General features: G+C 63.3%; 57 protein-coding genes and 1 riboswitch (2 of these 58 cut by a window edge). Of the genes, 23 read left to right on the top strand and 34 right to left on the bottom strand.

Going from position 1 to position 56727, the window contains the following annotated elements; translation table 11 throughout:
- Positions 1 to 660, bottom strand: the start of a protein-coding gene (gene dnaG / locus QRN54_RS23880) for a DNA primase (RefSeq protein WP_003941578.1). It extends 1260 nt beyond the left edge of the window; the window shows 660 of its 1920 coding nt (coding positions 1–660); its start codon is at positions 658 to 660; its stop codon lies off the left edge, out of view.
- A gap of 72 nt (positions 661 to 732) precedes the next feature.
- Here dnaG and QRN54_RS23875 point away from each other — a divergent pair, with 72 nt between their 5' ends.
- On the top strand, positions 733 to 2283 hold the full coding sequence (locus tag QRN54_RS23875; protein ID WP_285183165.1) for a serine/threonine-protein kinase: 1551 nt from the start codon (positions 733 to 735) through the stop codon (positions 2281 to 2283).
- A gap of 13 nt (positions 2284 to 2296) precedes the next feature.
- Here the strand turns inward: QRN54_RS23875 and QRN54_RS23870 are convergent, their stop codons facing one another.
- Both QRN54_RS23870 and QRN54_RS23865 read right to left on the bottom strand, forming a co-directional pair.
- Positions 2297 to 3595, bottom strand: coding sequence for a deoxyguanosinetriphosphate triphosphohydrolase (locus tag QRN54_RS23870; RefSeq protein WP_285183163.1), 1299 nt, complete (start codon positions 3593 to 3595; stop codon positions 2297 to 2299).
- A 5-nt stretch (positions 3596 to 3600) separates the two neighbouring features.
- Positions 3601 to 4290 carry a YdcF family protein gene (locus QRN54_RS23865; protein ID WP_007731109.1) on the bottom strand — a complete coding sequence of 230 codons (690 nt, stop codon included), beginning with the start codon at positions 4288 to 4290 and terminating at the stop codon, positions 3601 to 3603.
- Between the two features lie 69 nt (positions 4291 to 4359).
- Here QRN54_RS23865 and QRN54_RS23860 point away from each other — a divergent pair, with 69 nt between their 5' ends.
- Both QRN54_RS23860 and QRN54_RS23855 read left to right on the top strand, forming a co-directional pair.
- The gene (locus tag QRN54_RS23860; RefSeq protein WP_285183162.1) at positions 4360 to 6441 is read left to right on the top strand and encodes a TPM domain-containing protein; all 2082 of its coding nucleotides are present in this window, start codon (positions 4360 to 4362) and stop codon (positions 6439 to 6441) included.
- A 99-nt stretch (positions 6442 to 6540) separates the two neighbouring features.
- Complete coding sequence (locus QRN54_RS23855; protein WP_003944487.1) at positions 6541 to 7278, top strand: polyprenol monophosphomannose synthase; 738 nt, start codon at positions 6541 to 6543, stop codon at positions 7276 to 7278.
- Here the strand turns inward: QRN54_RS23855 and QRN54_RS23850 are convergent.
- Positions 7253 to 8059 carry a helix-turn-helix domain-containing protein gene (locus QRN54_RS23850; protein WP_285183160.1) on the bottom strand — a complete coding sequence of 269 codons (807 nt, stop codon included), beginning with the start codon at positions 8057 to 8059 and terminating at the stop codon, positions 7253 to 7255. The two genes, QRN54_RS23855 and QRN54_RS23850, sit on opposite strands and share 26 nt — an antisense overlap.
- Before the next feature lie 138 nt (positions 8060 to 8197).
- Here QRN54_RS23850 and QRN54_RS23845 point away from each other — a divergent pair, with 138 nt between their 5' ends.
- A complete protein-coding gene (locus QRN54_RS23845; RefSeq protein WP_165638842.1) occupies positions 8198 to 8563 on the top strand; it encodes a nuclear transport factor 2 family protein in 366 nt (121 codons plus the stop codon).
- A gap of 48 nt (positions 8564 to 8611) precedes the next feature.
- Positions 8612 to 9103, top strand: coding sequence for a MepB family protein (locus QRN54_RS23840; protein ID WP_285183158.1), 492 nt, complete (start codon positions 8612 to 8614; stop codon positions 9101 to 9103).
- On the opposite strand, the gene QRN54_RS23835 is transcribed toward QRN54_RS23840, so the two are convergent.
- On the bottom strand, positions 9078 to 9659 hold the full coding sequence (locus QRN54_RS23835) for a dihydrofolate reductase family protein (protein WP_165638844.1): 582 nt from the start codon (positions 9657 to 9659) through the stop codon (positions 9078 to 9080). The two genes, QRN54_RS23840 and QRN54_RS23835, sit on opposite strands and share 26 nt — an antisense overlap.
- A gap of 94 nt (positions 9660 to 9753) precedes the next feature.
- A complete protein-coding gene (locus QRN54_RS23830) occupies positions 9754 to 11145 on the bottom strand; it encodes a glycine--tRNA ligase (protein ID WP_003944491.1) in 1392 nt (463 codons plus the stop codon).
- A 198-nt stretch (positions 11146 to 11343) separates the two neighbouring features.
- Between QRN54_RS23830 and QRN54_RS23825 the strand changes: the two genes are divergently transcribed.
- Both QRN54_RS23825 and QRN54_RS23820 read left to right on the top strand, forming a co-directional pair.
- Entirely contained in the window at positions 11344 to 11727 is a 384-nt protein-coding gene (locus QRN54_RS23825; RefSeq protein ID WP_003944457.1) for an ArsR/SmtB family transcription factor, read from the top strand.
- A gap of 11 nt (positions 11728 to 11738) precedes the next feature.
- The gene (locus QRN54_RS23820; RefSeq protein ID WP_285183157.1) at positions 11739 to 12170 is read left to right on the top strand and encodes a Fur family transcriptional regulator; all 432 of its coding nucleotides are present in this window, start codon (positions 11739 to 11741) and stop codon (positions 12168 to 12170) included.
- A gap of 5 nt (positions 12171 to 12175) precedes the next feature.
- On the opposite strand, the gene QRN54_RS23815 is transcribed toward QRN54_RS23820, so the two are convergent.
- From QRN54_RS23815 to recO, 3 genes are read right to left on the bottom strand one after another with little or no spacing between them, the layout of a single operon-like run.
- Positions 12176 to 12598, bottom strand: coding sequence for a YbjN domain-containing protein (locus QRN54_RS23815; RefSeq protein ID WP_019749000.1), 423 nt, complete (start codon positions 12596 to 12598; stop codon positions 12176 to 12178).
- Complete coding sequence (locus tag QRN54_RS23810; protein ID WP_003944543.1) at positions 12595 to 13413, bottom strand: isoprenyl transferase; 819 nt, start codon at positions 13411 to 13413, stop codon at positions 12595 to 12597. The genes QRN54_RS23815 and QRN54_RS23810 overlap by 4 nt, the downstream gene beginning before the upstream one ends.
- Positions 13370 to 14185, bottom strand: coding sequence for a DNA repair protein RecO (gene recO / locus QRN54_RS23805; protein ID WP_029255636.1), 816 nt, complete (start codon positions 14183 to 14185; stop codon positions 13370 to 13372). The genes QRN54_RS23810 and recO overlap by 44 nt, the downstream gene beginning before the upstream one ends.
- Before the next feature lie 96 nt (positions 14186 to 14281).
- Here recO and QRN54_RS23800 point away from each other — a divergent pair, with 96 nt between their 5' ends.
- Positions 14282 to 15031 carry a TetR/AcrR family transcriptional regulator gene (locus tag QRN54_RS23800; RefSeq protein ID WP_285183155.1) on the top strand — a complete coding sequence of 250 codons (750 nt, stop codon included), beginning with the start codon at positions 14282 to 14284 and terminating at the stop codon, positions 15029 to 15031.
- Here the strand turns inward: QRN54_RS23800 and QRN54_RS23795 are convergent.
- Positions 15028 to 16017 (bottom strand): AurF N-oxygenase family protein, encoded by a 990-nt coding sequence (locus QRN54_RS23795; protein ID WP_003944493.1) that lies wholly within the window; start codon positions 16015 to 16017, stop codon positions 15028 to 15030. The two genes, QRN54_RS23800 and QRN54_RS23795, sit on opposite strands and share 4 nt — an antisense overlap.
- A gap of 103 nt (positions 16018 to 16120) precedes the next feature.
- Positions 16121 to 16561 carry a DoxX family protein gene (locus QRN54_RS23790; RefSeq protein WP_003944516.1) on the bottom strand — a complete coding sequence of 147 codons (441 nt, stop codon included), beginning with the start codon at positions 16559 to 16561 and terminating at the stop codon, positions 16121 to 16123.
- A gap of 138 nt (positions 16562 to 16699) precedes the next feature.
- Positions 16700 to 16793, top strand: a riboswitch (TPP riboswitch).
- Here QRN54_RS23790 and QRN54_RS23785 point away from each other — a divergent pair.
- Entirely contained in the window at positions 16784 to 17575 is a 792-nt protein-coding gene (locus QRN54_RS23785; RefSeq protein WP_064074774.1) for a 3-oxoacyl-ACP reductase, read from the top strand. (Overlaps the previous riboswitch by 10 nt.)
- Positions 17575 to 18855 (top strand): LLM class flavin-dependent oxidoreductase, encoded by a 1281-nt coding sequence (locus QRN54_RS23780; protein WP_007731085.1) that lies wholly within the window; start codon positions 17575 to 17577, stop codon positions 18853 to 18855. Before QRN54_RS23785 ends, QRN54_RS23780 begins: the two co-directional genes overlap by 1 nt.
- On the opposite strand, the gene dinB is transcribed toward QRN54_RS23780, so the two are convergent.
- Entirely contained in the window at positions 18852 to 20150 is a 1299-nt protein-coding gene (gene dinB / locus QRN54_RS23775; protein ID WP_007731083.1) for a DNA polymerase IV, read from the bottom strand. The genes QRN54_RS23780 and dinB overlap by 4 nt on opposite strands.
- A 121-nt stretch (positions 20151 to 20271) precedes the next feature.
- On the opposite strand from dinB, the gene QRN54_RS23770 reads away from it, so the two are divergent.
- Both QRN54_RS23770 and QRN54_RS23765 read left to right on the top strand, forming a co-directional pair.
- Positions 20272 to 20733 carry a MarR family winged helix-turn-helix transcriptional regulator gene (locus QRN54_RS23770; protein WP_073512191.1) on the top strand — a complete coding sequence of 154 codons (462 nt, stop codon included), beginning with the start codon at positions 20272 to 20274 and terminating at the stop codon, positions 20731 to 20733.
- Positions 20730 to 21710 (top strand): zinc-binding alcohol dehydrogenase family protein, encoded by a 981-nt coding sequence (locus QRN54_RS23765; RefSeq protein ID WP_073512190.1) that lies wholly within the window; start codon positions 20730 to 20732, stop codon positions 21708 to 21710. Before QRN54_RS23770 ends, QRN54_RS23765 begins: the two co-directional genes overlap by 4 nt.
- Before the next feature lie 9 nt (positions 21711 to 21719).
- On the opposite strand, the gene QRN54_RS23760 is transcribed toward QRN54_RS23765, so the two are convergent.
- The 6 genes from QRN54_RS23760 to kdpF are packed head-to-tail and all read right to left on the bottom strand — an operon-like array spanning position 21720 to position 29487.
- Complete coding sequence (locus QRN54_RS23760) at positions 21720 to 22400, bottom strand: response regulator (protein WP_003944545.1); 681 nt, start codon at positions 22398 to 22400, stop codon at positions 21720 to 21722.
- On the bottom strand, positions 22397 to 24937 hold the full coding sequence (locus tag QRN54_RS23755; RefSeq protein ID WP_003944466.1) for a sensor histidine kinase: 2541 nt from the start codon (positions 24935 to 24937) through the stop codon (positions 22397 to 22399). The genes QRN54_RS23760 and QRN54_RS23755 overlap by 4 nt, the downstream gene beginning before the upstream one ends.
- 7 nt (positions 24938 to 24944) lie before the next feature.
- Complete coding sequence (locus QRN54_RS23750) at positions 24945 to 25595, bottom strand: potassium-transporting ATPase subunit C (protein WP_007731080.1); 651 nt, start codon at positions 25593 to 25595, stop codon at positions 24945 to 24947.
- 6 nt (positions 25596 to 25601) lie between these two features.
- A complete protein-coding gene (gene kdpB, locus QRN54_RS23745; protein ID WP_042450171.1) occupies positions 25602 to 27707 on the bottom strand; it encodes a potassium-transporting ATPase subunit KdpB in 2106 nt (701 codons plus the stop codon).
- Complete coding sequence (kdpA, locus tag QRN54_RS23740) at positions 27704 to 29389, bottom strand: potassium-transporting ATPase subunit KdpA (RefSeq protein WP_285183150.1); 1686 nt, start codon at positions 29387 to 29389, stop codon at positions 27704 to 27706. Before kdpA ends, kdpB begins: the two co-directional genes overlap by 4 nt.
- On the bottom strand, positions 29389 to 29487 hold the full coding sequence (kdpF, locus tag QRN54_RS23735) for a K(+)-transporting ATPase subunit F (RefSeq protein WP_007731078.1): 99 nt from the start codon (positions 29485 to 29487) through the stop codon (positions 29389 to 29391). Before kdpF ends, kdpA begins: the two co-directional genes overlap by 1 nt.
- A gap of 329 nt (positions 29488 to 29816) precedes the next feature.
- Between kdpF and QRN54_RS23730 the strand changes: the two genes are divergently transcribed.
- The gene (locus tag QRN54_RS23730) at positions 29817 to 31235 is read left to right on the top strand and encodes an amidase (protein ID WP_218694917.1); all 1419 of its coding nucleotides are present in this window, start codon (positions 29817 to 29819) and stop codon (positions 31233 to 31235) included.
- A 4-nt stretch (positions 31236 to 31239) separates the two neighbouring features.
- Positions 31240 to 31791 (top strand): TetR/AcrR family transcriptional regulator, encoded by a 552-nt coding sequence (locus QRN54_RS23725; protein WP_003944561.1) that lies wholly within the window; start codon positions 31240 to 31242, stop codon positions 31789 to 31791.
- Here the strand turns inward: QRN54_RS23725 and era are convergent.
- The 5 genes from era to QRN54_RS23700 all read right to left on the bottom strand — a co-directional run bounded on the left by era (position 31788) and on the right by QRN54_RS23700 (position 36543).
- Complete coding sequence (era, locus tag QRN54_RS23720; protein ID WP_003944451.1) at positions 31788 to 32705, bottom strand: GTPase Era; 918 nt, start codon at positions 32703 to 32705, stop codon at positions 31788 to 31790. The genes QRN54_RS23725 and era overlap by 4 nt on opposite strands.
- 24 nt (positions 32706 to 32729) lie before the next feature.
- Positions 32730 to 34034, bottom strand: a complete 1305-nt coding sequence (locus tag QRN54_RS23715) for a hemolysin family protein (RefSeq protein ID WP_003944509.1) — start codon at positions 34032 to 34034, stop codon at positions 32730 to 32732.
- 21 nt (positions 34035 to 34055) lie between these two features.
- Positions 34056 to 34598: an rRNA maturation RNase YbeY gene (gene ybeY, locus QRN54_RS23710; RefSeq protein ID WP_003944525.1), complete on the bottom strand. Its 543-nt coding sequence runs from the start codon at positions 34596 to 34598 to the stop codon at positions 34056 to 34058.
- Between the two features lie 48 nt (positions 34599 to 34646).
- Positions 34647 to 35735, bottom strand: coding sequence for a PhoH family protein (locus QRN54_RS23705; RefSeq protein ID WP_003944580.1), 1089 nt, complete (start codon positions 35733 to 35735; stop codon positions 34647 to 34649).
- A 112-nt stretch (positions 35736 to 35847) separates the two neighbouring features.
- Positions 35848 to 36543 (bottom strand): TetR/AcrR family transcriptional regulator, encoded by a 696-nt coding sequence (locus QRN54_RS23700; RefSeq protein ID WP_007731067.1) that lies wholly within the window; start codon positions 36541 to 36543, stop codon positions 35848 to 35850.
- Positions 36544 to 36671: 128 nt separating this feature from the next.
- Between QRN54_RS23700 and QRN54_RS23695 the strand changes: the two genes are divergently transcribed.
- Entirely contained in the window at positions 36672 to 38276 is a 1605-nt protein-coding gene (locus QRN54_RS23695) for an MFS transporter (RefSeq protein WP_054187677.1), read from the top strand.
- On the opposite strand, the gene QRN54_RS23690 is transcribed toward QRN54_RS23695, so the two are convergent.
- From QRN54_RS23690 to hrcA, 5 genes are all read right to left on the bottom strand, one after another.
- Complete coding sequence (locus QRN54_RS23690) at positions 38268 to 39044, bottom strand: alpha/beta hydrolase family protein (RefSeq protein WP_042924086.1); 777 nt, start codon at positions 39042 to 39044, stop codon at positions 38268 to 38270. The two genes, QRN54_RS23695 and QRN54_RS23690, sit on opposite strands and share 9 nt — an antisense overlap.
- 14 nt (positions 39045 to 39058) lie before the next feature.
- Positions 39059 to 40297: a L,D-transpeptidase gene (locus QRN54_RS23685; RefSeq protein WP_054187678.1), complete on the bottom strand. Its 1239-nt coding sequence runs from the start codon at positions 40295 to 40297 to the stop codon at positions 39059 to 39061.
- A 123-nt stretch (positions 40298 to 40420) separates the two neighbouring features.
- A complete protein-coding gene (locus tag QRN54_RS23680) occupies positions 40421 to 41182 on the bottom strand; it encodes a 16S rRNA (uracil(1498)-N(3))-methyltransferase (RefSeq protein WP_192712961.1) in 762 nt (253 codons plus the stop codon).
- A 2-nt stretch (positions 41183 to 41184) separates the two neighbouring features.
- On the bottom strand, positions 41185 to 42336 hold the full coding sequence (dnaJ, locus tag QRN54_RS23675) for a molecular chaperone DnaJ (RefSeq protein WP_003944460.1): 1152 nt from the start codon (positions 42334 to 42336) through the stop codon (positions 41185 to 41187).
- Positions 42337 to 42416: 80 nt separating this feature from the next.
- Positions 42417 to 43460, bottom strand: a complete 1044-nt coding sequence (gene hrcA, locus QRN54_RS23670) for a heat-inducible transcriptional repressor HrcA (protein WP_003944583.1) — start codon at positions 43458 to 43460, stop codon at positions 42417 to 42419.
- 157 nt (positions 43461 to 43617) lie between these two features.
- Between hrcA and QRN54_RS23665 the strand changes: the two genes are divergently transcribed.
- Positions 43618 to 43941 carry a type II toxin-antitoxin system VapB family antitoxin gene (locus tag QRN54_RS23665; protein WP_003944521.1) on the top strand — a complete coding sequence of 108 codons (324 nt, stop codon included), beginning with the start codon at positions 43618 to 43620 and terminating at the stop codon, positions 43939 to 43941.
- Positions 43942 to 43967: 26 nt separating this feature from the next.
- Here the strand turns inward: QRN54_RS23665 and QRN54_RS23660 are convergent, their stop codons facing one another.
- Complete coding sequence (locus tag QRN54_RS23660) at positions 43968 to 44588, bottom strand: CG0192-related protein (RefSeq protein ID WP_054187696.1); 621 nt, start codon at positions 44586 to 44588, stop codon at positions 43968 to 43970.
- A gap of 35 nt (positions 44589 to 44623) precedes the next feature.
- Positions 44624 to 45850 (bottom strand): radical SAM family heme chaperone HemW, encoded by a 1227-nt coding sequence (hemW, locus tag QRN54_RS23655; protein WP_042450186.1) that lies wholly within the window; start codon positions 45848 to 45850, stop codon positions 44624 to 44626.
- Between the two features lie 502 nt (positions 45851 to 46352).
- On the opposite strand from hemW, the gene QRN54_RS23650 reads away from it, so the two are divergent.
- The 7 genes from QRN54_RS23650 (at position 46353) to QRN54_RS23620 (ending at position 53594) form a co-directional block, all read left to right on the top strand.
- Positions 46353 to 48083: a nitrite/sulfite reductase gene (locus QRN54_RS23650; protein WP_042450188.1), complete on the top strand. Its 1731-nt coding sequence runs from the start codon at positions 46353 to 46355 to the stop codon at positions 48081 to 48083.
- Positions 48080 to 48793, top strand: a complete 714-nt coding sequence (locus QRN54_RS23645; RefSeq protein ID WP_047270796.1) for a phosphoadenylyl-sulfate reductase — start codon at positions 48080 to 48082, stop codon at positions 48791 to 48793. The genes QRN54_RS23650 and QRN54_RS23645 overlap by 4 nt, the downstream gene beginning before the upstream one ends.
- A complete protein-coding gene (gene cysD / locus QRN54_RS23640) occupies positions 48790 to 49725 on the top strand; it encodes a sulfate adenylyltransferase subunit CysD (RefSeq protein WP_007731054.1) in 936 nt (311 codons plus the stop codon). The genes QRN54_RS23645 and cysD overlap by 4 nt, the downstream gene beginning before the upstream one ends.
- Positions 49725 to 51011, top strand: a complete 1287-nt coding sequence (locus QRN54_RS23635; RefSeq protein WP_064074767.1) for a sulfate adenylyltransferase subunit 1 — start codon at positions 49725 to 49727, stop codon at positions 51009 to 51011. The genes cysD and QRN54_RS23635 overlap by 1 nt, the downstream gene beginning before the upstream one ends.
- Positions 51012 to 51015: 4 nt before the next feature.
- Positions 51016 to 51771 carry a sirohydrochlorin chelatase gene (locus tag QRN54_RS23630; protein WP_058039405.1) on the top strand — a complete coding sequence of 252 codons (756 nt, stop codon included), beginning with the start codon at positions 51016 to 51018 and terminating at the stop codon, positions 51769 to 51771.
- A 94-nt stretch (positions 51772 to 51865) separates the two neighbouring features.
- Positions 51866 to 52642 carry a DUF998 domain-containing protein gene (locus QRN54_RS23625; RefSeq protein WP_030536614.1) on the top strand — a complete coding sequence of 259 codons (777 nt, stop codon included), beginning with the start codon at positions 51866 to 51868 and terminating at the stop codon, positions 52640 to 52642.
- Positions 52643 to 52697: 55 nt separating this feature from the next.
- On the top strand, positions 52698 to 53594 hold the full coding sequence (locus QRN54_RS23620) for a universal stress protein (protein WP_003944544.1): 897 nt from the start codon (positions 52698 to 52700) through the stop codon (positions 53592 to 53594).
- Between the two features lie 125 nt (positions 53595 to 53719).
- Here the strand turns inward: QRN54_RS23620 and QRN54_RS23615 are convergent, their stop codons facing one another.
- The 4 genes in view from QRN54_RS23615 to QRN54_RS23600 are tightly spaced (at most 7 nt apart) and all read right to left on the bottom strand, a layout consistent with a single transcriptional unit that may run on beyond the window.
- Positions 53720 to 54769: a sulfate/molybdate ABC transporter ATP-binding protein gene (locus QRN54_RS23615; protein ID WP_007731046.1), complete on the bottom strand. Its 1050-nt coding sequence runs from the start codon at positions 54767 to 54769 to the stop codon at positions 53720 to 53722.
- On the bottom strand, positions 54766 to 55572 hold the full coding sequence (cysW, locus tag QRN54_RS23610; RefSeq protein ID WP_003944503.1) for a sulfate ABC transporter permease subunit CysW: 807 nt from the start codon (positions 55570 to 55572) through the stop codon (positions 54766 to 54768). The genes QRN54_RS23615 and cysW overlap by 4 nt, the downstream gene beginning before the upstream one ends.
- Positions 55569 to 56417, bottom strand: a complete 849-nt coding sequence (cysT, locus tag QRN54_RS23605; RefSeq protein ID WP_030536617.1) for a sulfate ABC transporter permease subunit CysT — start codon at positions 56415 to 56417, stop codon at positions 55569 to 55571. The genes cysW and cysT overlap by 4 nt, the downstream gene beginning before the upstream one ends.
- Positions 56418 to 56424: 7 nt before the next feature.
- Positions 56425 to 56727 carry the final stretch of a sulfate ABC transporter substrate-binding protein gene (locus tag QRN54_RS23600; RefSeq protein WP_003944569.1) on the bottom strand. It continues 729 nt past the right edge of the window, so the window shows 303 of its 1032 coding nt (coding positions 730–1032); the start codon falls outside the window, past its right edge; the stop codon is at positions 56425 to 56427.

The following is a 56727-nucleotide window of genomic DNA, read 5'->3' as shown; positions in this document are numbered from 1 at the left end:
GGCACCGAAGCCGATGACGTCACCGGCGACGCTGCGGATCGGCCACAGAAGTCGGCGATGGAACCGGTCGATCGGACCTCGCCGGCCTTCTTTGGACAGCCCGGCTGCTTCGAGTTCCTTGAACTCGAAACCTTTGGACATCAAGTGTTTTGTGAGAGTGTCCCAACCTTCTGGCGCGTATCCACACCCGAACTGCAAGGCCGCTGCACCGTCGAAGTTTCGCTCGGTGAGGTAGTCGCGAGCCGCCTGGGCATCGGGTTCGCGCAGACGAGCGGCGTAGAACTCCTGAGCCGCCGCGTTTGCTGCGATCAAGCGTGCACGGGTGCCGCGATCGCGCTGAACGGACGGTCCGCCGCCCTCGTACGAAATCGTGTAGCTGAGTCGATCCGCCAACTGCTCGACGGCCTCGACGAAGCTGATGTGATCCATCTTCTGCAGGAACGAGTACACGTCACCACCCTCACCGCAGCCGAAGCAGTGGTAGAGGCCGTGGTTGGGTCGCACGTGGAACGACGGCGACTTCTCGTCGTGAAAGGGACACAGACCTTTGATCGAATCGCCACCGGCACGCTTGAGTGAAACGTATTCACCGACGATGTCCTCGATGCGAGTGCGTTCGCGAATGGCCGCGATGTCTCTGTCAGAAATTCGGCCCGCCACGTACGTCAGTCTAGGCGGTCGCCCGGCACCTCCTGACAACGATATGTTGATGGCCGACTCTGCACCGCAGCGATGGGACCGACGATGACTGAAAACGCCTCGAGCTCGCACGAAGGGCGATCAGGAACCCGATTCGGCGTGTACGAGTTGCGTAGCCTCCTCGGCCGAGGCGGAATGGGTGAAGTGTACGAGGCGTACGACACCTCGAAGGATCGCCTGGTCGCTCTCAAGTTGCTCCATCGAGAGCTTGCGGCCGACCCGTCATTCCAAGCTCGTTTCCGCCGAGAATCTCGCACCACCGCCGCCCTGAACGAACCGCACGTGATCCCGGTGCACGACTGGGGCGAGATCGACGGAGTTCTCTTCATCGACATGCGATTGGTCGAAGGTCATACGTTGCGAGCCGAGTTGACCGAATTCGGCCGACTCACGCCTGTACGAGCCGTCGACATCGTCTCGCAAATCGCGTCGGCGTTGGACGCCGCCCATGCCCGCGGGCTCATCCATCGTGACGTCAAACCAGACAACATCATTCTCACGAACAACGGCTTCGCCTACCTCGTCGACTTCGGAATCGCATACTCACAGACGGACACGAAGATCACCACCGAGGGAAGCGCAGTCGGTTCGTATGCATACATGGCGCCGGAGCGGTTCGGAATCGAAACGCCGACGGCCGCAGCGGATGTCTATTCCCTGGCTTGTGTCCTCTACCAATCACTCACCGGAACAACACCTTTCAACACCACAAGCATCGAGCATCTGGTCAATTCGCACCTGAACGCTCCGCCGCCACGCCCCACACTGGCGGTTCCGTCGCTCCCGCAAGGCCTTGACGCCACCGTGGCTCGCGGCATGGCAAAGGATCCCGCACACCGCTATCCGACTACGGGAGCGCTCGCACTCCAAGCGCGGCAGGCCCTCTCGACGACCCACACCCCCGGTGCCGCCGGCGGATTGCAACCCACGATCGTCGGGCAGCCCACCTACACCACGGCGAATCCCGCTCACGGGAACTACACGCACATCGTGACAAAGACCAAGCGAAACCGAGCACCGATCGCGATCGGTGCGGCTGGAGTTGCACTCGTTCTGGCCGCAGGAGGCACGGCGGCCTGGGTGACGCTGGGGAATTCGGGCCCCGAATCACCAACCGCTGTAGCAGCTTCCACCGCCACGTCGGCACTGGCACCCATTCAGGATCCGGTCAGAACGCCGAAGCTCGAGCCGCTACCCACCGCCGGACAGCAGGCAACCACCACCACGCGGGCGCCGAACCCCGCCACGAAGAACGGCGATCTCGGGGTGAGCAAGCCGATCACCGTCCCCTCATGCAAAGGAACCGGAATCGTGGTGTTGGCCAATGCCACCGATCCGGCAACGTACGCCAGCGAGATCCAGAACTACCTCGACGCGTTCCCCGGCTCGAAATACCTACGCACAGACCAGTCCTGCCCGTCACTGCGTCAAGTCTCCGATTCGGGGACGGCGATCTACACGGTGTATCGCGAATCCGGGAACACCGAGTCGAAGATCTGCAAGGACGTTCGCGCAGCAGGTGGCGACGCTTACGGCAAGTGGCTCGATACCACTACCGACCCGTCGACGCGGATGACTTGCTGAGGGCGTAAGTGGCTCAGCCCCAGCTGGCCTGCGCGCCCAGGCTCGCTTTGTCCACCCGTTCGAGCCGACTCTCCGTGTACGACGCGATCTGATCCACCACCACCCGGACCCGAGCACCGTCGTCTGCGGCGCGTTGCCACGCGGGCAGCAGGATCGGATCGAGCCCGGCCGGCGCAGTTGCCAGCAGCCATTCCGCGACGCGATGAACACGATCACGCTGCCGATCCTGACGCGCTTTGTGTCCGGCGTCGGACATCACGTAGTAGAGCGCCACGGTCTTGAGCAACGCGACCTCGGATGCGACGGCCTCGGGTATGTCGAGGTCGGCTTGATAGCGCGAGAGGGGTCGGTTGCCGTTTGTGAGCCGAGTGCTGGCGATCGCGGCCGTGGCGAAGCGTCCCACCAATTCACTTGTCAGGTTCTTCAACGCGACGGAACTTCCCAGCGTCCCGTCGAAACTTCCGACTCCGCGTACGACGGGGAGTTCGGACAACCGCTGAGCGGCTTCGATCAGATCGTCGACTACCAAGCCGCGGAACTCGGAGGCCCCCAGTTCTGCCAGTGCGCGCTGCTCGGACGGATCAGCAAGCGAGCGAAGGTCGATCCGGCCTGCGATCACCCCGTCCTCCACGTCGTGCACGGAATAGGCGATGTCGTCGGCCCAGTCCATGACCTGAGCTTCCAGGCATTGCCGTCGCTCGGGCGCTCCCTCGCGAACCCAGGCGAGCACCTCTGCGTCGTCGTCGTATGCCCCGAACTTCGCGCCGGGCTCAGGGCGGGTCCAGGGATACTTGATGGCTGCGTCGAGTGACGCCCTGGTGAGATTGAGGCCTGCGCTCAGACCGTCGGGGCGCAGGATCTTGGGTTCGAGGCTGGTCAAGATCCGCAGATTCTGCGCATTGCCCTCGAAACCTCCGCAGTCCTTGGCGACTTCGTCGAGGGCCTTCTCGCCGTTGTGACCGTACGGTGGGTGCCCGATGTCGTGCGCGAGACCGGCGAGGTCCACCAGGTCCGGATCGCAACCGAGTCCGTCGGCGATCCCTCGCCCGATCTGTGCGACCTCCATCGAGTGCGTCAACCGCGTGCGAGGTGTGTCACCGTCGCGCGGGCCGACAACCTGGGTCTTGTCGGCCAAGCGCCGCAAAGCCGCGGAGTGTTGGACACGCGCCCGATCTCGCGAGAAGTCCGAACGATGCTGCGCCGCTGCGATCTGCGAACCCGCCAACCCCGCTCGCTTCGGCGCCTCGACGACACGACGTTCGAGGTCGTGTTCGGAGTAGGTGCCGCCTCCGTAGGTGGTGTGAGCTGTCATGGTCTCTATTGCCCTGCCGTGTAGGGGAAGTCTGCCGAGAAGTGCGTGAGCTGATACCAGAGCAGCGCGCCGGTTTCGCGAGCGATTCCGTGCAACTGGGATTCGCGGGTGAAGACAGCCGGGCCCTGACGAGTAGGTGCGGTCCACGCCTGGAGTCCTGTGTCGCGGGCCATCGTCCGCGTTCGCAAGGAGTGCCACGGGTCACTGACCAGGACAGCGGAATTGATTCCCTGCGAGGACATCTCGGCGCTCACCGCGTCGATACTGAGCAGTGTGTCCGAACCGGTCTCCACCGCGGTGATCGCACTCGAAGGAATTCCGCGATCGGTCAGATACATCTTTCCCGACGCCGCTTCGGTGTACTCGTCACCTTCTTGTTTGCCGCCGACAGTGATGATCTGCGGCGCCACTCCGCGCTTGTACAGCTTGTACGCCTGCTCGAGTCGGGCCTCGAAGACGGACGACGGAGTGCCGGAATACTGAGCCGCGCCCAGAACGACTATCGCGTCGGCCGGCCGCGTGTCGTCGATGCGCGCCACCTGCCACACCCGGAACGCAGTACCCCCGACCAGAACCACGGCCATCAACACCGCACCGGCGATCAGACGGCGCGTCCAGCGAGCCAATCCTGCCCCGAAGCCGCCCGCCCGCGAGGGTGATGGGTCGTGGGGGCGGTTACCGAAAGCAGGTTTCACTCCCGCAATTCTGCCAGTTCGCAGCGATCACCTCCGATGCCGACGCGCCACAACGGATAGATTTGCGTCATGGCCCTCGCACCACACTTCGCGCAGTTGTCCTCGGTAGAGCAGAGTCGGACAACCACCCGACCCGTTCGGCGTCGGGGAAGCGCCGCCGCCGTCGCTGCGATTTTCGCTTTGCTGGCGCTCGTCTTCAGTCCTGCGCTCGCCTCGGCGGACGCCCCGATGGTGTTGCCGAATCACATCACCGACACCTCCGGGGTCCTCGATTCCGGGCAACGCAGCGATATACAAGCCGCGATCGATCAACTCGGCGAGGACCACCAGATCGATCTGTGGGTCGCGTTCGTCCCCGATTTCAACAACCTGGGTGGCCAGGCGTGGGCGCAGCAGACAGCCACGAAGTCGACGCTGAGTACCAAGTCCGTCCTGCTTGCAGTTGCCACGGCGGAGCGTGCTTACTACCTCGATGTGCCCGCTGAGCTGAGCAACATCACGGATTCCGACATCGAATCGATCAATACCGACGCGGTGGAACCGGCTCTCGCCGAGGATGATTGGACCGGCGCGGCGATTGCCGCGGCCGGCGCACTCGGCGACGCGAACAACACGAGCGGCGGAATGGGAGTCGGAACACTCCTCATCGCGGGCGGCGCTGTGGTGGTCGGGACGGGCGGTGTGGTCCTGTACTCACGTAAGCGCAAGAACGACAAGAACAAGGCAAGCGTCGAAGCCGCGAAGAACATCTCCCCCGACGACATCGCCAGCCTCAACGCACTCCCGCTGCCGACGCTCGACGAACGCGCGAAGGAGATCCTCGTCGAGACGGACAACGCGATCGCCGGCAGCCAGGAGGAGCTCGATCTGGCCCGCAGCGAGTTCGGAGATTCCGCCGTCGCACCCTTCTCGGCAGCATTCGACAAGGCCAAGGCCACCCTCGCCGAAGCCTTCGCGATCAGGCAGCGACTCGACGACGCCATCCCGGAAACTCCCGATCAACGCCGACAGATGCTGATCGACATCATTTCCTCGTGCGGTCGAGCCGACCAAGAACTCGAAGCTCGCGTCGAGGAGTTCGACGGGCTTCGCGACCTTCTCATCAACGCCCCCGCACGTCTCGATGCGTTGACGCAGAGTGTTGTTTCTCTCAGCGTGCGCTTGCCCGAATCCGAGGCGATTCTGACCAAATTGAAGGATCAATTCCCCGCGCCGACGCTGGCATCTGTCGTGAACAACGTCACGATGGCCAGTGAACGCCTGACGCTCGCCGAGAAGTCGATCGAGGAAGGCCGCGATGCCACCGCGCTGCCGGCCGGTAAGCAAGGCGCTGCCGTCACTGCGATTCGCACGGCCGAAGCCGCCCTCGATCAGGCACGCAAGCTACTCGACGGCGTCGATCACGCCGCCGACGACATCCGAAACGCCATCGCGACACTTCCGTCCGCGATGGACGACGTCCAACAGGGCATCACCGCTGCGGACGCTTACCTGGCGCAAGGCGGGCAGAAGTTGGCGGACGCGAAGGCCGCAGCCCAGGCAGCGTTGGCGAATGCTCAGACGTCGAAGGACAGCGATCCGCTGACAGCCTTCAACCAGATCGTCGCAGCCGACGCCCAACTCGACGCGCTTCTTGCCGACGCTCAGGAGCAGAAGCAGCAGCTCGAACGTGCACAGCAGCGCCTCGCCCAGGACATTCTGGCCGCACAGGCTCAGGTGACCGCTGCAGGCGACTTCCTCGGAACCAGGCGCGGCGCGATCGGGGCGGAGGCGCGCACTCGCTACGCCGAGGCTCAGCGGCACCTGCAGGCGGCCCAGCAATTGCAGGCCTCGGATCCGTCGAAGGCACTGCAACACGCCCAGGCCGCGACCACCTTGGCGACGCACTCACTTCGCGCCGCGCAGAACGACGTCAACACCTGGGAAGCAAACCAACGCCCCCGCGGTGGCGGCGGCGATGCGACGGGAGCGATCCTCGGCGGCATCCTGATCAACAGCATTCTGCGAGGTGGCGGCGGGCCCCGCTCGTACGGCGGACCGAGCAGCAGCGGACGCTCCGGTCGCGGTGGCGGCGGCGGTGGTTTCGGCGGCGGGGGTTTCGGCGGCGGGGGCGGCGGCCGAACCAGTCGAGGCGGCGGCGGCCGGTTCTGACGGATCCCGTCGAGGTAGTAAAATCCCTACTTTGTTCACGACCGCACTCGTCGTACGCTTCATCCGGCAAGTCGGGATCACAGATCATACGAAGGTGTTATGGAAAGCGTCGCCCCGCAGATAACCGTCGTTGTACCTACATACAACGAGCGTGAGAACCTGCCAAAGCTCGTCGATCGCCTCGCCGCGTTGAAGATCCCGAACCTGCACGTCCTCGTGGTGGATGACAACTCCCCCGACGGCACGGGTGAGGTTGCGGACAAGTTGGGTATCGACGGCCCCATCCCGGTCGGAGTGCTTCACCGCACGGTCAAGGACGGACTCGGCCGTGCTTACGTCGCGGGCATGAGCCGGGCTCTGGCGGAGAACGCAGACATCGTCATTCAGATGGACGCAGATCTCTCGCACCCGTCCGAGGCGATCCCCGCCATGATCGAGATCCTCACCACTACCGATGCGGCAGTCGTTCTCGGCTCCCGCTATGTCGAAGGCGGCGCAGTCGCCGGCGACTGGCCGTGGCACCGCAAGGCTTTGTCCGCCTGGGCGAACTTCTACGTCAACGCCATTCTGCGACTGCACGTCAAGGATGCGACCGCCGGCTTCAAGGCGTGGCATGCAAAGACCTTGCGCGACATCGACGTCGAATCGGTGCAGAGCAACGGCTACGCGTTCCAGGTCGAGATGAACTACCGAGTTGTTCAGCGCGGCATGAAGATCGCCGAAACGCCCATCCGCTTCGAGGAGCGCACCGAAGGCGTCTCCAAGATGAGTCTCTCGGTTCAGTTGGAGTCTGCACTGGTGCCGTGGAAGCTCAAGTTCGGCAAGAAGTCCCTGTGACCTCGGCGGCCGATCGAAAGTAGTCGGCCGTCTGCGTGTCCGACGGGTAGAACGATTCGATCGCAATCTCTGCGAGCGTGACGTCGCGCGGCGTACCGAACACGGTGGTGGTGCTGAACATCGCCAGTTCGGTATCGCCGACGCGTACACGCAACGGAACCAGCAGGGAATTCGCGCGGTCGTCGTGCCAGTCTCCGCCGCTCGGATAGGCGCGCAGCTCGTCGAGCAACGACGACAGCTGCGCATCCGCACTGACCTCCACTTCCCGAGCCAGCCTTGTGAGCAGGTGGGCCCGCCACTGCACGAGGTTCACGATCCGCGGCGCCATGCCCTCGGGATGCAAGCTCAGACGCAATACGTTCACCGGTGGTTCCAGGAGGAAATCAGCGGCGCCCGCGGTCAAGATTCCCACGGCCTGGTTCCCGGCGACCATCTCCCACTGCTGATCGACCACCACGGCCGGATACGGGTCATGCGCGTCGATGATGCGATCGATGGCCTCACTCACCGCTGACATCGGCGCTTCTGCCAACGACTTCTGCGAGTACTCCGGCGCGTGGCCACTTGCCAGCAGAAGCGTGTTCTGTTGTCGTAGAGGAACATCCAGACATTCGGACAGGTGAAGAATCATGTCCCGGCTCGGCTTGGAGCGGCCGGTTTCGATGAAGCTCAGATGCCTGGTCGACACTCCTGCCGCCGCCGAGAGTCCCAACTGAGTGAGCCTTCGCCGCTCCCGCCACCGCTTGAGTTCGGAGCCCACGTCCATCGTCTCGAAGGTCATTCTTTCAAGTTAGCGACCCGAGGTAGCCGAGGCCATGACCTCAGAGGTAATCGACCCGAAGCAGTTTCGGAGGAACAGTGGTCTCAGCCGGCGAGGCCGCCGGACATTCACCACCGGAAACTGATCAAGGGAGCGACCATGAGCGACTTCGACGCAATCGCCGACGCCTACATCGACATGTGGAACGAAACCGATACCACCGCCCGTAAAGCACGGGTCGAGCAATTGTTCGCACCCGGCGGTCGCTACACCGATCCGCTCGCGGACGTCACCGGACACGATCAGATCGACGCGATGATCCACGCTGTGCAGCAACAATTTCCGGGCATGCACTTCACCCTCGTCGGACCGGTGGACGCGCACCACCGACAGGCCCGATTCGGTTGGGCTCTCGGCCCGTCGGGGGCCGAGTCACTGATCGACGGATTCGACGTACTCGAACGCGACGACGACGGCCGGGTGACGCTTGTCCTCGGGTTCCTCGACAAGGTGCCTTCGGCCTGAATCGGGACTACCACCGACAGCGTTCGTCACGAAGGCTGTCGGTGGTTCGTGGCATCATCGGTGCCGATGAACGCCGACGGATTTACCTGGTCCACACCGATTCCCGAGTCCGAGGGTGCTGAGTACGGCGCTCACACGTTGACCGTCAACGGCCTTCCCACCGTCTATCGAACCGCCAAGACGACGCCGACCAAGCTCGGTCAGTTCGTCACACTGTGGCGCCGTTCCGAGGCCGGGCCCATCCGCCCATTCGACGCCAGCGACCGCGTGATGCTGTTCGTGGTGAAGGTATACGACGAAGAGCATTCGGGGCACTTCGTCTTTCCCGTCGAAACCCTCGTCGAACACGACATCGTCTCGACGAACTTCTCCGGCGGTAAGCGCGCTGTCCGGGTCTATGCGCCCTGGGTTACGCCGACCAGCGCGCAAGCAGTCAGAACTCAGCGCTGGCAGATTCGGCATTTCGGCGAGTTCCCTGATGTACTCAGCTCGACTGTGTTCAGCTCAACTGCGTTCAGCTCAACTGATACGTCGCGATGATGACGCCTGTTGTCGTAGGGACGCTGTCGGTGAGGGTGAACTGAGCGAGCGCAGCTCCGTCGGGGAATAATCTGCGCCCGGTTCCGAGAACCAGCGGATGTATCAGCAGAGTGTAGGTGTCGACGAGACGCCGATCGGCCAAGGACGTGATCAAGTCGCCACTGCCCAGAATCACCAGATCCGGGCCCTCACTTTCCTTGAGCGTGGTGACCGCGTCGGCGGCATCGCCTTTCAACAAGGTCGAGTTCTTCCACGGCAGCGGTTCACCCAAAGTCCTTGAAACTACGTATTTCTGCGTGTTGTCGAGCACCTCGGTAAACGGATTGTCGGTCTGAAACGGCCAGTACGAGGCGAAGTTTTCGTAGGTTCTGCGTCCGAACAGCAACTCCGATTTCTTCGCCATCCCCTCGCCCATCTTCTGCGCCATGACGGAATCGTTGAAGGGTGCTGCCCACCCACCGTGCTCGAATCCGCCACGACGGTCCTCGTCCGGCCCACCAGGTGCCTGCATGACACCGTCGAGAGTCACGCTGTTGGTCACGCTGAGTTTTCTCATAACTTCGATCCTGCGCCTGAAGGACCATCGGGGAAAGAGAAAACGGGCGGTCCTTCTCGATTGAGAAGGACCGCCCGTCAGCTTCGAACGAGAATCAGGAGCCGATCAGCCGTGCGGCCAGGTAGCTTTCCACCTGATCGAGGGCGACGCGTTCCTGCGCCATGGAGTCACGCTCACGCACCGTCACAGCCTGGTCTTCGAGAGTGTCGAAGTCGACCGTGATACAGAACGGTGTGCCGATCTCGTCCTGGCGACGGTAACGACGACCGATGGCGCCGGCGTCGTCGAACTCGACGTTCCAATTCTGACGCAGCTGCGCTGCAAGATCTTTGGCCTTCGGCGTCAGGTCCGCGTTACGCGAGAGCGGCAGAACGGCAGCCTTGACGGGAGCGAGTCGACGATCCAGGCGGAGCACTGTGCGCTTGTCGACGCCGCCCTTGGAGTTGGGCGCCTCGTCCTCGGTGTAGGCGTCGACCAGGAAGGCCATCAGCGAACGCGTGAGACCGGCCGCCGGCTCGATGACGTACGGCGTGTACCGCTCGCCCGTCGTCTGGTCGTAGTAGTTCAGCTCGGTGCCCGAGTGCTTGGAGTGCGTCGAGAGATCGAAGTCGGTACGGTTCGCGATACCTTCGAGCTCGCCCCATTCGCTGCCCTGGAAGTGGAAGCGGTACTCGATGTCGGTCGTGCCCTTCGAGTAGTGCGAAAGCTTCTCCGGCGCATGCTCGTACAGACGCAGGTTGTCCTTGTTGATACCGAGGCCGGTGTACCAGTCAAGGCGGTAGTCGATCCAGTACTGATGCCACTGCTCGTCCTCGCCCGGCTTGACGAAGAATTCCATCTCCATCTGCTCGAACTCACGGGTGCGGAAGATGAAGTTGCCGGGGGTGATCTCGTTGCGGAAGCTCTTGCCGATCTGGCCGATGCCGAACGGCGGCTTCTTACGCGAGGTGGTCAGCACGTTGGCGAAGTTCACGAAGATGCCCTGTGCGGTCTCGGGGCGAAGGTAGTGCATACCCTCTTCGCTCTCGACGGGGCCGAGGTACGTCTTGAGCATCATGTTGAAGTCGCGCGGCTCGGTCCACTGGCCGACGGTGCCGCAGTCGGGGCAACCGATGACATCCATCGAGACGTCGTCCGGGTTGTCGAGCTTCTTCTTCTCAGCGTACGCCTCCTGCAGGTGATCCTGACGGTGACGCTTGTGACAGTTGAGGCACTCGACGAGCGGGTCGTTGAAGACACCGACGTGACCGGACGCGACCCACACCTCGCGGGGCAGGATCACCGACGAGTCGAGGCCGACGACGTCCTCGCGGCTGGTGACCATGTTGCGCCACCACTGGCGCTTGATGTTCTCCTTGAGCTCGACACCCAATGGGCCGTAGTCCCATGCGGACTTGGTACCGCCGTAGATCTCACCGCACGGGTAGACCAGGCCTCGCCGCTTGGCGAGATTGACAACGGCTTCGATCTTGGACTTGGGTGCCACTCGATTGCTCTCCATCTGGGTAATAGATGCATGATTTTCGTGCGCTTTTCGCACCATCAGCCTATCTGGCGGCTGCCACGCACTTCCGTCCAAGGTTGACATGCATACTTGTGCATATCAAAATGAAAGTGATTTGCAATAATGTGGTGAGATGGCTATGCCCGGACATCATGATCTACCCCTCGAAGGAGCCTCGCTGTGAGCATTGCGGATACCGGCGATCTCCACAAAAGCCATGATCATTCCGACCTCGGACACACGCACGACCCGTTCGAAGCCGCACCGCCCGCGCCCGTGCCGCCCAAGGAAACCCTGGCGGCAGCCGGCGAAATTCTGCGGGCGCTCGCTGCACCCGTTCGGATCGCGATCGTGCTTCAGTTGCACGAGTCGGAGCGTTGCGTTCACGAACTCGTCGGAGCTCTCGGTGTCACTCAGCCACTCATCAGCCAGCATCTGCGCGTACTCAAAGCAGCGGGCGTCGTCCGCGGCGAGCGCAACGGACGAGAAGTTCTCTATCGACTCGTCGACGATCACCTTGCACACATCGTCGTCGACGCTGTCGCCCACGCCGAAGAAGGATGAGATTCCACCGCATGAACACCCCGGGCAGTACGACCTCGAAACGTGGACCGGCCACAGTCGGCGTTCGTTCCACGAAACAGCGCAGCGCCATCTCCGCCCTGCTCGACGACATCGACGAATTCAAGTCGGCACAGGAATTGCACGACGAACTGCGCAAGCGAGGTGAAGGCATCGGCCTGACCACCGTCTACCGCACGCTGCAGGCACTCTCCGACGCCGGAACCATCGACGTCCTACGCACCGACACAGGTGAGTCCGTCTACCGACGCTGCTCCTCCGGGCACCACCATCACCTGGTGTGCCGCAACTGCGGATTCACCGTCGAGGTCGAGGGCCCGACGGTCGAGCAGTGGTCACAGACCATCGCCGAGGACCACGGTTTCACCGAAGTGAGTCACACCGTCGAGATCTTCGGCACCTGCCGCGACTGCGCCGCCGCCTGAGAGCGTCAGGGAATCAAACCCTGCCGGGCGGTATCGGCACCGGTGAGCGCCAGTAGCAACATCGTGGTCAGTGCCTCGTCGTCCAGTCCGGCGGCAGGGAACGTGTAACGCAGGATGACGTCCGCCAGACTGCCGTGGCCGAACACCGCGATGGAGCCGAATTGGATGGTGCGATTCCGCTCGGCCACCTTGCGATGCAGTGCCGCGCTCACCGGTCGGTCCCATGCGAGAACACACGTCATGGACAGCACGTCCAGACCCTCGGACAGATTCATCGCCTGGATGGAACACAGCGCGCCGGAGTACTGGAAACCCAGTGATCCGTCGGCAGCCACATCGACCGTCACGAAATGCGCCAGCGAGGCGGCCGCGCGTTCTTGTAGGCGGGCTGCTTCGTCGGTGGTGTCGGTCATGTTCTCCCCTGTCATTTGACGCCACCGAATCTACGGTCACGTGAGGCGTACTCGACGCAGGCGGCCCAAAGGTCGCGGCGGTCGAAATCGGGAAACAGCTTCTCCTGGTACACCATTTCGGCGTAGGCAGATTGCCAGATCAAGAAATTGGACGTCCGCTGTTCCCCCGACGGACGCAGGAAGAGATCGACGTCGGGCATGTCGGGTTCGTCGAGGTACTTGGCAACCGTCGCCTCGGTGATCTTGTCCGGATTGATCTCACCGGCCGCGACACGCTTCGCGATTTCCTTTACCGCATCGGCAATTTCGGCCCGGCCGCCGTAGTTCACACACATGGTCAAGTTCATGACGGTGTTGTTCTTGGTCAGTTCTTCGGCGATCTCGAGTTCCTTGATCACGCTGGCCCACAGGCGTGGCTTACGACCGGCCCAGCGAACACGCACACCCATTTCGTTCATCTCGTCGCGTCGACGGCGGATGACATCACGGTTGAAGCCCATCAGGAATCGAACCTCGTCGGGACTGCGCTTCCAGTTCTCGGTGGAGAAGGCGTAAGCGGAGAGCCACTCGACACCCATCTCGATGCACCCGCAGACGGTGTCCATCAGGACAGCTTCGCCGCGTTCGTGCCCGGCGGTTCGGGGCAGACCGCGCTCCTGCGCCCATCGTCCGTTGCCGTCCATCACCAAAGCGACGTGGCGCGGGATCAGTTCGGTCTGCAGGATCGGCGGGGTCGCCCCGGACGGATGTGGGTCCGGTGGTCGGATCACCCGGTCAGCAGCAGAATCAAGCGGAGTTCGCGGTTCGCGTCGTCGAATCACGTGTTCCATCCTGCCTCACGGGCAAGTCGACCTCGACGGCTGCATGCGGCCTCGAACGCTCGATCAGCGGCAACGTCCGCAATTGGCGCTCGAGATGCCACTGCAGGTGTGCCGCGACCAGTCCGCTGGCTTGCGTCCGCAGCGTCGCGGGCGCCGAATCGGTACCCTCCCACTCCCCTCGGAGCAGGGCTTCCATCAAGTCGAGCACTCCGGGCGACGGCGTCGCAGCACCCGCCGGGCGGCAATAGGTACACACGGCTCCGCCTGCGGCGACATGAAAGGCCCGGTGCGGTCCAGGAGCACTGCAGCGGGCGCACTCTTCGAGGGCAGGCGCCCAACCCGCATAGCCCATGGCTCTCAACAAGAACGCGTCGAGCACGAACTCGACCGGTCGTGCCTGCTCGGCGATCGCACGCAGTGCTCCCACCGTCAATCGCTGAAGCTGCGGGGCCGGCGCGCGTTCCTCGCCGGCCAACCGCTCGGCAGTTTCGAGTACGGCGCAGGCCGTGGTGTACCGGCTGTAGTCGTCGACGATGTCGGTGGCGAATGCGTCGACCGTCTGCACCTGAGTGATGATGTCGAGATTCTTGCCCGGAAGTAGTTGCACGTCGATGTGAGCAAACGGTTCGAGTCTGGCACCGAATTTGGAGGTGGTTCGGCGGACACCTTTGGCCACGGCACGTACCAACCCGAACTGACGGGTGAGCAACGTGACGATGTGGTCGGCTTCGCCCAGTTTGTGCAGGCGCAGCACCACCGCCGTGTCTCGATACAACCTCACTCGACCAGTGTCCCACGTTGTACCGACGACCGATCCCGATGCCGCGCCCGATGACAAGTCGGAAACACGGCAGGTCCGTCCGGATAGACTGGCGCGATGCCGAGCGACGCAATTGTGCAACCTGTCACTGCAGAGTTGACCGGTCGCGAAGCGCGGTGGGAGCGACACAACTCCGAGCGTCAGAAACGGATACTCACCTCGGCGGTCGAACTGATCGAAGAGCGTGCGGCAGGTGCCGAGGTGTCCGTCCAGCAGATCGCCGATCGTGCCGGCCTCGCCAAGTCGGTGGTGTACCGCCAATTCAGCGGCCGAGACGACCTCGATCGACGAGTGCGAGCGTTCGTGCTCGGCCAATTTGCGGCGGCCCTGGATGCTTCGATGAGCATTTCGGTAGGCACTCTCGACCAGATCCTGACCCGAACCATCAGCGCCGTCGCCGAGTGGATCACCGAGCATCCGCGGATTCACGAGTTCATGGGTACCGGCCCCACCGACTACGACGACGAGAGCATCGACGCGATCAGCAGTCTGAAGGCCACAATCGCCGACTCCGCCCGCACCACTATCACCGAAGTCGGTCGATCCGTGGGGATCGACGCCTCACCCTTCGATTCACTACCGTTCGCAGTGGTGACAATGGTCGAGGGCACGCTCACCCACTGGGTCCGAAGCACCGATCCGAAACCGAGCCGCGAAGAGATCGTCGCCGACCTCGCGAAATACACCTGGTACATGTTCGACGGCGTTGCCCGCTCGAGCGGACTACAGATCGATCCCCATGTCGAATTGTCCACGCTCATAGCCGAGCTGGTGTCCTCCGACGGAGGAACTTCGCGGCCGGACTAGATCCGGGTCTTGTCGGAACGCTTCGGCTCGCCGCGGTAGCGGGCGTAGTCGCCGTCGATGCGCAGCTTTCGCCACGCACGCTTCGACACCGGATTCATCAATCCGAGTTCGTCTGCCAGGGCTCGCATTTCGCCGAAGTAGTTACCCAGGATGCGGCGTGAATGCGGGCTCCCCCAGAAGGCGCTCTTCATCACCTCGTCCGGGATTCCGAATTCTTCGGCGAATTCCTTTGGCGGTGACATGATTTCACCCGCAAGCCAACGCATCGCGCCGGGGAAGGCGACCGATGTGATGGCTCGACTCGTACGACTGAGTCTGGGGACGTGATTGCGCAGGAACTCGTGAGCAAACGAGATGTGTCTCGCTTCTTCGGCGATGTGGATCTCCATGGTGCGGAGCATCGCCGGCGGCGTGTCCTTACCCTCACGGATGAGATCCTTCTGGAAGTGGTCGATCGGTTCTTCACCAGCCAGAATGCCGATGAAGAAGATGACCGGGAACTTTGCTCCCAGCACTCCGATGATCGGCGACAGCCGCCGGAACATCGGACGCATACCCGGCACGTCGATGTCCATGCGATTGACGAGTTCCTGGAACATCTGGATGTGATTGCACTCTTCGGTCATCTCGTGCAGGCAGTACCGGAACTCAGGCGACTGGTTGGGTAGCGCCATGATGTATTGCAGCATTCCCCGGATCAAGATGCTCTCGAAGGCCGAACCCACCTTGGTCACGTTCGCCTGACGCCACATTCCCATGGCGATTCGACGCTCCAACGACTGATCCTGGTACCACTGCGTCGCCCCGAGGGGGTCCGACACGGACGAGAGCACCCATCTCGGATCATGCGGATCGATCGCGAACTCTGGTGAATCCCAGTCGATGTCGAGATAGGGATCGAAACTGCGGGCAACTGAGCCCTCGGACAAAGTCTGCAGTACCTGGTGGTACGGCTTTTCCACTTCGATCGACGCTGACCGAGCCATCGGTGTCTCCTCACGGCCAGTCCGTCGATTGCAGTCGACGGACTTGAATGAGGTCAAACATAATGGGACACCGCGTCCCACGCAACCCCCTCGGGGGCCTATTTCAGGCCCGACGCAGCGGGATGATCTCGCGAACCTTCTCGTCCCGGAGATACAGTCCCGCCCACATGACGATTCCGGTGTAGACGGCAAACAGGGTCGTGCTCAGCAGAGGCTGTTCAGCTCGAAGGTTGGTCAACACCGCTCCCCCCAGGTAACCGGTGAGCAGAATCGCGCCGAGTATCGACGTTCGCGGAATCACGTACAGCGCAAGGCAGATCAGTTGCACCACCCCAGCCGTCAATGCCAGCGAGTCCGGCAACCCAAGTTCAGCCGACGCATCCTTGACTGTCTGAAGGTTGAGAATGTGAATGATGCCGTCGAAGAGCATGAAAACGACGAACAGCCCACTCAGGACGTATCCGAGCTTGCGAGCCGTGGCCGAAGGTGTCGTCGTCGTGGCGTTACCGGAAACAGTTTCGTTGTGGACGGGCTGGGTGGTCATCGGAATCTCCTGGGGCGAAGGCGAGCGGCCGGTTGCCACTTCGCTTGCAATTACGACTCCCGAGCGATCGAAAACTCATCGCGCCGGCCGTTACAACGCACCCGGCGTTCAGGACGATTCACCTCACGTGGTCTGATGGACGGTGACACGGGGTGCCGAAAAAGTCGGCTGAGATCAGACCCGATGAACCTGACCAGTTAGCACTGGCGGAGGGATGTCGACATGACCGAACAGCAATTTCAGCGCGCACTCAGCCTGGACGAGCAGATCGTTCTGATCACCGGTGGCGCCCGCGGGCTCGGCGCCGCACTGAGCCGAGCATTCTCCCGCTCGGGCGCCCGCGTAATCGTGAACTACAACAAGAGCCGCGATGCCGCCGAGGCCCTGGTCGCCGAACTGGGTGAGGATCGCACCTTCGCAGTCCAGGCGGACGTGACGGACCGCAGTTCCGTCGACCAGTTGTTCTCCGCTGCACGCGAGAGATTCGACGCACCGATCTCGACCGTGGTCGACAATGCACTGGTCGACTTCTCGTTCAACGGCGATGCACGGCCGAACGCGGACACGATCACCTGGGCCGACTTCGACTCTCAACTACGCGGAGCTGTTGCCGGAACACTCAATACCACCCAGGCAGCGCTACCAGGCATGCGCGAACTCGGCTTCGGCCGAATCATCACTGTCGGAACCAATCTGGTCCAGAATCCGGTAGTTCCGTACCACGACTACACCGCTGCCAAGGCCGCACTGTTGGCACTGACACGGACGCTGTCCGCCGACCTCGGTCCGGACGGGATCACAGTCAACATGGTCTCGGGCGGCTTGCTCCGCACCACCGATGCGAGCGCCGCAACACCGGAAGCCGTGTTCGACATGATCGCGGCAAGCACTCCCCTGCGCCGAGTCACCACGCCGGACGAATTTGCCGACGCTGCACTCTTTTTCGCCTCACCATGGTCACGGGCCGTGACCGGCCAGAACCTGGTTGTCGACGGCGGACTCGTCAAGAACTGATGGGCGCACAGCTGCGGATAGGTGCGTTCCTGCTCGGTTGCGGACATCACAGTGCGGCATGGCGTCATCGCGACTCACCGGTCGAAAGTCTCGGCGACATCACGTATTACGAGTCGCTCGCCCAGATCGCCGAACGCGGCAAGCTGGACGCCGTCTTCTTCGCTGACGGTCACAGTGTTCGCGAACCCGAGTCGGGTGCGTCGTGGTTTCTCGAGCCGATCACCGCATTGACTGCCATGGCACGAGCGACAGCGGACATCGGCCTGGTGACCACCATTTCCACCACTTTCTACACGCCGTTTCACGCGGCGCGACTGTTGGCCTCGCTCGACCACATCAGCGGCGGACGGGCCGGCTGGAACGTCGTGACCTCGATGTTCGACCAGGAGGCGCGCAACCACGGACTCGAGGCGATGCCCGATCACGCATCCCGATACGAACGAGCCGACGAATTTGTCGAAGTGGCCCTCGCATTGTGGGATTCATGGTCGGAAGACGCGCTGATTCTCGACCGGTCGGGGCGTTTTGCCGACGCAAACAGGATTTCTCGAATCGATCACGACGGCAAACATTTTCGGGTGGACGGGCCGTTGACGGTTCCGCGCTCCCCGCAAGGCCGGCCGGTGTTGTTCCAGGCCGGGGCGTCCGAGCAGGGCCGCGATCTGGCGGCGCGTCGCGCCGAGGCAATCTATTCGGTTGCCTACGACTTACCCAGCGCACAGGCCTACTACGCGGACGTGAAATCGAGAATCGAGCGAGCCGGCCGGGATTCGAACTCTGTCGCCGTGATGCCGGGACTGGTCACCTACGTCGGCAGCACCGTCGCCGAGGCCAGGGCGAAGAAGGCCGAACTCGATCTCCTGCTGCCCACCGAACAGTCGATACGCCAACTCTCGTTGTTCACCGGACAGGATTGCGAGAACTGGGATCTCGACGGGCCCGTGCCCCCGTTGCCTCCACTCGAAGCGTTCACAGGGCCGCAGGGACGCTACGCCACTATTTTGCGGATCGTCGAGAAGGACGCACCGACTGTGCGGGAACTCCTCGGGACGCTCGCTGCGGGTGGTGGTCACGCAACGATGATCGGAACACCGGAGTCGATTGCCGACGAGATGGGATCCTGGTTGAACGGCCGCGGTGCCGACGGTTTCAATCTGATGCCGCCGACCTATCCGCAGGGCCTGGAAGATTTTGTCGATCACGTGATTCCAGTGCTGCAGGCGCGTGGGTTGTTCCGTCGCGAATACGAGGGAGCGACTCTGCGAGAAAACCTCACCTAGTCCGGCAGTAGCGGCACCGACAGATCCGGATCGCGTCCCAGGAGCACTCCCCTCGTGAGGGCCGCGGAGCCGAACTTCTTCCGGACACTGTCCATTGCCGAGTCGAGGGCGGCAGTGTCCGGACCCGCGAATCCTGGACCGTCGAAGGGCAATTCGAGTTGTTCGGCGCCGTCCCGATCCAGGTTGGAGACAGCGACACCGATCAACGTGATGCCCTTGTCCGCGATCATCGGTATCGCTTCGTCCAGCAGCACCATCGAGGCGCTCAGCAATTCCGCTGTGTCGGCGGTGGACCGGCGCAGCGTGTGAGATCGAGTTGCCCGCGTGAAATCCGCGAAGCGGAGCCGGAGCGTGACCGTGCGCCCCGTCCGCTGCGCCGAACGCATGCGTCGACTGACACGGTCGACAAGGGACATCAACGACGCATCGAGTTCTGCGCGGGGATGGGATCCGCGACCCAGCGCATGCTGAGCACCCATCGAACTGCGGCCACGATAGGCGCGGACGGGGCGCGGATCTCGATTGTGTGAGAGTGCGTAGAGATGGCGACCGGCGCCGCCCCCGAGAATCGAGACGATCGAGGATTCGTCGTGCCGAGCGATGTCACCCACCGTCACGATGTCGAAGTTTCGCAGCTTCTGGGCCGTGATCTTGCCGACGCCCCACAGCTTCTCGACCGGCAAGGGATGCAGGAACTCGGTCTCGCCCTCCGGCGGCACTCGCAGCAATCCGTCGGGTTTCGCGAATGCACTGGCGACCTTGGCCAGGAACTTGGTGCGTGCGATTCCGACCGTGATCGGTAGTCCGACCTGCTCGGCCACATCGCGTCTGAGGTTGGCTCCGATCTGCAGCGGGTTTCCCACGATCTTGGCGAGCCCGCCGACCTCGAGAAAGGCCTCGTCTATGGAGATTCCTTCGACCAGCGGCGACGTGTCGTGAAAGACGTCGAAGACGTCTTTGCTCGCCTGCGAGTACGCCGACATTCGCGGAGGGACAACTATCGCCTGAGGACACAGTGATCGAGCCTGACCACCGCTCATGGCTGTGCGAACCCCGAACGCCTTGGCCTCGTAGCTTGCCGCCAAGACCACCCCACCACCGACGATGACCGGCCTGCCGGCCAGAGTCGGGTCGTCGCGTTGCTCGACTGATGCGTAGAACGAATCGAGGTCCGCATGCAGGATCGTTGCGTCACCTGTGGACCGACTACCGCCAGAATGATTACCGCCGGAACGGGCACCGCCAGGGTGATTACCTGGCGTTTCTTGATCCAGCGGTTCATGCGACACGAACATATGTTCCCATGCGCCACCGACACAATGAAAGACCGCAAATAGATTCCATGGAATTAATCACGAATCGGGCGTACGGTGAGAAAATGATTCCACGGAATGCATATCGGTTCGGAGTCTGCTCGTGACCAGATCAGCCCTGAGCAGGCACTTCGACAACCTCGTCCGCTTCGAAACCGAATTGTGGACGGCCGCCGACCAGCGACTTCGAATCGAGCACGACCTGCCACTGAGTCGATTCGAGCCGATGCAGATCATCGACAGGCTCGGCTCCTGTCGGGTCTTCGACATCGCCGAGGCCCTCGCGATCACCGTCGGCGGCACGAGCAAGCTGGTGGATCGAATCGAAGCGGCTGGACACTGCCGTCGAAAATCCAATCCCACCGACAAACGATCCTCACTCATCGAGTTGACTCCCGAGGGCAATGAGCTGTTGCGGCGGGCGAAGGCAACGTTCGACGACGAATTGGAGCGCCGTCTCGGTTCCGTGCTGACGCCCGACGCTCTCGATCGGTTCGGCGCCACACTGGCCACGCTGCGTGAAGCCAATCGAAACCTGACACCGACCACGAAGGAAAAAGCATGACCGACACAATGCGCGCAATCGTGCTCGACGCCCCCGGCCCGCCAGAAGCATTGACTATCAATGTGATTCCGATACCGGTGCCGATTGCGGGCTGGGTACTGGTCCGGGTGAAGGCTTTCGGCCTCAATCGATCCGAACTTCACACCCGCCTCGGCCTCGCCGAAGGCGTGACGTTCCCGAGGGTGCTGGGCATCGAGGCCGTCGGCGAAGTGGTGAACTGCCCCGGCGGGGAGTTGACCGAAGGCCGGCAAGTCGCCGCCATGATGGGCGGGATGGGGAGGACGTTCGACGGCGGTTATGCCGAGTACACGTGCGTTCCCGTCAGTCAGGTCGTTCCCTTCTCGAGCGAACTGGACTGGTCGACAGTGGGAGCTGTTCCCGAGATGCTGCAGACGTCCTACGGCTCGCTGACGGTAGGACTGGACGCGAAATCCGGTCAATCCCTGTTGATCCGGGGAGGAACCTCCTCGGTCGGCATGGCAACCGCAGTCCTGGCGAAGCAGTGGGGACTCACTGTCCTTGCGACCACCCGAGATGCGAACAAAGCGTCGTCGTTGACCGCTATCGGGGTTGACCACGTTATCGTCGACGACGGTGCTGTGGCCGGCCAGGTTCGAGACATCCTCCCGGGCGGTGTTGATCTGGCCCTCGAATTGGTCGGAACACCAACACTTCCCGACACGTTGCGCGCGACCCGCGTTCACGGCACCGTGTGTTTCACGGGAATGCTGTCCAACGAGTGGACAGTCAAAGACTTTTATCCGATCGACTACATTCCACGCGGAGTGCGATTGACCTCGTACGGTGGGGACGCGTCCGACCTGCCTGCCGACGTACTGCAAGACTTCCTCTCCGCTGTGGCGTCAGGCGAGGCGGTGGTACCGATCGACGAGGTGTTCGCGTTCGAGGACATCGCGCGAGCACATGCCAAGATGGAAGCCGGTACGGCACGTGGCAAATTGGTAGTTGTGCTCTGACCTGGCTTCTCACACCACGAATCGATAACCCATTCCTGCCTCGGTGATCAGATGCTTGGGGTTCGCCGGGTCATCCTCGAGCTTCCGACGAAGTTGAGCCAGGTAGACACGTAGATAGTGGGTCTCGGTGTCGTACGCCGGTCCCCACACTTCCCGAAGCAACTCCTTCTGCCCGACCAGCTTTCCGCGGTTGCGCACAAGCATCTCGAGCATGCCCCACTCGGTCGGAGTCAGGTGCACCTGTTCACCGCGCCGACTCACTGTTTTCGCAGCCAAGTCCACCGTGAAGGACGCGGTCTCGACCGACGGTTCCGAAGTGTCCGCCGCGGAGGTTCCCCGCCTCGCCGCAGCGCGCACGCGGGCCAGAAACTCGTCCATCCCGAAGGGCTTGGTGACGTAGTCGTCCGCACCGGCGTCGAGAGCCTCGACCTTGTCCGCGGAATCCGTGCGCGCCGACAGCACGATGACCGGCGCCGTGCACCAGCCACGCAGGCCGGCAAGCACTTCGGTGCCGTCCATGTCGGGCAGTCCGAGATCGAGTACCACGACGTCCGGTGGACGCTCGGCAGCAGCCCGCAAGGCACCGGCGCCCGTCGACGCGGTCACCACCTCGTACCCGCGCACCGAAAGATTGATACGCAGAGCTCGCAGAATCTGCGGTTCGTCGTCCACTACCAGGATTCGACTCATGATCCATTCCCATTCGTACCGGCCGCAGCCAACTCCACGATCATCGTCAATCCCCCACCGGGTGTGTCTGTGGCGCTGACCGTTCCGCCCATCGCATCGACAAATCCGCGCACCACGGAAAGTCCGAGGCCCACTCCGCCGGTGTTGTCGCGATCTCCCATCCGTTGGAACGGCTGGAACATCGTTTCGGCCTCACCTCGCGGAACACCTGGGCCCGTATCGGCAACACTGATCACCACACGATCACCGAGTTGCGCCGCCCCGACGCGCACCGGGGTTTCTCCCCCGTAGCGCAGAGCGTTGTCGACGATGTTCGCAATCACCCGCTCGAGCAGACCTTGATCTGCTTGCACTGCAACGGTACCCACGTCGACGACTACACTTCGAGCCCGCGAATCCGAGCGTCCACCGATGCCGAGGCCCAGCAACGCGCGGTGAACCACCTCGTCCAGATACACCGGCCGGAGCGTGGGTTTCACCACCCCGGCGGCAAGGCGGGACGAGTCGAGCAAGTTCCCGACCAGTGCCGTCAACTGATCCGCCGACTCCTCGATGGTTGCCAACAATTCAGCGGTGTCTTCGGGCGAGAACTCGATGTCGTCGCTGCGCAGACTGGACACCGCCGCCTTCACTCCGGCGAGAGGCGTTCGCAGGTCATGGCTTACCGCTGACAGCAAGGCTCGACGCAGTTGATCAGCCTCGGTGAGCGCGGCAGCCTTGCTCGCCTCGACTGTCAGTTTCTCCTGGCGGATCATCCCAACTGCTTGGTGAGCGACCACCGTCAGCACTCGTCGGTCCCGCGCACTCAGGTCGGGCCCAGCCAACAACAGCGCGTATTCCCCGTCGTTGACCTCACAGACCGTATCCGCTTCGTCGTCCGTGGTCGGCGGCTGCGTACCGACGGCAGCGATGACTCCGTCGTCGTGATGAATGACGGAAACCCCTCGCTGGCGATAGATTTCGAGTGCCTTCGCCAGAAGTGTCGACAGATCCGCTCCGCGGAGAACTGATCCCGCGAACAGTGTGAGCAGTTCGGCTTCCTCGGATGCGCGCTTCGCCTCGCGGGCGCGCTTTGCTGCGGCGTCGACCAGAACGGCAACTGCCACAGCCACGATCAACAGCACGACAGTAGTGATGAAGTTGTCAGGTTCGGCGATGGTGAAGCTGTACCGCGGATCGGTGAAGAAGTAATTGAGCAGCAGTCCCGAGATCAGTGCCGACAATATCGCCGGGCCGACGCCGCCGAGGAGGGCAACCAGAACGACCACGACGAAGAACAGCGCGTTCTCGCCGTTGACCCCGGAAATTCGGTCGACGAGACCCATGATCGCGGCCGCGAGCGAAGGCACGACGATCGCCGCAATCCACGACAGGACCCGGCGCTCCGAGCGCCCCAGCACCGAAATGCGTCGTCGCGCCGTCGCTTCCTCGTGCGTGACCATGTGAACGTCGATACCACCGGACTGCTGAACCACCGCAGCGCCGATCCCCTCGTCGAGGATGCGAGCCAGGCGGGAACGCCGCGACGTTCCCAGCACCAACTGTGTGGCGTTCTCCTCACGCGCGAACTCGAGGAGCGTCGACGGTACGTCGTCACCGACAACAGTGTGAAGCGTGGCGCCGACTCCGACAGCCAACGCGCGCACCTTGCCCATCTCGGGGGCCGAGACACCGGTGAGTCCGTCACCGCGTACGACGTGGACCACCATCAGCTCGGCGCTCGACTTCGACGCGATTCGAGATGCGCGTCGTACCAGGGTTTCCGACTCCGGTCCCCCGGTCACGGCAACGACGACACGCTCGCGCGCTTCCCAGGTATCGGTGATCTTGTTCTCGGCCCGGTATTTCGCCAGTGCGGCGTCCACCTGATCGGCCACCCACAGCAGAGCCAGTTCGCGTAGCGCCGTGAGGTTTCCGCGTCTGAAGTAATTGCCCAAGGCCGCATCGACCCGTTCTGGTGAATACACGTTTCCGTGAGAAAGTCTGCGGCGCAGCGCCTCCGGGGTGATGTCGACCAGCTCGACCTGCGCCGCACTACGCACTACCGCGTCCGGAACCGTCTCCTGCTGAACCACGCCGGTGATGTGCGCGACAACGTCGTTGAGGCTTTCGAGGTGTTGCACGTTGACCGTGGACAGAACGTCGATCCCGGCTTCGAGCAGTTCCTGTACGTCCTGCCAGCGCTTGTGATTCTTGCTCCCTGGCGTGTTGGTATGTGCCAACTCGTCCACCAGGACAAGGGCCGGACGCCGAGCCAACACGGCCTCGACGTCCAGTTCCGGCATCCGTGTTCCGCGATAATCCACCAGCTTGGGCGGCACTGTTTCGAGGTCTCCGATCTGCGCCGCGGTGCGGGCGCGGCCGTGTGTCTCCACGACGGCCGCGACCACGTCACAGCCACGATCTCGACGCCGATGAGCCTCACCGAGCATCGCGAAGGTCTTTCCGACGCCGGGCGCAGCGCCGAGGTAGATACGCAATTCACCACGTTTGCGTGCCCTACCGAAAGATTGACCGACCTTCTCCGAAGAACTCACGTGACAATCATCCACCAGTCGTCGGTGCAGCACACGTAGGTGCCGTCAATCCGAGTGCCAGGTTCAATTCCAGTACGTTGACTCGCTCGGCTCCGAGAAATCCGAGTTGCCGACCGTCGGTGTGCTCGGCCACCAAGTCCCGCACCTGGTCTTCCGAGATGCCGTTGTTGGCCGCCACCCTCGCGACCTGCAGTTCGGCGTACGCCGGACTGATGTGGGGATCGATACCCGAGCCCGAACCGGTGACTGCGTCGACGGGAACCGATGCCGGGTCGACACCCTCACGTGCCGCGATGGCTGCCCGGCGCTCGATGACGAATCCGGCCAGAATCTCGCTGCTCGGCCCCTGGTTGGACGGCAGTGCCGCAGCGGGATCACCGGTGGCAAACGGATCCTCGTCCGAAACGGATCCGACAACACGATTGTGGAAGAACGGGTCCTGCTGCCCTTCGGCGACCTGCGGATCGACACCCACCCAGGCACTGCCGACCACGCAACCGGCGGCATCGGTGACCGGTGAGCCTTCGGCAGATCCGGAGCTGATCCGGCTGACACCCCACACCGCGGCGGGATAGACCACACCGAGAACGACGGTGAGCGCGAGCAATACGAGCAAACCCGCCCACACCTGTTTTGCAAAACCGATAGTGAAACGCATGTCAGGTCACCCAATTCCAGGAATCAAACGTACGACGAGATCGATCAACCAGATACCGACGAACGGTGTGATCACACCGCCGAGACCGTAGACGAGCAGGTTGCGTCCGAGCAACTGCGATGCCGTCGACGGTCGGTATCGAACACCCTTGAGTGCCAACGGAATCAAACCGATGATCACCAAGGCGTTGAAGATCACGGCCGAGACGATCGCTGATTCGGGGGTGGCGAGACGCATGATGTTCAACGCGTCCAGCTGCGGGTAGATGCCGCTGAACAAGGCCGGCAGGATTGCGAAATACTTCGCCAGGTCGTTCGCCAACGAGAATGTGGTCAACGCGCCGCGGGTGATCAGCAATTGCTTGCCGATTTCCACCACCTCGATCAGCTTGGTGGGATCGGAATCGAGATCGACCATGTTGCCGGCCTCTTTGGCTGCCGAGGTTCCCGTGTTCATCGCGACCCCGACATCCGCCTGGGCAAGGGCGGGAGCATCATTGGTCCCGTCACCTGTCATCGCGACGAGACGTCCGCCTTCCTGTTCCTTCCGGATCAGGGCCAGTTTGTCTTCCGGGGTGGCCTCCGCCATGAAGTCGTCGACGCCCGCCTCGTCGGCAATCGCCTTCGCGGTCAACGGATTGTCGCCGGTGATCATGATCGTGCGAATACCCATCGCCCGGAGTTCGGCGAACCTGTCAGCCATTCCCGGCTTGACGACGTCGGACAACGCGATCACGCCGAGGATCGAGGTACTCTCACCTTGCTTGACGGCAACTACCAGCGGCGTTCCGCCGGCTTGGGCGATGTCGCCCACGGTGTCGGTCACCGCGGTCTCCGCGTGTCCACCACCACTGACGACCCAGTTCATCACCGCATCCGCTGCACCCTTTCGGATTTGGCGTCCGGAGTGGTCGAGTCCGCTCATCCGGGTTTGTGCCGTGAACGGAACGAACTCGGCGCGTTCCTCGTCCAGCGTCGGCTCGGCAGCGAGACCGAAATCCGCTGCGCACAGCTCGACGATGCTCCGTCCCTCGGGAGTTCCGTCGGCCAGGCTCGACAAGCGAGCTGCCGCAGCAAGATCGTCGGCGGATACACCGGGCGCCGGATGGAGTGCGGTGGCCCGGCGGTTACCGAAAGTGATGGTTCCGGTCTTGTCCATCAACAGGGTGTCGATGTCGCCCGCAGCTTCCACCGCGCGTCCCGACATCGCGAGAACATTGCGCTGGACGAGGCGGTCCATGCCCGCGATACCGATCGCCGAGAGCAGCGCTCCGATGGTCGTCGGGATCAGGCAGACGAGAAGTGCGATCAGCTTGATCGGATCCTGCTCGTGCCCCGCGTACAAGCCCATCGGGCCGATGGCTACGACGGCGAGGAGGAAGATGACGGTCAACGACGCGAGCAGGATGTTGAGCGCAATCTCGTTGGGTGTCTTCTGACGTGAAGCACCCTCGACGAGCGCGATCATCCGGTCCACGAACGAACTGCCCGGTGCTGCGGTGATTTCCACGACGATGCGGTCCGAGAGAACCGTCGTACCACCGGTGACGGCGCACCGGTCACCACCGGATTCACGGACCACCGGCGCGGATTCACCGGTGATCGCCGATTCGTCTACGGAGGCAATACCTTCGACCACGTCGCCGTCGCCGGGGATGACCTCGCCGGCAACCACTATCACCCGATCGCCGACCACCAGTTCGGTGCCGGAAACCGATTCGATCGCACCGCTCATCGTGATCCGATGTGCTGTGGTGTCCTGCTTCACCTTTCGCAGGCTCGCCGCCTGCGCCTTGCCGCGCCCTTCGGCCACGGATTCGGCGAGGTTCGCGAAGATCACCGTGAACCAGAGCCACAGGGTGATCACCCAGGAGAACACCGAGGGATCGGCGATCGCCATGACAGTGGTGATGACGGAACCGACGAACACCACGAACATGACCGGGTTTCGGGCGAGGTGGCGTGGGTCGAGTTTGCGCACGGCCCCCGGCAACGCGGTGATCATCTGCCGCGGGTTGAAAACGCCTGCGTGTACTTGACGGGACTGCCCTGGATCAACCTTGTCGGCAGCGTCTTGCGCTACCACGGGTTTCTCACTGATACGCACGGTCATTGAAGAGCCTCCGCTAGCGGGCCCAGCGCGAGGGCCGGGAAGAATGTAAGTGCAGCAACAAGAACGACGGTGCCGGTCAACAAACCGGTGAACATCGGTCCGGACGTCGGGAGGGTGCCGGCCGTCGGCGACACCTTCTTCTGCGAGGCAAGAGCACCGGCCAAAGCGAGAACGAAGATGATCGGCAGGAAACGGCCGAGAAGCATGCAGATTCCGAGAGACGACTGGAACCAGTCGCTGGTGACCGTCAGACCGCCGAAGGCGCTGCCGTTGTTGTTGGAGGCGGAGGCGAAGGCGTAAAGCACCTCACTGAACCCGTGGATCGATCCCGGCGTGCCCGGATCTCCCCCGTTGCCTTGATAACCGGTGGTCGAACCGAGGATGACGGTGATGGCGGTACCGATCAAGACCAGCGCGGGCATGACCAGAATCGACAGCGCCGCAAGGGTGATCTCGCGTCGACCCAACTTCTTGCCGAGATATTCGGGCGTGCGACCGACCAGCAGTCCGCCGACGAACACTGCGATCAATGCCAGCACAAGAATCCCGTAGAGGCCGGTTCCGACTCCACCTGGCGCAATTTCGCCGAGCAACATGTTGAGCAGGACCGCGCCGCCGCCGAGGGGCGACATGCTGTCGTGGGCCGAGTTCACCGCGCCCGTCGACGTCCCCGTGGTCGCCACCGCGAACAACGCCGATCCGGGGATTCCGAAGCGAACTTCCTTGCCCTCCATCATCGAACCAGCTGCTGTGGCGGCAACACCGCGTGCGCCGGATTCGGCAGAGAGCGTGACTGCGAGCAGCCCGCTCCACAGGATTCCCATCACTGCCAGCAGGGTGAGGCCTTGCCTACGATCCCCGACTAGAGTTCCGAACGTTCGGGTGAGGCAGACCGGAATCAACAGGATCGCCAGGATCTCGACGACATTGCTCAACGGGGTGGGGTTCTCGAACGGGTGCGCCGAGTTGGCAGCCAAGATCCCGCCACCGTTGGTGCCGAGTTCCTTGATCGCTTCCTGGGACGCGACGGGGGCCAGTGCATTGGTCACCGCATTGCCGTCGAGGCCGGTGGAGGCGAAACCGCTGTGGAACGACTGGATCACTCCCTGGCTCAACAGGATCAGGGCGATCACGAAGGAGAACGGGAGGAGGATGCGCAGAGAACCACGCGTCAGATCGACCCAGAAGTTGCCGATCTCGCCGCCCCTGGCCACCCGAATGAAGCCACGAACCAATGCGATGGCCACCGCCATGCCGACCGCTGCCGAGACGAAGTTCTGCACCGCCAGACCGACGGGCTGAACGAAGTTGCTCATCGTCGTTTCCGGCGTGTACGACTGCCAGTTCGTGTTCGCCACAAAGGAAATTGCGGTGTTGAAGGCAACGGCAGGGCTGACGCCGGACAGTCCGTCACTCAGCGGTAGTACTCCCTGAATCCGTTGCAGGAAGTACAGGAACAATGCGCTGGCCAGCGAGAATCCGAGAACGCTTGCGGCGTAGCCGTACCACGTCTGCTCGGCCCTGGAGTCGATCCGACCGACGCGGTAGATCACACTCTCGACCCGAAGATCTCGCGTCGACGAGTAAACACGCGCCATGTAGTCGCCCACCGGGACGTAGGCGATTGCCAGAACGACGAGGACAAAAGCGATCTGCAGGCCGGCTGCAAGAGCGGGCGACATCAGAACCTCTCAGGATCTACGAGTGCAACGAGCAGGTAAATGACCAATGCCGCGGCGACGGCGATCAGAACCACGCTGACCACACCGGCAACCGTCATTTGGGAGCGCTCGCCTGTAGGGCGCGCAGTACCAGCGCGCACACGAGAAAACCGCCGAGAATCAGAGCAACGTAGGCCAGATCGGCCATGAGCTTCCCTCTTCGAAATCTTTTGCCGTGCTGCTGTGCATCGCAGCCATGACGCGCGGTCGCCCTCGACCGGATGCGCTCTCTCAGCTTCGACCTCCGGAAAGGCCGATTCCGCGTCTCTGACGATCCGCTTACGCACTGACCTGGCGTCTTGACGCGATCTTGACGCGAAACCGAAGTTCACTAATACTGAAACAAGTTACTGTTCGTTCGAACGAACAGTTTTGCGAAGGGAACCTGATGACTTCTCGAACCGACCACGATCTCGCCCCCGGTCTTGTCGACCAGGTTGCGAGTCTGGCCTCGGGCGCCACCTCGTCCGTCGCGGCCACCGAGGCAACGCTGAGCCGGATCGAGGCCACTCAGCCTCACCTCAATGCGTTCAAGATCGTGCGGGGAGAGAAGGCACTCGAGGAAGCTGCCGAGGCCGACAGACGTCTCGCACGCGGCGAGCGTCTGCCGCTGCTCGGTGTGCCGATCGCAGTGAAGGACGACGTCGACATCACCGGCGAACCCACGGCCTTCGGTTGCCCTGGCGATTTCCCGGCCAAGACCGAGGACTCGGAGATGATTCGACGCCTCCGCGACGCCGGCGCAGTGATCGTGGGCAAGACCAACAGTCCGGAATTGGGCCAGTGGCCGCTCACGAGCGGTTCAGCCTTCGGTTACACGCGCAATCCGTGGTCGCGTCACCACACTCCAGGCGGATCGTCGGGCGGCACCGCCGCGGCCGTCGCCGCCGGATTGGTCAGCGCCGGAATCGGTTCCGACGGTGCCGGTTCCATCCGAATCCCTGCGGCCTGGACCAACCTCGTCGGAATCAAACCGCAGCGCGGGCGCATCTCAACCTGGCCCGACGCCGAAGCGTTCTACGGCCTGACGGTCAACGGACCGCTCGCTCGCACCGTCGCCGACGCGGCACTGCTGCTCGACGTCGCTGCCGGCAACCATGACGGCGACCTCCACAAGCCGACACCGGTCACCGTCAGCGACGCGGTGGGACGCGACCCCGGAAAACTGAAAATCGCGCTTTCCCTTCGCAATCCGTTCACCGCAACTCCCGTGAAGCTGGACCCGGAAGTGCGCCTGGCCGTGCATTCGATCGCCGACACGCTGCGGGAACTCGGACACCACGTCGTCGTCGACGATCCCGCATACGGCCTGATCTTCGGCCTGAACTTTCTGCCCCGCTCACTCGTCGGGGTCCACGACTGGCTCGGACGCGTTCCCGACCCGAAACTGGTCGATGCCAGAACACGCGGAAATGCCCAGAACGGCAAGCTACTTCGCGGCGCACCTCTGCGCGCGGCCCGCGCGGCCGAGCCACGGATGCGAAAGCGGATCGGAGCGATCTTCGACACCTACGACGTCGTCCTGGCACCCACGACTGCAACTCCACCGATCATGGCGACCGCGATCGACGGCATCGGTGGCTGGGACACAGACAAGGTCATGACCGGCGCCTGCCCGTACGCGTGGCCGTGGAACGTCCTCGGCTGGCCCTCGGTCAACGTACCGGCCGGATTCAGCAACACCGGCCTTCCCATCGGTGCGCAGTTGATGGGCAACGAGAACACCGAACCTCTGTTGGTCTCCCTCGCTTCACAATTGGAATCGGTCCTGCGTTGGGATCAGGTCCGCCCCGAGCCGTGGTGGTGACTCGATGAGTAACCGGGACGTCCGCGCGCGAATACTCGACGCCGTTCTGCACGTCGTCGGTACCGACGGCATCCCGGGTGTGAGCAACCGGCGCATCGCCGCGCAGGCCGGCGTCTCACTCGGATCGATCACGTATCACTTCGCCAGCCAGTCGGACATGCTGCGGGCCGCGCTGTCTCGTTTCGTGACCGACGAGACGACGCGCCTGCGCGCCTTGGCCGAGGAGTACCGCGACAAAGGTCTGAGCGTCGAGGACGCCGCGGCAATAGCCGAAAAGGTGACGCGAGATCTTTCGTTCTCGGCCGAGCGGATCGCGCCGTTCGAGATGTACATCGCCGCCGGGCGCGACCACGAACTCCACGAAGTCGCCGTCGAATGCTTCGCCGCCTACGACGATTTGACCGTCACGATTCTGACGGCACTCGGTGTACCTGATCCGGAGTCGATTGCATCGACGCTCGTCGCCGTCATCACCGGCCTCCAACTCCGACGCCTGGCCACCGGCGTCGACGAGCAGGACATCGGCGCGGCGATCCTCAGGGTCCTCCGGCCCTAGAAGCCCAGCCGGCCGAGCTGCTTCGGGTCGCGCTGCCAGTCCTTGGCGACCTTGACGTGCAGCTCCAGGAAGATCCGCACACCGAGCAGCTTCTCGATCTGCAGGCGCGCACTGGTACCGACTTCCCGCAGACGCGCCCCGCCCTTACCGATGACGATGCCCTTCTGACTGGGCCGCTCGACGTAGAGCAACGCATGCACGTCGAGCATCTCGCCCTGCTTCTCGGTGCGACCCTCACGCGGGATGACCTCCTCGATCACCACAGCCAGAGAGTGCGGCAATTCTTCGCCGAGCCCCTCGAGCGCAGCCTCGCGGATCAGTTCGGCCATGAGCACCTCTTCGGGCTCGTCCGTCAATTCGCCGTCCGGGTAGAAGGCCGGGCCCTCGTCCATCAGACCGGCGAGGACGTCGACCAGGATCTCGACCTGTTCACCCGACTTCGCGGACACCGGAACGACCTCGGATTCGGGGCCGAGCAGGGTGGACAGCGCGAGCAACTGCTTTCCGACGGCGTCGCGGCTGACCTTGTCGATCTTGGTCACGATGCCGACAAGCTTGGTCTTGGGCGCCATCTGACGGACCTGCTGCACGATCCAGCGGTCTCCGGGCCCGATGGCCTCGTCAGCCGGGATGCACAGGCAGATGACGTCGACCTCGGAGTACGTGTCGCGAACCAGGTCATTGAGGCGCTGCCCGAGCAAAGTGCGGGGCTTGTGCAGTCCAGGGGTGTCGACCAGGATCAGCTGCGCATGCTCGCGGTGAACGATGCCGCGAATCGTGTGGCGCGTCGTCTGCGGGCGCGAGGACGTGATCGCGATCTTGCTGCCGACCAACGCGTTGGTCAGCGTGGACTTGCCCGTATTGGGTCGACCCACGAAACACACGAAGCCTGACCGGAATTCGTTCTTGCTCATAACTGCTCCTCGCTGAACTCTCGCTCAGTCATCGGTGTCTTCTGTCTCTTCGTCTTCGGACGGCGGGATGCGCTGCACGAACACCGTGCTGATGCGTACCCGGCCTCGGCCCGTATTGGTTCCCTCGCCGCGCAGGATCAAACCGTCGTACTCCACTTCGGAACCGGGAAGTGGCACTCGGCCGAGTACGTATCCGATCAGCCCGCCGACGGTCTCCACCTCGTCGAGTTCGAGTTCGAGATCGAACAATTCACCGAGGTCTTCGATGGGAAGTCTCGCGGATACGCGGAACATTCCGTCACCGAGATCCTCGATGGGCGGCGTCTCGTCCTCGTCGTACTCGTCGGCGATCTCACCGACGATCTCTTCGATGACGTCCTCGATCGTGACGAGCCCGGCGATTCCGCCGTACTCGTCGACGAGTATCGCCATGTGGTTGCGGTCGCGCTGCATCTCGGCCAGCAAGCTGTCGAGCGGCTTCGAGTCGGGAACGAAGACGGCGGGCCGCATGACGTCGCAGACGTTGACGTTCCGGCCGCCGTCGGGCAGGTGGTAGGTCTGCTTGACCAGATCCTTGAGGTAGACGACACCGAGCACGTCGTCGACGTTCTCCCCGATGACCGGCAGGCGCGAGTGACCACTGCGGACGGCCAACGACGTCGCCTGCCCGGCATTCTTGTCGTTCTCGATCCACACCATGTCGGTGCGGGGCACCATCACCTCGCGCGCCGACGTGTCTCCGAGTTCGAAGACGGACTGGATCATTCGGCGTTCTTCGTCGGCCACGACGCCGCGTTCCTGCGCCATGTCCACGAGTTCACGCAACTCGATTTCCGACGCGAACGGGCCGTTGCGGAAGCCCTTACCCGGGGTCAATGCGTTACCCACGAGGATCAGGACGCGACTGATCGGCCCGAGCAGAACCCCGATCCACAGCAGTGGCAGCGACGCGGCCATCGCGATGGAGTACGCATGTTGGCGCCCAAGCGTTCTCGGTCCGACGCCGATGACCACGTACGAGACGAGAACCATGATCACCGCGGTGACGGTCAGTGCCCAGCCCAGCGAGAGGACGTCGATCAGGCCGCCCACGAGTACGACGGTGGCCGTGATCTCGCACAAAATGCGAAGCAGGACCATCAGATTCACGTATCGCGGACGATCGGTCAGAATGCGTTGCACTCGCGCGGCGCCGGCTCGCTCTTCCTTTGCCATCTCGTCGATCCGCGCCGACGAAATGGTGTTGAGCGCCGAGTCGACGGCCGCGAACACACCACCGACCGGGACAAGAGCAATCGCCAGAACAAAGAGCGCTATGGCGCTACTCACTACAGAACCCCCGGATAACTGTTATCGGTCCACTCCGTCGACGAAACCGGTCTTGCCGAGCAGCTTCTGATCGCGTTCGGCCAGTGCTGCTTCGCGGTCGATACGGCGAAGGTCTTCGTACCACTCTTCGAGGAGGCTGTTCTGCAAGCCGAACATCTCCTTCTCCTCTTCCGGCTCCGCATGGTCGTAGCCGAGAAGGTGCAACACACCGTGGACGGTCAGGAGGGCAAGTTCGTGAGCCAGTGAATGCCCGGCCTTGTCAGCCTGATCCGCGGCAAAAGACGGACACAGCACGATGTCGCCGAGCATCGACGGCCCCGGCTCGGGGGAATCGGGACGGCCACCAGGCTCGAGTTCGTCCATCGGGAACGACATGACGTCGGTCGGGCCCGGCAGGTCCATCCAGCGAACGTGCAGATCCGCCATCGTCGCGGAGTCGACGAGAACCATCGACAGCTCGGCCGCCGGATGGACATCCATCCGAGCGATCACGAAACGGGCAACGCTGATCAACTCCGGTTCGGAGATGTCCATGCCCGATTCGTTCGAGACCTCGATGCTCATGTGCGACGCTCTTTCCTGGGAAAAGTAGGGGTTGATGCGTCGCTCAGCCTACCGTCGCGGCGAATGAGCATGTGCAGCGCGGCGCTGCGCACGGTTTCCGACCGCCAACTCGCCGGACCGATCCGATTCGTGACGCTCGTAAGCGTCGACGATGTGAGAGACCAGCCGATGACGTACGACGTCGCTGCTGTCGAGAGTGGCGAAATGAATATCGTCGATCCCGGTGAGGATTTCGGATGCCGCGCGCAGACCCGAACGGGCCCCGCCCGGCAGATCGACCTGGGTCACGTCTCCGGTGACCACGATTTTGGAACCGAACCCGAGGCGGGTCAGGAACATCTTCATCTGCTCGGCCGTGGTGTTCTGCGCTTCGTCCAAGATGATGAAGGCGTCGTTGAGCGTCCGGCCACGCATGTAGGCGAGCGGAGCGACCTCGATGACTCCGGCCTGCATCAACTTCGGAATCGCCTCGGGATCCATCATGTCGTGCAATGCGTCGTGCAGCGGGCGGAGATACGGATCGATCTTCTCGTGCAGCGTGCCGGGCAGAAAGCCCAGTCGCTCCCCGGCCTCGACTGCCGGCCTGGTCAAGATGATCCGAGAGACCTGCTTGGCCTGCAACGCCTGAACGGCCTTGGCCATGGCGAGGTAGGTCTTGCCGGTACCGGCCGGGCCGACTCCGAACACGATGGTGTTCTCGTCGATGGCGTCGACGTAGCGTTTCTGGTTGAGGGTCTTCGGCCGAATCGTCTTGCCCCGACGCGAAAGAATGTCGAGGGAGAGCACCTCGGCCGGAGACTCGCCGACCTCGTTGGTGAGCATGCCGATGGTTCGTCGAACAGCGTCCGGGGCAATGGGCTGCCCCCGACCGGCCAGCGACGCCAATTCACTGAACACACGTTCTGCCAGCGCCACGTCTGCAGCCGTCCCCGACAAGGAGATGGTTCCGCCACGTACATGAATGTCGGCACGAAGCTCACGTTCGATCGCGGTGAGATTCTCGTCCGTCGCCCCCAGGATTTGACGCACGGTCTCCGGCGCCAGATCCATACTCGAACGGACGGTGCGCTCTGCGGGCAGAGCGCGCTCGGTGATGGTGGTTACACGGTTCCCGTCGAGTTCACTGTGTTCACTCACGTGGTGAATATGGCCTGCTTTCTGGTCCGATCAGCCCACTCGACTCGTGAGCCTCGATACTTCGAAGTCTAGCGCCAGAGTCGGACACGGCCCACTTGTTAATCGTCCCGGCCTAATCCTCGCGGCGACCGGACGGCAGCGATTCGCGGATCCACTCCGACGCTTCGGCGACGATCTCGGAGCTTCTGTCCGGACTGATACCCGCGATGACCAGGCACACGGCGGCAAAGGATTCGCCCGAGTCCGTGATGAGCCCACTGTTGGCCTGATCGAACAAAGTGATCGTGATCGCCTCGGTCATCGCTACCAGAGTCTCGGCCGGCAGGTATTTCGAGAAGGTTCCGTCACGCTGACCGCGCTCGACGACGCTGATACTCACGGCGCGCGCGGGCTCCATCAGATCGAGAATCCGCTGCTCCCCCAACTCTTTGCGAGCAAAGCTGAGCAGCATCCGGAAGCGATCACCGACCGGCCATGACAGCAATGCCAGTACGGCAGTCGCCAGATCCGGGCGCTCGGGCGGCTCGCCGGCTTGGCTCAGCGCAGCTACGAGATCGGTCGACGCCTCGTCCACGATGCCGTTGATCAGCGCCTCTCGGCTGTCGAAATGCGCGTACACGGTTCGCCTGACCACACCGGCGGCCTTTGCGACGTCGTCCATGCTCGCATCCGGATCAGCAGCGAACGCCGTGATCGCCGCCTCGATGATGCGATTGCGATTGGCCGCGGCCTGACTACGACGCTGCCGTCCGCCCGATTCGGCAGTTCCCGAAACGACTGTGCCCGAATGCGTCAACGCGCGTTCCACCTCTTTCGACTGCCCAACTGTGATCTAGGTCAATCATAGTTGCACATCGGTGTGCAAGTTATTAACTTACACATCAGTGTGCAAATAGATCGAGGAGTGTCTTCGATCATCAGGAACGGAGTCGCGTCATGACGACACTCATGAGCAAACCTGTCTCGGAGATGGACCAGCCGTACTCACGGCGGTGGGCCGCGCTCGGGGTGTTGTGCCTGAGTCTGCTGATCGTCGTGATGGCGAATACCGCGCTGATCGTCGCGGCGCCGGACATGACCAGAGACCTCGGCCTCACCAGCACGCAACTTCAATGGGTCATCGACGGCTACACCGTCCCCTACGCCGCATTGATGCTGCTGTTCGGCGTGATCGGTGACAAGTACAGTCGCCGCGGCGCACTTCTCGCCGGACTCGCCGTGTTCGCCGGCGGCGCCGTCTTCGGCAGCATCGCGGACACCACCAACGCCGTCATCGCGGCACGAATGATCATGGGCGTCGGCGCCGCGATCATCATGCCCGCGACGCTTTCGCTTCTGGTCGCTACCTTTCCCAAAGCGGAGCGATCACGCGCCATCGCGGCGTGGGCGGCGACGTCGGGTCTCGCGATTGCACTCGGTCCGCTGTTGGCCGGATGGATTCTCGACAGTCATTCCTGGAGCATCACTTTCCTGATCAACGTCCCGATCGCCGCAGTCGCTGCCGTCGCCGCCGTAATTCTGGTGCCGCCGAGCAAGGCCGAGCACCTGGGCCGGATCGACTGGATCGGCGGCGCACTCTCGGTGGTCACCATCGGCTCGCTCGTGTACTCGATCATCAACGGATTCCACTTCGGGTGGACCGGCGGACCCATCGGTGCCGCGGTACTCGCTGCGATCGGCCTCGTCTCGTTCGTCGTCTGGGAACTGCGTCACCCGCAGCCACTGCTCGACGTCCGTAAGCTCGGCCAGCGCATGGTCGGCGGCGCGACGCTCGCCGTACTTCTGCTGTTCCTGGCCGCCTTCGGCGCCATCTACTTCATCTCACAGCAGTTCCAGTTCATCCTCGGCTACGGCGCACTCGAAACCGGTGTTCGTTTGCTGCCCTTGGCAATTGCCGTTTCGATCGGCGCCGTTGTCAGTGGGCGGATCACTCCGCTGATCGGCGTCCGGGCGTCCATCGTCGGCGGCATGGTGGTCGCCGCGATCGGCGTTCTGATTCTCACGCAGGTCGACGGCGATTCGGGCTACTGGATGTTCGCAGTCCCACTGATCCTGCTCGGCCTGGGCATCGGTCTCAGCGAACCGCCGGCCACCGACGCCATCATGGACAACTTCTCCGAGGACGATCTCGGTGCTGCGGGTGGCCTCAACGACACCGCCATCGAACTCGGCGGCTCGCTGGGTATCGCGATCCTCGGCTCGATCCTCGCTGCGAGCTACAAGGATTCGATTGCCGGATTCATCGATGGAATGCAGGTTCCGCAGTTGACGGGCGAACTTGCGCAACAGGCCGCGTACGCGATGGAGGTGTCGGGCGAATCCGTCGGCGGCGCTTCGTTGGTCGCCGAAGAGATGGCAGGCAACCCGTTGGCTGCAGCTCAGGCAGGGCCGTTGCTCGACGCCGCAGGCAGTGCCTACGCCGACGCGATTTCGGCGGCCAGTTGGGCGGGCGGTCTTGCACTGTTCGTGGGGGCAGTTGTCGTGGCGTTCATCCTGCCGGGCAAGAAGGCCCCTGTGGAAGTGGACCCCGCGTCAGTCTGACGTGCTCGGAGCCAGCGGGTCTTCGGCGAGAACCAACTCGCGGGAGACCCGCCACGACTCGGTCGAGGGTGAGAGAAATGCGTCGTGTCCTTCGCCCTCGATCACACGCAGTGCCACGGGATCACCAGCCGCTTCCGCGGCTTTCGCGTACCGGGAGCTCACCTTGGCCGGCACCTGCAGATCCTCCGCACCCGTGACGCACACAACGGGGACGCCGATCGGCAATCGATGCTGCGGCGACGCACTGCGATACAGATCCGGGTCCGCGTCGAACGGAACGCCGAACAGATCCTCGATGAAGCTGATCCGTCGTCCACGCTCGCCTGCCGACGCCAGATCGAGTGCGGCCGCCTGTGCGATGACCCGTTCAGGCCGGGTAAACGTGTCCTTCTCCCCCGCCAGCCACACTGCAAGATGTCCTCCGGCCGAATGCCCGAGCAAGCGAATCTGATTCAGATCCAATTCGGCCGAGGACTTCCCGGCAACCAGTCCGGGGATTTCGTCGTACGCCGTTTTCACGTCGGCGGACATCTCCGGCCAACCACCGCCCGCCCCGAGACGGCGGTATTCGATGTTCCACACCGCGACGCCGTGCCGCGCGAGTTCGACGGCAAATGCGGTGCCCAGAGTCAATCCGTACTGCCCGCTCCAGAAGCCGCCGTGGATCTGCATGACGACCGGGATCGGGCCGTCAGCGACTCCGTCGGGAACGTAGAGATGCCCGAACTGCTGCTCGTGTCGGCCGTACGGAATCTTGAATCGAGGCACCGAGGAAATCTATCTCAGGCGAGGGCGCTGCCTGCGGCCCAGTCTGCCCAGGAAAGGGTCCAGTCGCCGTTCTGCCACACCTCCAGCGGAGCGCCGCCGGTGTTCTTGATCTCGACGACATCTCCCGGCTGCGAGAAATCGAAGAACCATTTGGCATTGGCCGCACTGAGATTGAGGCAACCGTGCGAGGTGTCGGTGTTTCCCTGCGCCCAGACGGTGCTCTCCAACTCGTGAAGATAGATACCGTCGGTGCTGATGCGGGTGGCCCAGTTGATGGATTCCTTGTAGCCGAGGCGCGAGTTGATCGGCAGACCGTAGGTCGACGAATCCATGATGACGGGGTTGGCCTTGTCCATCACGGTGTACGTGCCGGGCTGGGTCCAGAACGAGAGCGTCGTGCCGCCGATCGTCTCGGTGCCGCCCATTCCCATCGAGGTCGGCATTTCCTTGATCACCTGACCGTTTTCGTAGACGGTCACCATCTTGGTGTTGTCGTCGGCGACCGAGACGTGGGAGTCGCCGATTTTGAAGGACACGGTGTCGTCCTGCTGGCCGTACAGTCCGTTGCCGAGCTGCTTGCCGTAGATGTTCGCATTCACCGAGACCGTCGTGCCTGGTGCGTAGTAGTTCTGCGGTCGCCAGTGAACGTTCTGACCGTCGACCCAGTACCACGATCCCTGTACGGGCGGATTGGTTGTGACCAGCAGAGACTTCTCGGCCGCGGCCTTGTCACCGATCAACTCGTCGAAATGAACGGCGACGACGGTGCCGACACCGTACGTGCCACCGTCCGATATCGAGGCGCCACCGGTGGTGTTGATGTACGCCCGGGTCTGGTTACTCGGCGCGACGGTGGTCAGCGTCGTGTTCTTGGTCGTGGCAACACCATTCGCGTCGACGACGTCGACGACCAGCTTGTAAGTCTTGCCGTATCCGAGTGGTTCGCTCGGTTTCCAGGACGTCTTGTCCGGCGTGGTGATACCGGCGACTTCCTTACCCTCGGGATTGGTCAGCGCGACGGTCGTCAGTGTTCCCTTCGCGACCTGGACCTCGATGGGGTCGAGTGGACTCACCGGAGTTCCGCCGTCCGCCGGTGTGACGGTGACGAGCGCCTCGCTGGTCGGGGTAGTGGTGACGGCGCTGCTGGAGGAACCCGTGTTGTCTCCGGTGGAGACCGTGCACCCCGCGACGAGCATCAACGCCGCCGCGGCACACACCGCTCCAACGATTCGCATATGCGCACGTGACAACATCTGGCCTCCTGAAATCCCCGAACCAACTCACGCCGAAGGCGACCCCCGACGTCCTTACGATAGTGCGCAAATCTGACACTTCGCTGAGCGCCGGATCCGATTCAGCTCGGGATCACAACAAGATCAGTGCAGTGGCCGTGGTCCCCAGCGATCGGTCAGCACTCCGATCGCGCCCAGAGCAACAGCCCCGGCGGTCGACGTGCGCAGGACCGTCGGGCCGAGAAGCACCGGAGTGGCCCCGGCCTCCGACAACGCGTTGATCTCCGAATCGTCCAGCCCACCTTCGGGACCGACAACCAGAAATACCTCGTCCGCGCTCGCCAGCGGCAAACCGGCCAACGGCGTCGTCGCCGATTCGTGAAGCACCGCAACCACAGCGCCGCGGGCAACGGCGTCACGAACCAACGCGATCACCGCCGGCGTCTTGTGCAGTTCCGCAATTTCCGGGACGAACGCGCGTCTGGACTGCTTTGCGGCAGACACTGCCGCACTTCGCCAGCGTGCGACGCCCTTGGCGAGCTTGGGGCCCTCCCACTTGGCGACACAACGCAAGGAATGCCACGGGATCACCGCGTCGATCCCCGCCTCGGTCGCCAGTTCGACGGCCAACTCGGAACGCTCGGCCTTGGGAAGTGCCTGAACGAGGGTCACCAACGGCTTGGGCTGCTCGAGAACCTGAACGTCACTGACCAACAGTTCCAGGCGGTCCTTGCCGACGCTCGTCACCTCGGCGTCGGCCACCCGGCCACGGCCGTCGGCCAACACCAATCGCTCACCGACGCCGATCCGGCGGACAGTGGCCGCGTGGCGACCCTCCTGTCCGTCCAGAACTGCGATTTCACCGACGCCGGGAACCGGGTCGAGAAAGAAGACCGTTGCGGCCACCGTCAGCGGCCGCTGAATGCTTCGCGAAGACGCGAGAACAATCCACCGCTGTTCTGCGAGGCCGTCGAGACAACCTCGGCCTCGTCACGATCGCGGAGCAGCTTGAATTCCTTGAGCAGCTTGGACTGCTTGTGATCGAGACGGCTCGGGATGACCACCTCGAGGTGAGCGTGCACGTCGCCGCGCACTCCCGACCGCAGTTTCGGCATGCCATGACCGCGAAGAACAGCAACGTGTCCGGGCTGGGTGCCTGGCTCGATGGTGATTTCCTTGGGGCCGTCGATGATGGTGTCGACGGTGACAGTCGTACCGAGCGCTGCGTCGACCATCGGAACGCGGATCGTGCAGTGCAGGTCTTCACCGTCTCGAACGAAGACGTCGTGCTGCTGCTCGACGATCTCGACGTAGAGGTCGCCGGGGTGTCCGCCGCCCGGGCCCACTTCACCCTGCGCGGTCAAACGGATGCGCATGCCACCGGCGACGCCCGCGGGAACCTTCACGGTGATGTCACGCTTGGCCCGAACTCGGCCGTCGCCGCCACACTTGTGGCAGGGATCCGGGATGGTCTCACCGGCACCGCGGCACGTCGGGCAGGGACGCGAGGTCATGACCTGACCGAGGAACGAGCGCTGGATGGACTGAACTTCGCCGGCACCGTTGCAGGTCTCACAGCGGACAGGCTTGGAGTCGCCGTTGGTTCCGGCTCCGGTGCAGCTGTCGCACAGAATGGCCGTCTCGACGGTCACGTGCTTGCTGACTCCCGTCGCACATTCTGCGAGGGTCAGCTTGGTGCGAAGCAACGAGTCGGCTCCGGGCTGAACGCGACCGCGCGGCCCACGACCTGCGCCGCCACCGCCGCCGAAGAATGCTTCGAAGACGTCGCCGAGGCCGCCGCCACCGAATCCGCCGCCGAAGCCACCACCGCCGCCACCACCGGACTCGAGCGGGTCTCCGCCGAGATCGACGATGCGACGCTTCTCCGGGTCGGTCAGGACCTCGTAGGCCGTCGAGATCTCCTTGAACTTGGCCTGCGCCGCCTCGTCAGGGTTGACGTCCGGGTGCAGTTCGCGTGCCAGCTTGCGGTAAGCGCGCTTGAGCTCCTGGTCTGTCGCGTTCTTGTCGACGCCGAGCAATCCGTAGTAATCCCGTGCCACGTTGAGTCTCTCGTCCTTCTCTTACTTCTAGGTTTTCCTCAGTCCTCGCGAGGAGGCGTGCCGACGAATGTCGACGTCCGTCATCGCTCGGAGAGAACTTCGCCGATGTATCTGGCAACGGCGGCAACCGATGCAATTGTTCCCGGATAGTCCATCCGAGTGGGTCCGAGCACACCGACACCACCGAAAACGGTACCGGCCGCGCCGTAGCCAGTCGAAATCACAGAGGTTCCGCGCATCTGTTCGACCTGCGTCTCTTCACCGATCTGAACGGTGACCGTGCCGGAGTTCTGCGTCGCAGCGAGCAGTTTGAGGACCACTACCTGCTCTTCCAGTGCTTCGAGCACAGCGCGCAGCGAACCGGGGAAGCCGGCCAGACCGGAGAAATCGGCGGCGTTGCGCGTGAGATTCGAGGTTCCGCCCAGAACGAGACGATCTTCCGGATGCTCGACCAGGGTCTCGACCAGAACCGTTGCCGAGCGGATCACGGCGTCGCGAAGGTCGGCCGGAGACTCGTCGGCCAGTTCCGCCACGGCAATCGACGCGGCGGCCAGGCGCTTTCCTTCCAGTGCTCCGCCGAGAAGCGTGCGCAACCGGGAAAGGTCTTCGTCTTCGAGGACGTCTCCGAGTTCGACGATTCGCTGATCGACGCGGCCGGAATCGGTGATGAGAACGAGAAGCAGGCGCGCCGGCGTCAAAGCGACCACCTCGAGGTGGCGAACCGACGACGCGGACAGCGACGGGTACTGGACAACCGCGACCTGACGGGTCAGTTGCGCGAGCAGTCGCACACCACGACGCAGAACGTCGTCGAGGTCGACACCCGACTCCAAGAACTCGAGGATCGCTCGACGCTCGGGCCCGGACATGGGCTTGACGTCGGCGATGCGATCGACGAATTCGCGGTATCCCTTGTCGGTGGGGACGCGGCCGGAACTGGTGTGCGGTTGGGCGATGTAGCCCTCGGCCTCGAGGAATGCCATGTCGTTGCGCACAGTGGCGCTCGACACTCCGAGGTTGTGACGCTCGACCAGTGCCTTGGATCCCACCGGGTCCTGGGTGGAGACGTAATCGGCCACGATTGCACGTAAGACCTCGAAACGCCTGTCGTCGGTACTCGACATCGTTGCCACCTCCGTTTCCTGAAAAGAACGAACGCCGACATTTACACATCGGTTTCCACTGGCAGTCTAATCGCCCGAGCGCCAGAGACGGCTGTTGCCCTTACTGTGGAGTGAGATCGGCGAAAGGTCGATCGCACAACCATGGACAAGGCGGCACATGATCTTCAAAGGCGTGATGGACGGCAAACCGTATCCCGATCACGGACTGTCTCTACGCGACTGGTCGAAGTTCCCTCCACGTCAGGTTCGACTCGACGAGATCGTGACCACCACGAAGGTCCTCGAACTCGATCGCCTGCTGTCGGAGGACTCGACCTTCTACGGCGATCTGTTCCCGCACGCAGTGCAGTGGCGCGGCACTCTCTACCTCGAGGACGGTCTGCACCGAGCGGTTCGTTCGGCCCTGCGAAACCGCGTCGTGCTGCACGCGCGTGTCTTCGACTTCGACGCGATGCCCGGTGTCATCGAGGGAGTCCGCTGACGCTCACGCGACTCGGGTACCGAGACTCAACCGACGAACGCGAGCAGTGCGGGATTCGTCTGCCCCGGCCAGGTTCCGGTGAGCGTTGCCGAGCCTGACACTCGATCTGCGTCGATCACTCTCGCCACAGTCAGTTCCAGGCTTCCCGCGCGGATGATCGTGTCGGTGCCGACTGTCGAGCAGGTCACGGATTCCACTGCCGGTACGGAAGCGCCGGCCGTACCGCTGCCTACTACGTGAGCCGTCACGGGGATGTGATCGGCGGTGTCCGCGAAGACCAGTTCGACTCCGGCCCCACCCGTCAGAATCGCGGTCGCCACCGCGCTGACGTAGACCGGATCACAGCATGCGTCGTACACCCACCGTTCGCCGAGTACCGAATGATCCATGGTCGCGATCAGCGCGGTCTCCGCCCCGTCCAGCGGAGCACCACGATAAGTGAGCGGGACCTGAAGAATTCGACCGTCGGCAGAGCGCATCAGGTGCGTCTCGATTCCGACCTCACCGTCCGGGTCGTCGAAACGATAGGCGTCGACGCGTTCGAGCGTCGAACAGTCGACCGACCCGAGCCACGGCTGCTTGGGCACCCACGCTCGGAGCAGGTCGTTCTTGGACGGATTCAGCTGCGCACGATGAATGATGGCCACCACGGCCACATTACGCGGCGAAGGATGGTTGCGCGTCAGGTCAGGATCGTGCGAATCACCGCATCGGCGAGCAGGCGACCACGGTCGGTGAGAACCACGTGATCGTTCTCGATCACGGCCAACCCGTCGACTACCACCTGTTCGGCCGAAAGACGTTCGGATGCAGACAGTTCCGACAACGGAAGTCCCGTACGCAACCGTGCGGTCAGCATGACTCGCTCCATGTGTTCGTCCTCGGCGGTCAGTTCTTCGCTGCCGCCGACGGGAAGTTCGCCGAGCGCCAACTGTTCCGCGTACCGCGCCGGGTGCTTGACGTTCCACCACCGCACTCCGCCGACGTGGCTGTGCGCGCCCGGACCGGCACCCCACCAGTCACCGCCGTCCCAGTAGCCGAGGTTGTGACGACACCGGGTGTCACCGGAGTCCGCGGTTTCCGCCTTTGCCCAGTTGGAGACCTCGTACCACCGCAAGCCTGCCTCGGACAGGCGTGAATCGATTCGTTCGTACCGCGAGGCCAGCACGTCGTCGTCCGGGGCGGGCAGCTCGCCGCGCCTGACCTTGCGAGCCATGGCGGTGCCGTCCTCGACGATCAACGCGTAGGCCGAGACGTGATCGACATCGGCGGAGAGAACCGCATCGAGAGAGGCGTCCAGATCTTGATCGCGCTCCCCTGGCGTTCCATAGATCAAATCCAAGTTCACGTGCGAAAAACCAGCTGCGCGAGCCTCTTTCGCGGCAGCGACGGCGCGACCGGGAGTGTGGGTGCGGTCGAGGATCTTCAGAACGTGCTGGGCGGCCGACTGCATGCCGAGGGAAATCCGGGTGAATCCCGCACTGCGGAGAGCACCGAAGAACTCCGGCGACGTCGATTCGGGGTTCGATTCCGTGGTCACTTCGGCGCCGGACGCCAAGCCGAAGCTGCTCCGCACCGCCGACAGCACGTCGGACAATCCGTCGCCACCGAGCAGCGACGGCGTTCCACCGCCCACGAACACCGTCTCCGCCGCCGGGGCGCCCGTCATCTCGGCCGCGAGATCGAGTTCGCGCCGCAGACCCTCCAGCCACGACTGCGGCGACGCCGAGGTTCCGAGCTCACCGGCCGTGTAGGTGTTGAAATCGCAGTACCCACACCTGGTGGCACAGAACGGGACGTGGATGTAGATCCCGAACGGCCGTTTCCCGACACCCTCGAGCGATCGCGCGGGCAAGGCGAAGGGCGTCGCCTCGCTCTGTCGAGTGGGAGTCGTGCTGGTGGCATTCACACCTCCAGTGTCCCAGCATCCGGAACGCACACCTATTCAGCCTGCGATGCAGGTCGGCGTATGGCTTGAACTCGATATTTCCCCCGTTTTTCGTGGAAATATGCGCCCGAGTCGGAATTATCGAGTTGACGTGGCACAATGGACCGCATGACCGGACTCGGAGTGCGACTTGTGGCGCGTCGCCATGTCGACTTCAAGCGTGTGTGCAGCTCGTCGTGTCTGCACCTGTGTAGCTGTTGATCTTTCACTGATCTTCCAGCCTTTCCCGCTCATCTCCATCTGCTTCACCGAAACACTCTCTGCAGAGACATGCCTTTTCAGGGACGCAGCTTCTCCAGCTGTTCGTTTTCGTGAGCACACCTGCCGGCCGCGAGCTTTCCGAGACCGAGGACAGCCCCCTCGATTTCCGACACGGACCGGTGCGTCCCGATCAGACACCGCCACAGTTCATCGATAGTGCGTGCCGCGTGCCGATCAACCGCCCAGATCCAGGAGTTCATCGATGACGTCGACCACCGACGCCGCCACACCCGCCGATTCGGCAGCAGCTGCCGAAGCCCGGCCTGCACGCGCTGCGCGTCCCGCCAAGCGTCGCGCCGAAGGTCAGTGGGCCCTCGGTTACCGCGAGCCTCTCAACGCCAACGAGCAGGCCAAGAAGGACGACAACCCGCTCAACGTTCGGGCCCGCATCGAGAACATCTACTCCAAGCAGGGCTTCGACAGCATCGACAAGGGCGACCTTCGCGGCCGCTTCCGCTGGTGGGGTCTCTACACCCAGCGCGAAGAAGGCTACGACGGCACCTTCACCGGCGACGAGAACATCGACCTGCTCGAGGCCAAGTACTTCATGATGCGCGTGCGTTGCGACGCCGGCGCTCTGAACGTCGAGCAGCTGCGCACCATCGCCGGTATCTCGAAGGAATTCGGCCGGAACACCGCCGACCTGTCGGACCGTGAGAACGTTCAGTTCCACTGGATCGAAGTCGAGAACGTCCCGGAGATCTGGAAGCGCCTCGAAGCCGTCGGGCTCAAGACCACCGAAGCGTGCGGTGACTGCCCTCGCGTCGTCCTCGGTTCTCCCCTGGCCGGCGAATCGCTCGACGAGGTCCTCGATCCCACCCCGGCGATCGACGAGATCGTGCGCCGCTACATCGGCGACCCCAAGTACTCCAACCTGCCGCGCAAGTTCAAGACCGCTATCTCCGGTCAGCAGGATGTTGTTCACGAGATCAACGACATCGCCTTCATCGGCGTGAACCACCCCGAGCACGGCCCGGGCCTCGACCTCTGGGTCGGCGGCGGACTGTCCACCAACCCGATGCTGGCGCAGCGCGTCGGCGCCTGGATTCCGCTCGACGAGGTCCCCGATGTCTGGGAGGGCGTCGTCTCGATCTTCCGTGACTACGGCTACCGCCGTCTGCGCGCGAAGGCCAGGCTCAAGTTCCTCGTCAAGGACTGGGGTATCGAGAAGTTCCGCGAGGTTCTCGAGACCGAGTACCTGAAGCGTCCGCTCATCGACGGCCCCGCGCCCGAGAAGCCCAAGCGCCCGATCGATCACGTCGGTATCCAGAAGACCCGCAACGGCCACAACGCAGTCGGTTTCGCTCCGATCGCCGGCCGCGTCTCGGGAGACATCCTGGCTCAGGTCGCCGACGCCGCCGAGAAGGCCGGCAGCGACCGGATCCGCTTCACTCCGTACCAGAAGCTGATCATCCTCGACGTCGCCGACGAGACGCTCGAGCCGCTCATCGCCGATCTCGACGCGCTGGGTCTTCCCGCCCGTCCGTCGCACTGGCGCAAGAACCTGATGGCCTGCTCCGGCATCGAGTTCTGCAAGCTCTCGTTCGCCGAGACCCGCAAGCGTTCGCAGGTGCTCGTGCCCGAACTCGAACAGCGTCTTGCCGACATCAACAGCCAGCTCGACGTGCCGATCACCATCAACATCAACGGTTGCCCCAACTCCTGCGCTCGCTCGCAGATCGCCGACATCGGCTTCAAGGGCCAGCTCGTCGACGACGGTGAGGGGAATCAAGTCGAGGGTTTCCAGGTTCACCTGGGAGGCAGCCTCGGATTCGACAGCGCCTTCGGACGCAAGCTGCGCCAGCACAAGGTCACCAGCGTCGAGATGGGTGACTACATCGACCGCGTCGTACGTCAGTTCGTCAAGAACCGCAACGAAGGTGAACGGTTCGCCGAATGGGCAGTGCGCGCAGACGAAGGAGATTTGCGATGACAGTGGACATTTCGCGAGCAACTGCCGACGAGCTTCGGTCCATCGCCGAGCGCGGTGCAATAGAACTCGACGGAGCCAGCGCACAGGAACTGTTGCAGTGGACCGAGGACACGTTCGGTGACTCGTACATCGTGGCGTCGAACATGCAGGACGGGGTGTTGGTTCACCTTGCCGCACAGGTGCATCCGGGCGTCGACGTACTCTTCCTCGACACCGGCTACCACTTCCCCGAAACCATCGGCACGCGTGACGCGGTCGAGCAGGTGTACGGCGTCAACGTCATCAACGCTCGTGCGCTGGCAAGCGTCGCCGAGCAGGATGTCGCCGAGGGCAAGGATCTGTTCGCCCGTGATCCCAACCGCTGCTGCGCACTACGCAAAGTCGCGCCGCTCAAGCAGACACTGTCCGGGTACAGCGCGTGGGTGACCGGCATCCGCCGCGTCGAAGCGCCCACCCGCGCCAACGCTCCCCTGATCTCCTTCGACGAAGCCTTCGGACTCGTGAAGATCAACCCGATCGCTCCCTGGTCGGACGAGGAGATGCAGAACTACATCGACACCAATTCCATCCTCGTCAATCCCCTTGTCGACGAGGGATATCCGTCCATCGGCTGCGCACCCTGCACCAGCAAGCCAGCCCCCGGCAGCGATCCGCGTAGCGGTCGTTGGGCCGGTGCCTCCAAGACAGAATGCGGGTTGCACGCATCATGACAGTTGACTTGACACCTTCGCGGCCTCAGCTCGACGGCACACAGTTCGATACTCTCGACGCCCTCGAGTCCGAAGCGATCCACATCTTCCGAGAGGTGGCCGGCGAATTCGAACGCCCGGTCATTCTCTTCTCGGGCGGTAAGGACTCCACCGTGCTGCTGCACCTGGCGATCAAGGCCTTCTGGCCTGCGCCGTTGCCGTTCACCCTGCTGCATGTCGACACCGGCCACAACCTGCAGGAAGTCCTCGACTTCCGCGACCACGTGGTGGCCAAGTACAACCTGCGCCTGCACGTGGCCAGCGTCGAGGAGTACATCGCGGACGGTCGCCTCACCGAGCGTCCCGACGGTATCCGCAATCCTCTGCAGACCGTGCCGTTGCTGGACGCGATCTCGGAGAATCGCTTCGACGCCGTCTTCGGTGGCGCTCGCCGCGACGAGGAGCGGGCACGTGCCAAGGAGCGGATCTTCTCACTGCGCAACGCTTTCGGCCAGTGGGATCCCAAGAAGCAGCGCCCGGAGCTGTGGAACCTCTACAACGGTCGCCACTCCCCCGGCGAGCAGGTGCGCGTCTTCCCGCTCAGCAACTTCACCGAACTGGACATCTGGCGTTACATCGCTCGCGACAATGTCGAACTCGCCAGCATCTACTACGCCCACCAGCGTCCGGTGTACCAGCGCGACGGCATGTGGATGACCCCCGGAGTCTGGGGTGGGCCGGCTGACGGCGAAGAGCTGCAGACCCTTTCGGTGCGTTACCGCACCGTCGGCGACGGTTCGACCACCGGTGCTGTTCTCTCCGATGCGGCTGACAACGAAGCGATCCTCGCCGAGGTTGCGGCATCACGTTTGACCGAGCGCGGCGCGACCCGTGGCGACGACCGAGTTTCCGAAGCGGCCATGGAAGACCGCAAGCGAGAGGGCTACTTCTGATGAGCGATCTGCTCAGACTGGCAACTGCCGGCAGCGTCGACGACGGAAAGTCCACCCTCGTGGGCCGCCTGTTGTACGACACGAAATCCGTTCTCGCCGACCAGATCGACGCCGTGACCCGTGCGTCGGTGGACCGCGGTCTCGACACCCCTGACCTCTCGCTCCTGGTGGACGGACTGCGCGCCGAGCGTGAGCAGGGCATCACCATCGACGTGGCGTACCGCTACTTCGCGACCCCCAAGCGCACCTTCGTGCTCGCCGATACACCGGGCCACGTGCAGTACACCCGCAACACGGTCTCCGGTGCCTCGACGGCTCAGCTCGTGATCCTGCTGGTCGATGCTCGCAAGGGCGTCATCGCGCAGACTCGCAGGCACGCAGCGGTTCTCGCGTTGCTCGGTGTCCCGAAGCTCGTTCTCGCCGTGAACAAGATCGACCTCGTCGAGAACCCCGAAGAGGTCTTCACCTCGATCTCCGCCGAGTTCAACGAACTCACCAGCTCACTTGGCTGGGCAAGCGAAGACGTCGTCGAGATCCCGGTGTCGGCACTGCACGGTGACAACGTCGCCATCCGCTCCGACAAGACCCCGTACTACACCGGCCCCACGCTGATCGAGCACCTCGAGTCGATTCCGGTCGACGCCGAGCCACATCGCGTCGGTCTGCGTTTCCCGGTGCAGTACGTGATCCGCCCCCGCACCGCAGAGTTCCTCGACTACCGCGGCTACGCCGGTCAGGTCGCTGCCGGTTCCGTCGTGCCCGGCGACGAAGTGGTGATCCTGCCCTCGGGTACGCGCACCACCGTCACACGTATCGACACGGCCGACGGCGAACTGGACGTCGCCCACGCCGGACGCAGCGTCACGCTGATCCTGGCCGACGACGTCGACGTCTCTCGCGGCGACACCATCGCATCGCCGTCCGACGCACCCGAGCCGATCGGCGAATTCGACGCCACTGTCTGCTGGCTGGCCGAGAAGTCGCTGCGCCCCGGTGCACGTCTGCTGCTCAAGCACGGCACGCGAACGACGCAGGCCATCGTGGGCAGCTTGGTGGAACGCTTCAACGAGCAGGACCTCACCACGGATCAGGGCCCGGACACTCTCGAGCTCAACGAGATCGGCAAGATCTCCATCCGGGTGGCCGAGCCGATCGTGGCTGACGACTACGCCGTCAACCGCCACACCGGCAGCTTCCTGCTGATCGATCCCGCTGGTGGAAACACTCTCGCAGCCGGCCTGGTGGGCGACGTCATTTCCGCTGTCGAATTGGGCGACCGCGTCTAAGTCGATGGTTCCGCTCATCGCTGTTGCGCACGGCAGCCGTGACCCCCGTTCTGCTCGGGTGATCGCGGCTGCTGTGGCAGCTCTTCGTGAAGTCCGGCCAGACCTCGATGTCCGGCTGGCGTTCCTCGACCTCAATGCACCGTCCATCGATCAGGTCCTGGACGGAGTTGCACACGACGGCCACACTCACGCCGTTGTTGTTCCGATGCTGCTGGGCAATGCCTTCCACGCCCGGGTAGATCTGCCCGGACTCTTGGCCGCTGCCGCGACACGCCACCCCCAGTTGACCGTGTTCCAAGCAGACGTACTGGGTCGCGATGCTCGGCTGATCGAGGCAGTACGCGAGCGAATTCTCGAAGTGGGTGCCCGGCCGGACGATCCGTCGGTCGGTGTCGCTCTTGCGGCAGTCGGCTCGTCCGATGCGCGCGCCAATGCCGCGACCGCAGAATTGGCGTCCACTCTCCTCGGCGGAACCAACTGGTCGGGCGTTCGAATCTGTTTCGCGACATCCGCGGAACCGACAGTTGCCCAGGCGATCTCCGCACTCGAACAGGACGGCGCCGAACGTGTTGTCGTCGCACCGTGGTTCTTGGCTCCCGGCCTACTGACCGATCGACTCAGCGCTGCCGCAGCAACTGCATGTCCGCGCGCGCGTTTCGCCGACACGATCGGTGGGCACTCTCTACTGATCGAAACGATGATCGACCGTTACCGACAAGTCGCTGATGCACTACCCGGCCGTCTGGTCCGCTCCGCCTGATCCGGTTTCACAGGCCGTTATCAGATTGTTACCGTAGTGTTGGATCTGTCCAGCTCGCGAAGGTACCTCCTTCGCCTGCGAAACAGATCTTTGGGTGCAATCCCCTCAGAGCGCCGCGAGAGGGAACACCATCACTCACAATCTTCGCCTCGGCACAGCCGGCATCGCATGGGTCCTGTCGGTGCTCTACCTGCTTGTCGAAATCTTCACAGCCGGAGCATGGAAGACGCCGTACAGCTTCGCGCGCGACTCCATCAGTTCGCTGGGCGTGACGACATGCAGCGTGGATTCATGTTCGCCGATGCACGACGTGATGAACGCGGCCTTCATGATCCTCGGTGCGCTCACCATCCTCGGTGCGGCCTTGCTGCACAAGTACATTCCGGACGGTCGTGCGAAGAAGTGGATTCTCGGTCTTGCCGTCGTCGTTGCATTGAGCACCGCGGCCACCGGCCTCTTCCCGGCGAACGACGGGACCTTCGTTCATTGGACCGCCGTACTTCCCGGCTTCGTCGCACGTCATGCCGTTCTCGTCCTCATGGCAATTCAATTCTGGAAGCACAGCAAATGGATCGCAGTGTGGTCAGGGCTGTGCGCGGCTACCGGAATCGTCGGTGCCGTACTGCTTCTCGGACGAACCCTCACTTTCGGCCTTGGTGAACGCCTGACGCTGTACCCGCTGCCTATGTGGATGGCCGTCACCGGCGTCGCGGCCCTGCTCGCGTTGATGCGCCGAACCGTGTTGAAGAACGTGGAACTGACACTGTCCGGTAACGGATTCATCACCGCTCTGTTGTCGTTGCGCCCGCGTCGATCTCGCGCGGCAGTGCCCACCGACGTTCTCGCACCACGGGAGCTGACCGGTTTGTAGCGAACCGGGGGTGAGCAGGGACACACTGGTAAGGAGGCGACGCGAGGAGACTTCCATGACCAGTGCATCTGTTCGACACGGAATCGTGGCCGGTATCGACGGCTCGGCAAGCGCGGTCAACGCCGCGAGGTGGGCAGCTTCGGCTGCAAAGAGATTCGACGAACCACTTCGCCTGACCCACGTGCTGCCAGGACAACCCGAGTCCGGTGGCGGTACCAACGTCACCGACGAAGAGATGTTCGACCACCACCTTCGCGTCGAGGGTGCAAAACTGCTCGACGAGGCTGAGGACGCCATCCGCGATGATCACACCGACGTCACCGTCGAACGTGGCCTCGTGACCGGTACTCCCGCAACCACACTCGTCGAACTCTCGAAGTCGGCTCGCATCGTTGCACTGGGTCAGGCCGGCACCAGCGAAATGCAGTCCGTGTTTCTCGGATCCGACACCATTCGGGTGGTCAACCGCGCGCACTGTCCCGTGGCCGTATTCCGCGGTACGGGTGATCACGCGATGGCCGACACCAGGCCCATCGTCGTCGGCGTCGACGGGAGCAAGCTCAGCGAACTCGCCGTCGCGCATGCCTTCGAATTTGCCGCGTTCCTCGGCGCACCTTTGGTTGCGGTCCACACGTGGAACGAGCACGCCTCGCTGGGCGGGTATTCCGAAGCCAGGCGCTTCGTCGACTGGGGACCGTACGAACAGCATGAGCATGCACTGCTGTCCGAGTGCCTCGCCGGCTGGACGGAGAAGTACCCCGATGTCGAAGTCACCCGCAGTGTCCAGCGCAGCGGACCGATGAAGGCACTGCTCGAGCACTCGGCGGAAGCGCAACTCGTAGTCGTCGGTAGCCACGGCCGCAGCCCGTTCATGGCGTCGATAGTCGGATCGACCAGTCAGAGCCTCATCCACCACGCCCAGTGCCCGGTCCTCGTCTGCCGAGAGGGCTGAACTCGTCTCGCTGTTGCCCGACCCCCACCTCTGAGCGAACGGCACTTTCGGCGCCATCAGGAGGCCGAAAGTGCCGTTCGCTCAAACAGGAGTGGGGGTACAATAGGTCAAACAGGGCGAGCGGGTCATACCTGGCCGACCACGCTCACCGTGACCGGCTCCTGCACCGGCGTCGACACCGGGGTCTCCGGCAGATCCGGCACCCGGGTAGCACGCGCGTACACCGTCTCCCCCGCCTCGAGGTGCAGCGCTGCACTGTCACCGCGCGTGACCTGAGCCGAGAAGAGCTCGCCGGTTGCCTCGTTGCGCAGGTCCACTCGAACCTCGAAGCCGAGGTACACGACGCGCTCGACGGTTGCGCGTGTGACGCCGAGGGACTCGGCCGTTCCGGACTCCTGAGCGAGAGCCATGCTCGGATCGCGGCCGAGACGGATGTCATGCGGACGGACCAACTGCCCGTTGAGCTTCGCGACGGATCCGAGGAAGGACATCACGAAGTCGTTGGACGGGCGGTCGTACAGGTCGGCAGGTTCACCGATCTGCTCGATCCGCCCCTTGTTCAGCACCGCGATGCGGTCGGCGACGTCGAGAGCCTCTTCCTGGTCGTGTGTGACCAGGACGGTGGTGACGTGCACCTCGTCATGCAGGCGACGCAACCACGTGCGCAGGTCGGCACGGACCTTCGCGTCGAGGGCGCCGAAGGGCTCGTCGAGCAGGAGCACCTGCGGATCCACCGCCAGAGCGCGCGCCAACGCCATGCGCTGGCGTTGACCACCGGACAGCTGCGCGGGGTACCGATGCTGAAAGCCGTCGAGGCCGACGATCCCCAGTAGTTCGTTGACCTTCTTCTCGATCTCCGGCTTCGGGCGCTTGCGGATCTTGAGCCCGAACGCCACGTTGTCTCGCACCGTCATGTGCTTGAACGCTGCGTAGTGCTGGAACACGAAACCGATGTCACGCTTCTGCGGCGAGACGCCGGTGACGTCCTTGCCTGCGATGGTGATGGTTCCCGAATCGAGTTCTTCGAGCCCTGCGATCGAACGCAGCAACGTCGACTTTCCCGAGCCACTGGGCCCGAGCAATGCCGTCAACGAACCCGAGGGAATGTTGACCGTCACGTCGTCGAGCGCCGCGAAATCACCGTAGTTCTTGCGGGCCCCGGTCACTGTGATCATGTGGTGCTCCTCTTACGGTCCAGCAGCGTCATCAGCAACAGGACAATGATGGCGATGCCCATCAGCAGCGTTGCCGCCGAATACGCACCAAAGGTGTTGTGGTCGTCGATGTATCGCGAGTGCACCAGCAACGTCAGTGTCTGGGATACCCCCGGGAAGCCGGAAGAGACCATGATGACTGCGCCGAATTCACCGAGCGAACGCGCCACCGTCAACACGATTCCGTACGTCAGGCCCCAACGGATCGCGGGCAAGGTGATCCGCCAGAACGTCTGCCAGCCCGAGGCACCGAGCGTCGCGGCCGCTTGTTCCTGCTCGTCGCCGATCTCGTGAAGTACGGGTTCGACTTCCCGGACGACGAAGGGCAGCGTCACGAAAATCGTCGCGATCACCATGCCTGGCAAACCGAAGATGACCTTGAACCCCAACGATTCGATGCCTCCGAACCAACCGTTGGCACCCCACAGAAGAATCAAGGACACACCGACGACGACGGGCGAGACTGCGAAGGGCAGGTCGACCACCGACTGCAGAACTCCGCGGCCCGGGAACCGACCACGCACGAGTGCCAGAGCGGTGACCACACCGAACACGACGTTGATCGGGACCACGATCGCCACGATGATCAGCGAAAGATTCAACGCGGAGATCGCTGCCGGTGTCGTGATCGATTCGAGAAACGGGCCGATTCCGTTCTCGAATGTTCGCGTCAGGATCACACCGATCGGCACGACCAGCAACACGAACAGGTAGACGAGAGCGATGGTCCGCAGACCGATCTTCGATCCTCTGGACACGTTCATCGGGAACTCTCCTCACGTCGCTGTCCCCGCGATGCGAAGATTCGCAGGACGAACAGCGTCACGAATGCGATGGCCAGCAACGCTACCGAGACGGCAGCGGCGTTGGTCGGACGATCGATCTCGATCTGCTGCTGAATGTACTGCGACGTCATCTGTGTCACGCGTGGGATGTTGCCGCCGATCAGAACGACCGAGCCGTATTCACCGATCGCTCTGGCGAACGCGAGGCCCGCACCGGAGATGACGGCAGGCGCCAACGTCGGGAGAACAACCGAGCGAAAGATCGTCCAGTTGGAAGCTCCCAACGACGCAGCGGCTTCCTCGACTTCGCGGTCGACCTCCATCAGCACCGGCTGCACGGAACGGACGACGAACGGCAAGGTCACGAAGGCCAATGCCACGATCAGTCCGGGCTGAGTTGCATTGAGATGGATGTCGATCGGTGACTGCGGGCCGTAGAGGGACAGCAGCACGATCGATGCCACGATGGTCGGTAGCGCGAACGGCAGATCGATCATCGAGTTGACGATGCGCTTGCCCGGGAAGTCGTCCCGGACCAGCACCCACGCGATGATCGTGCCCATCACGACGTTGATCAATGCCACGATCACCGAGACCAACAACGTCACGCGCAACGACGCCAAGGCGACGGGTGCGGTGACGGCGTCCCAGAATCCCGAGATCCCCTCGTCGAACGCGGTGGCGGTCAACGCGGCGAGCGGAAGCAGAACGATGACGGAGAGCCACAGGGTGGCCACTCCGATTCCGAGCGGCCCCACACTCCCCGTGACCCGCGCGAGTTTTCGCCGACGAGCCACGGGGGTGGGGTCAATAGTGTCAGTCACGTCAGTCTTACTTGGTCGCGTTGTCGTAGATCACTGCGATCGAACCGGTGTCCTTGGTGAACAGAGCACTGTCCACGGCCTTCCAGCCGCCGAGGTCTGCAATGGTCCACAGCTTGGTCGGCTCGGGGAACTTGTCGGTGAACTTGGCAGCGACGGCGGGATCCACGGGACGGAATCCTGCTTCGGCCCAGAGCGTCTGACCCTCGGTCGTGTACAGGTAGTCCTTGAACGCGGTCGCCTTGTCGAGGACCTTGCTGTTCGAGATCACGGCAACGGGGTTCTCGATCTTGAAGGTCGTGGGCGGGGTGAC

It is taken from the genome of Rhodococcus sp. MEB032, from assembly GCF_030208925.1.
Classification (GTDB): domain Bacteria; phylum Actinomycetota; class Actinomycetes; order Mycobacteriales; family Mycobacteriaceae; genus Rhodococcus_F; species Rhodococcus_F qingshengii.
This window is presented reverse-complemented; position numbering and strand designations above follow the sequence as displayed.

Excerpts from the sequence above, each read along its gene's own strand:
- QRN54_RS23635 (WP_064074767.1), top strand. The coding sequence starts at position 49,725 with ATGAGCGATCTGCTCAGACTGGCAACTGCCGGCAGCGTCGACGACGGA.
- QRN54_RS23815 (WP_019749000.1), bottom strand. The coding sequence starts at position 12,598 with ATGACAGGGGAGAACATGACCGACACCACCGACGAAGCAGCCCGCCTA.
- QRN54_RS23695 (WP_054187677.1), top strand. The coding sequence starts at position 36,672 with ATGACGACACTCATGAGCAAACCTGTCTCGGAGATGGACCAGCCGTAC.
- QRN54_RS23760 (WP_003944545.1), bottom strand. The coding sequence starts at position 22,400 with ATGAGTCGAATCCTGGTAGTGGACGACGAACCGCAGATTCTGCGAGCT.
- QRN54_RS23750 (WP_007731080.1), bottom strand. The coding sequence starts at position 25,595 with ATGCGTTTCACTATCGGTTTTGCAAAACAGGTGTGGGCGGGTTTGCTC.
- QRN54_RS23855 (WP_003944487.1), top strand. The coding sequence starts at position 6,541 with ATGGAAAGCGTCGCCCCGCAGATAACCGTCGTTGTACCTACATACAAC.
- QRN54_RS23845 (WP_165638842.1), top strand. The coding sequence starts at position 8,198 with ATGAGCGACTTCGACGCAATCGCCGACGCCTACATCGACATGTGGAAC.
- QRN54_RS23860 (WP_285183162.1), top strand. The coding sequence starts at position 4,360 with ATGGCCCTCGCACCACACTTCGCGCAGTTGTCCTCGGTAGAGCAGAGT.
- QRN54_RS23730 (WP_218694917.1), top strand. The coding sequence starts at position 29,817 with ATGACTTCTCGAACCGACCACGATCTCGCCCCCGGTCTTGTCGACCAG.
- QRN54_RS23665 (WP_003944521.1), top strand. The coding sequence starts at position 43,618 with ATGATCTTCAAAGGCGTGATGGACGGCAAACCGTATCCCGATCACGGA.
- cysW (WP_003944503.1), bottom strand. The coding sequence starts at position 55,572 with ATGAACGTGTCCAGAGGATCGAAGATCGGTCTGCGGACCATCGCTCTC.
- QRN54_RS23790 (WP_003944516.1), bottom strand. The coding sequence starts at position 16,561 with ATGACCACCCAGCCCGTCCACAACGAAACTGTTTCCGGTAACGCCACG.
- QRN54_RS23870 (WP_285183163.1), bottom strand. The coding sequence starts at position 3,595 with ATGACAGCTCACACCACCTACGGAGGCGGCACCTACTCCGAACACGAC.
- QRN54_RS23835 (WP_165638844.1), bottom strand. The coding sequence starts at position 9,659 with ATGAGAAAACTCAGCGTGACCAACAGCGTGACTCTCGACGGTGTCATG.
- QRN54_RS23800 (WP_285183155.1), top strand. The coding sequence starts at position 14,282 with ATGCCGAGCGACGCAATTGTGCAACCTGTCACTGCAGAGTTGACCGGT.
- QRN54_RS23650 (WP_042450188.1), top strand. The coding sequence starts at position 46,353 with ATGACGTCGACCACCGACGCCGCCACACCCGCCGATTCGGCAGCAGCT.
- QRN54_RS23820 (WP_285183157.1), top strand. The coding sequence starts at position 11,739 with ATGAACACCCCGGGCAGTACGACCTCGAAACGTGGACCGGCCACAGTC.
- QRN54_RS23780 (WP_007731085.1), top strand. The coding sequence starts at position 17,575 with ATGGGCGCACAGCTGCGGATAGGTGCGTTCCTGCTCGGTTGCGGACAT.
- QRN54_RS23795 (WP_003944493.1), bottom strand. The coding sequence starts at position 16,017 with ATGGCTCGGTCAGCGTCGATCGAAGTGGAAAAGCCGTACCACCAGGTA.
- QRN54_RS23810 (WP_003944543.1), bottom strand. The coding sequence starts at position 13,413 with ATGGAACACGTGATTCGACGACGCGAACCGCGAACTCCGCTTGATTCT.
- QRN54_RS23615 (WP_007731046.1), bottom strand. The coding sequence starts at position 54,769 with ATGATCACAGTGACCGGGGCCCGCAAGAACTACGGTGATTTCGCGGCG.
- era (WP_003944451.1), bottom strand. The coding sequence starts at position 32,705 with ATGAGCAAGAACGAATTCCGGTCAGGCTTCGTGTGTTTCGTGGGTCGA.
- QRN54_RS23725 (WP_003944561.1), top strand. The coding sequence starts at position 31,240 with ATGAGTAACCGGGACGTCCGCGCGCGAATACTCGACGCCGTTCTGCAC.
- dinB (WP_007731083.1), bottom strand. The coding sequence starts at position 20,150 with ATGTTCGTGTCGCATGAACCGCTGGATCAAGAAACGCCAGGTAATCAC.
- hrcA (WP_003944583.1), bottom strand. The coding sequence starts at position 43,460 with ATGTCGAGTACCGACGACAGGCGTTTCGAGGTCTTACGTGCAATCGTG.
- kdpB (WP_042450171.1), bottom strand. The coding sequence starts at position 27,707 with ATGACCGTGCGTATCAGTGAGAAACCCGTGGTAGCGCAAGACGCTGCC.
- kdpF (WP_007731078.1), bottom strand. The coding sequence starts at position 29,487 with ATGACGGTTGCCGGTGTGGTCAGCGTGGTTCTGATCGCCGTCGCCGCG.
- QRN54_RS23875 (WP_285183165.1), top strand. The coding sequence starts at position 733 with ATGGGACCGACGATGACTGAAAACGCCTCGAGCTCGCACGAAGGGCGA.
- cysD (WP_007731054.1), top strand. The coding sequence starts at position 48,790 with ATGACAGTTGACTTGACACCTTCGCGGCCTCAGCTCGACGGCACACAG.
- kdpA (WP_285183150.1), bottom strand. The coding sequence starts at position 29,389 with ATGTCGCCCGCTCTTGCAGCCGGCCTGCAGATCGCTTTTGTCCTCGTC.
- QRN54_RS23765 (WP_073512190.1), top strand. The coding sequence starts at position 20,730 with ATGACCGACACAATGCGCGCAATCGTGCTCGACGCCCCCGGCCCGCCA.
- QRN54_RS23630 (WP_058039405.1), top strand. The coding sequence starts at position 51,016 with ATGGTTCCGCTCATCGCTGTTGCGCACGGCAGCCGTGACCCCCGTTCT.
- ybeY (WP_003944525.1), bottom strand. The coding sequence starts at position 34,598 with ATGAGCATCGAGGTCTCGAACGAATCGGGCATGGACATCTCCGAACCG.
- QRN54_RS23685 (WP_054187678.1), bottom strand. The coding sequence starts at position 40,297 with ATGTTGTCACGTGCGCATATGCGAATCGTTGGAGCGGTGTGTGCCGCG.
- QRN54_RS23785 (WP_064074774.1), top strand. The coding sequence starts at position 16,784 with ATGACCGAACAGCAATTTCAGCGCGCACTCAGCCTGGACGAGCAGATC.
- QRN54_RS23850 (WP_285183160.1), bottom strand. The coding sequence starts at position 8,059 with ATGACCTTCGAGACGATGGACGTGGGCTCCGAACTCAAGCGGTGGCGG.
- QRN54_RS23620 (WP_003944544.1), top strand. The coding sequence starts at position 52,698 with ATGACCAGTGCATCTGTTCGACACGGAATCGTGGCCGGTATCGACGGC.
- QRN54_RS23645 (WP_047270796.1), top strand. The coding sequence starts at position 48,080 with ATGACAGTGGACATTTCGCGAGCAACTGCCGACGAGCTTCGGTCCATC.